Source organism: Streptomyces sp. NPDC046465 (assembly GCF_040646035.1).
Lineage (GTDB): Bacteria > Actinomycetota > Actinomycetes > Streptomycetales > Streptomycetaceae > Streptomyces.
The window spans coordinates 1-57,671 of record NZ_JBEYZK010000022.1; the positions used below are offsets into that span (position 1 = coordinate 1).

General features: G+C 71.0%; 44 protein-coding genes and 1 pseudogene (1 of these 45 running past the window's edge). 21 read left to right on the top strand and 24 right to left on the bottom strand.

What is annotated here, in order from left to right; translation table 11 throughout:
* Positions 1-48 precede the first annotated feature (48 nt).
* The 3 genes from rfbB to ABZ953_RS29985 are packed head-to-tail and all read right to left on the bottom strand — an operon-like array spanning position 49 to position 2,359.
* Positions 49-1,035, bottom strand: a complete 987-nt coding sequence (rfbB, locus tag ABZ953_RS29975) for a dTDP-glucose 4,6-dehydratase (RefSeq protein ID WP_361730187.1) — start codon at positions 1,033-1,035, stop codon at positions 49-51.
* Positions 1,032-2,099 (bottom strand): glucose-1-phosphate thymidylyltransferase, encoded by a 1,068-nt coding sequence (locus tag ABZ953_RS29980; RefSeq protein WP_361730190.1) that lies wholly within the window; start codon positions 2,097-2,099, stop codon positions 1,032-1,034. Before ABZ953_RS29980 ends, rfbB begins: the two co-directional genes overlap by 4 nt.
* A gap of 44 nt (positions 2,100-2,143) precedes the next feature.
* Positions 2,144-2,359 carry a DUF5988 family protein gene (locus ABZ953_RS29985; protein ID WP_361730193.1) on the bottom strand — a complete coding sequence of 72 codons (216 nt, stop codon included), beginning with the start codon at positions 2,357-2,359 and terminating at the stop codon, positions 2,144-2,146.
* A gap of 314 nt (positions 2,360-2,673) precedes the next feature.
* On the opposite strand from ABZ953_RS29985, the gene ABZ953_RS29990 reads away from it, so the two are divergent.
* Positions 2,674-3,450 carry an alpha/beta fold hydrolase gene (locus tag ABZ953_RS29990; protein ID WP_361730196.1) on the top strand — a complete coding sequence of 259 codons (777 nt, stop codon included), beginning with the start codon at positions 2,674-2,676 and terminating at the stop codon, positions 3,448-3,450.
* A 221-nt stretch (positions 3,451-3,671) separates the two neighbouring features.
* Positions 3,672-4,373, top strand: a complete 702-nt coding sequence (locus tag ABZ953_RS29995; protein ID WP_361730199.1) for a response regulator transcription factor — start codon at positions 3,672-3,674, stop codon at positions 4,371-4,373.
* Here ABZ953_RS29995 and ABZ953_RS30000 read toward each other — a convergent pair.
* The 4 genes from ABZ953_RS30000 to ABZ953_RS30015 all read right to left on the bottom strand — a co-directional run bounded on the left by ABZ953_RS30000 (position 4,366) and on the right by ABZ953_RS30015 (position 7,863).
* On the bottom strand, positions 4,366-4,950 hold the full coding sequence (locus ABZ953_RS30000; RefSeq protein ID WP_361730202.1) for a helix-turn-helix domain-containing protein: 585 nt from the start codon (positions 4,948-4,950) through the stop codon (positions 4,366-4,368). The two genes, ABZ953_RS29995 and ABZ953_RS30000, sit on opposite strands and share 8 nt — an antisense overlap.
* 152 nt (positions 4,951-5,102) lie before the next feature.
* Positions 5,103-6,353, bottom strand: coding sequence for a beta-ketoacyl synthase N-terminal-like domain-containing protein (locus tag ABZ953_RS30005; RefSeq protein WP_361730205.1), 1,251 nt, complete (start codon positions 6,351-6,353; stop codon positions 5,103-5,105).
* Positions 6,350-7,618, bottom strand: a complete 1,269-nt coding sequence (locus ABZ953_RS30010; protein WP_361730208.1) for a beta-ketoacyl-[acyl-carrier-protein] synthase family protein — start codon at positions 7,616-7,618, stop codon at positions 6,350-6,352. Before ABZ953_RS30010 ends, ABZ953_RS30005 begins: the two co-directional genes overlap by 4 nt.
* On the bottom strand, positions 7,615-7,863 hold the full coding sequence (locus ABZ953_RS30015; protein WP_361730211.1) for an acyl carrier protein: 249 nt from the start codon (positions 7,861-7,863) through the stop codon (positions 7,615-7,617). Before ABZ953_RS30015 ends, ABZ953_RS30010 begins: the two co-directional genes overlap by 4 nt.
* Positions 7,864-8,082: 219 nt before the next feature.
* Here ABZ953_RS30015 and ABZ953_RS30020 point away from each other — a divergent pair, with 219 nt between their 5' ends.
* Genes ABZ953_RS30020 through ABZ953_RS30045 form a run of 6 tightly spaced genes read left to right on the top strand, consistent with a single transcriptional unit; the run spans position 8,083 to position 12,830 of the window.
* Positions 8,083-8,928, top strand: a complete 846-nt coding sequence (locus tag ABZ953_RS30020) for an SAM-dependent methyltransferase (protein ID WP_361730214.1) — start codon at positions 8,083-8,085, stop codon at positions 8,926-8,928.
* A 14-nt stretch (positions 8,929-8,942) separates the two neighbouring features.
* Complete coding sequence (locus tag ABZ953_RS30025) at positions 8,943-9,644, top strand: class I SAM-dependent methyltransferase (RefSeq protein ID WP_361730217.1); 702 nt, start codon at positions 8,943-8,945, stop codon at positions 9,642-9,644.
* Positions 9,641-10,258 carry an ATP-binding protein gene (locus ABZ953_RS30030; protein ID WP_361730220.1) on the top strand — a complete coding sequence of 206 codons (618 nt, stop codon included), beginning with the start codon at positions 9,641-9,643 and terminating at the stop codon, positions 10,256-10,258. Before ABZ953_RS30025 ends, ABZ953_RS30030 begins: the two co-directional genes overlap by 4 nt.
* Positions 10,255-10,908, top strand: coding sequence for a response regulator transcription factor (locus ABZ953_RS30035; RefSeq protein ID WP_361730223.1), 654 nt, complete (start codon positions 10,255-10,257; stop codon positions 10,906-10,908). The genes ABZ953_RS30030 and ABZ953_RS30035 overlap by 4 nt, the downstream gene beginning before the upstream one ends.
* Positions 10,908-11,747 carry an SAM-dependent methyltransferase gene (locus tag ABZ953_RS30040; protein WP_361730226.1) on the top strand — a complete coding sequence of 280 codons (840 nt, stop codon included), beginning with the start codon at positions 10,908-10,910 and terminating at the stop codon, positions 11,745-11,747. Before ABZ953_RS30035 ends, ABZ953_RS30040 begins: the two co-directional genes overlap by 1 nt.
* 6 nt (positions 11,748-11,753) lie before the next feature.
* Entirely contained in the window at positions 11,754-12,830 is a 1,077-nt protein-coding gene (locus tag ABZ953_RS30045; RefSeq protein ID WP_361730229.1) for an FAD-dependent monooxygenase, read from the top strand.
* Positions 12,831-12,843: 13 nt separating this feature from the next.
* Here ABZ953_RS30045 and ABZ953_RS30050 read toward each other — a convergent pair whose 3' ends face one another.
* The 11 genes and pseudogenes from ABZ953_RS30050 to ABZ953_RS30100 all read right to left on the bottom strand — a co-directional run bounded on the left by ABZ953_RS30050 (position 12,844) and on the right by ABZ953_RS30100 (position 34,040).
* Positions 12,844-13,680 carry a tyrosine-protein phosphatase gene (locus ABZ953_RS30050; RefSeq protein WP_361730232.1) on the bottom strand — a complete coding sequence of 279 codons (837 nt, stop codon included), beginning with the start codon at positions 13,678-13,680 and terminating at the stop codon, positions 12,844-12,846.
* Positions 13,680-14,528 carry an LLM class flavin-dependent oxidoreductase gene (locus ABZ953_RS30055; protein WP_361730235.1) on the bottom strand — a complete coding sequence of 283 codons (849 nt, stop codon included), beginning with the start codon at positions 14,526-14,528 and terminating at the stop codon, positions 13,680-13,682. Before ABZ953_RS30055 ends, ABZ953_RS30050 begins: the two co-directional genes overlap by 1 nt.
* Before the next feature lie 28 nt (positions 14,529-14,556).
* Complete coding sequence (locus tag ABZ953_RS30060; protein ID WP_361730238.1) at positions 14,557-15,486, bottom strand: AfsA-related hotdog domain-containing protein; 930 nt, start codon at positions 15,484-15,486, stop codon at positions 14,557-14,559.
* Positions 15,487-15,578: 92 nt separating this feature from the next.
* A pseudogene (locus tag ABZ953_RS30065) lies at positions 15,579-17,564 on the bottom strand (beta-ketoacyl synthase N-terminal-like domain-containing protein); the annotation flags it as partial.
* A 199-nt stretch (positions 17,565-17,763) separates the two neighbouring features.
* Positions 17,764-29,709 (bottom strand): SDR family NAD(P)-dependent oxidoreductase, encoded by an 11,946-nt coding sequence (locus ABZ953_RS30070; protein ID WP_361730241.1) that lies wholly within the window; start codon positions 29,707-29,709, stop codon positions 17,764-17,766.
* A gap of 46 nt (positions 29,710-29,755) precedes the next feature.
* A complete protein-coding gene (locus tag ABZ953_RS30075) occupies positions 29,756-30,202 on the bottom strand; it encodes an ester cyclase (RefSeq protein ID WP_361730243.1) in 447 nt (148 codons plus the stop codon).
* Positions 30,165-31,073, bottom strand: coding sequence for an MBL fold metallo-hydrolase (locus ABZ953_RS30080; protein WP_361730246.1), 909 nt, complete (start codon positions 31,071-31,073; stop codon positions 30,165-30,167). The genes ABZ953_RS30075 and ABZ953_RS30080 overlap by 38 nt, the downstream gene beginning before the upstream one ends.
* On the bottom strand, positions 31,070-31,459 hold the full coding sequence (locus tag ABZ953_RS30085; protein ID WP_361730249.1) for a nuclear transport factor 2 family protein: 390 nt from the start codon (positions 31,457-31,459) through the stop codon (positions 31,070-31,072). The genes ABZ953_RS30080 and ABZ953_RS30085 overlap by 4 nt, the downstream gene beginning before the upstream one ends.
* Positions 31,456-31,797, bottom strand: a complete 342-nt coding sequence (locus ABZ953_RS30090; RefSeq protein ID WP_361730252.1) for an antibiotic biosynthesis monooxygenase — start codon at positions 31,795-31,797, stop codon at positions 31,456-31,458. Before ABZ953_RS30090 ends, ABZ953_RS30085 begins: the two co-directional genes overlap by 4 nt.
* On the bottom strand, positions 31,794-32,522 hold the full coding sequence (locus ABZ953_RS30095) for a cupin domain-containing protein (RefSeq protein WP_361730255.1): 729 nt from the start codon (positions 32,520-32,522) through the stop codon (positions 31,794-31,796). Before ABZ953_RS30095 ends, ABZ953_RS30090 begins: the two co-directional genes overlap by 4 nt.
* Positions 32,523-32,681: 159 nt before the next feature.
* Positions 32,682-34,040 carry a cytochrome P450 gene (locus ABZ953_RS30100; RefSeq protein WP_361730258.1) on the bottom strand — a complete coding sequence of 453 codons (1,359 nt, stop codon included), beginning with the start codon at positions 34,038-34,040 and terminating at the stop codon, positions 32,682-32,684.
* A gap of 285 nt (positions 34,041-34,325) precedes the next feature.
* On the opposite strand from ABZ953_RS30100, the gene ABZ953_RS30105 reads away from it, so the two are divergent.
* Both ABZ953_RS30105 and ABZ953_RS30110 read left to right on the top strand, forming a co-directional pair.
* Complete coding sequence (locus tag ABZ953_RS30105) at positions 34,326-35,015, top strand: helix-turn-helix domain-containing protein (RefSeq protein WP_361730261.1); 690 nt, start codon at positions 34,326-34,328, stop codon at positions 35,013-35,015.
* Between the two features lie 39 nt (positions 35,016-35,054).
* On the top strand, positions 35,055-36,584 hold the full coding sequence (locus ABZ953_RS30110; protein WP_361730264.1) for a GMC family oxidoreductase N-terminal domain-containing protein: 1,530 nt from the start codon (positions 35,055-35,057) through the stop codon (positions 36,582-36,584).
* 149 nt (positions 36,585-36,733) lie between these two features.
* On the opposite strand, the gene ABZ953_RS30115 is transcribed toward ABZ953_RS30110, so the two are convergent.
* Positions 36,734-37,756: a helix-turn-helix domain-containing protein gene (locus ABZ953_RS30115; RefSeq protein ID WP_361730266.1), complete on the bottom strand. Its 1,023-nt coding sequence runs from the start codon at positions 37,754-37,756 to the stop codon at positions 36,734-36,736.
* 71 nt (positions 37,757-37,827) lie between these two features.
* On the opposite strand from ABZ953_RS30115, the gene ABZ953_RS30120 reads away from it, so the two are divergent.
* The 10 genes from ABZ953_RS30120 to ABZ953_RS30165 all read left to right on the top strand — a co-directional run bounded on the left by ABZ953_RS30120 (position 37,828) and on the right by ABZ953_RS30165 (position 50,277).
* Positions 37,828-38,478 carry an HD domain-containing protein gene (locus tag ABZ953_RS30120; RefSeq protein WP_361730269.1) on the top strand — a complete coding sequence of 217 codons (651 nt, stop codon included), beginning with the start codon at positions 37,828-37,830 and terminating at the stop codon, positions 38,476-38,478.
* A 103-nt stretch (positions 38,479-38,581) separates the two neighbouring features.
* Positions 38,582-38,716, top strand: a complete 135-nt coding sequence (locus tag ABZ953_RS30125; protein ID WP_361730272.1) for a hypothetical protein — start codon at positions 38,582-38,584, stop codon at positions 38,714-38,716.
* Between the two features lie 256 nt (positions 38,717-38,972).
* Entirely contained in the window at positions 38,973-41,621 is a 2,649-nt protein-coding gene (locus tag ABZ953_RS30130; RefSeq protein ID WP_361730275.1) for an aldehyde dehydrogenase family protein, read from the top strand.
* A gap of 5 nt (positions 41,622-41,626) precedes the next feature.
* Positions 41,627-43,315 carry a thiamine pyrophosphate-binding protein gene (locus tag ABZ953_RS30135; protein WP_361730278.1) on the top strand — a complete coding sequence of 563 codons (1,689 nt, stop codon included), beginning with the start codon at positions 41,627-41,629 and terminating at the stop codon, positions 43,313-43,315.
* Positions 43,312-44,589, top strand: coding sequence for a beta-ketoacyl-ACP synthase II (gene fabF / locus ABZ953_RS30140; RefSeq protein WP_361730281.1), 1,278 nt, complete (start codon positions 43,312-43,314; stop codon positions 44,587-44,589). Before ABZ953_RS30135 ends, fabF begins: the two co-directional genes overlap by 4 nt.
* An 11-nt stretch (positions 44,590-44,600) precedes the next feature.
* Positions 44,601-46,547 carry a condensation domain-containing protein gene (locus tag ABZ953_RS30145; protein WP_361730284.1) on the top strand — a complete coding sequence of 649 codons (1,947 nt, stop codon included), beginning with the start codon at positions 44,601-44,603 and terminating at the stop codon, positions 46,545-46,547.
* A complete protein-coding gene (locus ABZ953_RS30150) occupies positions 46,544-47,791 on the top strand; it encodes a pyridoxal phosphate-dependent aminotransferase family protein (protein ID WP_361730287.1) in 1,248 nt (415 codons plus the stop codon). Before ABZ953_RS30145 ends, ABZ953_RS30150 begins: the two co-directional genes overlap by 4 nt.
* Before the next feature lie 73 nt (positions 47,792-47,864).
* Positions 47,865-48,107 carry an acyl carrier protein gene (locus tag ABZ953_RS30155; RefSeq protein ID WP_361730290.1) on the top strand — a complete coding sequence of 81 codons (243 nt, stop codon included), beginning with the start codon at positions 47,865-47,867 and terminating at the stop codon, positions 48,105-48,107.
* Between the two features lie 2 nt (positions 48,108-48,109).
* On the top strand, positions 48,110-48,871 hold the full coding sequence (locus tag ABZ953_RS30160) for an SDR family oxidoreductase (protein ID WP_361730293.1): 762 nt from the start codon (positions 48,110-48,112) through the stop codon (positions 48,869-48,871).
* A gap of 149 nt (positions 48,872-49,020) precedes the next feature.
* Positions 49,021-50,277, top strand: coding sequence for an MFS transporter (locus tag ABZ953_RS30165; protein WP_361730296.1), 1,257 nt, complete (start codon positions 49,021-49,023; stop codon positions 50,275-50,277).
* Positions 50,278-50,333: 56 nt separating this feature from the next.
* On the opposite strand, the gene ABZ953_RS30170 is transcribed toward ABZ953_RS30165, so the two are convergent.
* The 4 genes from ABZ953_RS30170 to ABZ953_RS30185 all read right to left on the bottom strand — a co-directional run bounded on the left by ABZ953_RS30170 (position 50,334) and on the right by ABZ953_RS30185 (position 55,051).
* On the bottom strand, positions 50,334-52,205 hold the full coding sequence (locus ABZ953_RS30170) for an FHA domain-containing protein (protein ID WP_361730298.1): 1,872 nt from the start codon (positions 52,203-52,205) through the stop codon (positions 50,334-50,336).
* Between the two features lie 40 nt (positions 52,206-52,245).
* A complete protein-coding gene (locus tag ABZ953_RS30175; RefSeq protein WP_361730300.1) occupies positions 52,246-52,905 on the bottom strand; it encodes a hypothetical protein in 660 nt (219 codons plus the stop codon).
* Between the two features lie 72 nt (positions 52,906-52,977).
* Positions 52,978-54,192 (bottom strand): RICIN domain-containing protein, encoded by a 1,215-nt coding sequence (locus ABZ953_RS30180; RefSeq protein WP_361730302.1) that lies wholly within the window; start codon positions 54,190-54,192, stop codon positions 52,978-52,980.
* A 166-nt stretch (positions 54,193-54,358) separates the two neighbouring features.
* Positions 54,359-55,051: an alpha/beta hydrolase gene (locus ABZ953_RS30185; protein WP_361730304.1), complete on the bottom strand. Its 693-nt coding sequence runs from the start codon at positions 55,049-55,051 to the stop codon at positions 54,359-54,361.
* A gap of 567 nt (positions 55,052-55,618) precedes the next feature.
* On the opposite strand from ABZ953_RS30185, the gene ABZ953_RS30190 reads away from it, so the two are divergent.
* Positions 55,619-56,704, top strand: coding sequence for an acetate/propionate family kinase (locus ABZ953_RS30190; RefSeq protein WP_361730306.1), 1,086 nt, complete (start codon positions 55,619-55,621; stop codon positions 56,702-56,704).
* Between the two features lie 205 nt (positions 56,705-56,909).
* Here the strand turns inward: ABZ953_RS30190 and ABZ953_RS30195 are convergent, their stop codons facing one another.
* A protein-coding gene (locus ABZ953_RS30195; RefSeq protein WP_361730308.1) for a helix-turn-helix domain-containing protein crosses the window boundary here: on the bottom strand, positions 56,910-57,671 show its 3' end. It continues 966 nt past the right edge of the window; the window shows 762 of its 1,728 coding nt (coding positions 967-1,728); the start codon falls outside the window, past its right edge; its stop codon occupies positions 56,910-56,912.

The window sequence follows — 57,671 nt, forward strand, 5'->3', positions numbered from 1 at the left end:
GCCCGCCCGGGGAATCCCCGGGCGGGCGTCCGCACACCAGCCGCACCCTCAGAGGGCGGCCTTGGCCCTCAACGGCTCCCACCAGTCACGGTGTTGGCGATACCAGCGCACCGTCTCCGCGAGCCCCGTCGCGAAGTCCTTGCGCGGGACGTAGCCCAGCTCCTCGCGGATCTTGGTGCAGTCCACCGAATAGCGCCGGTCGTGGCCCTTGCGGTCGGGGACGTGTACGACGCTCGCGTCCCAGTCGGCCCCGCACTCCTCCAGGAGCAGCCGGGTCAGGTCCCGGTTGGAGAGCTCGGTGCCGCCGCCGATGTTGTAGATCTCCCCGGCCCGGCCCTTCGTCCGCACCAGCTCGATCCCCTGGACGTGGTCGTCGATGTGGAGCCAGTCACGGATGTTGCTCCCGTCGCCGTACAGCGGGACCTTCCCCCCGTCGAGGAGCCGGGTGATGAACAGCGGGACGACCTTCTCGGGGAAGTGGTGGTGCCCGTAGTTGTTGGAACAGCGCGTCACCCGGACGTCCAGGCCGTGCGTGCCGTGGTAGGAGAGCGCGAGCAGATCACTGGACGCCTTGGACGCGGAATAGGGGGAGTGGGGATCCAGCGGATGCGTCTCCGGCCAGGACCCCTCGTCGATCGATCCGTACACCTCGTCCGTGGAGACGTGCACGAAGGTTGTGACGCCCGCCCGGTACGCGGCGTCGACCAGGGTGTGGGTGCCGAGCACGTTCGTACGGACGAACTCGCCGCCCCCGTCGATCGACCGGTCCACATGCGACTCGGCGGCGAAGTGGACCACCTGGTCCTGCCCGGGCATCAAGGCCGCGACCAGTTCGCCGTCCGTGATGTCGCCCCGGACGAAGTCGAACCCGGGATGGCCGCGGACCTCGTCGAGGTTGGCCGGGTTGCCGGCGTAGGTCAGCTTGTCGAGGACCGTGACGTGCACGTCTCCCGGGCCTTCGGGGCCCAGGAGCGTGCGGACGTAGTGCGAGCCGATGAACCCGGCGCCGCCGGTCACGAGAATCCGTTGGGTCATGACGAGATCTGCACTTTGCTGTGATCGCCGAGCACCAGACGGTGCGCCGCGGGGTTGCGCGGGGCCGGGACCACCTCGACGTCGCGGCCGATCAGCGAGGCCTCCACGCGACGCACCCCGGTGATGGACGAGCCCCGCAGGACGATGGAGTACTCGATCTCGCTATCCTCGACGCGGCAGCCCTCGGAGAGCGAGGTGAAGGGACCGATGTAGGCGTCGCTCACCACCGTGTCCGCGCCGATGATCGCCGGCCCGACGATGCGGCTGCCGCGCACCTGGGCCCCCGTCTCGATCCGGACCCGGCCGATGATGACGCTCGCGTCGTCCACCGTCCCCTCGACCAGTGGTTCGGTGCTCTCCAGGACGGTCCGGTTGACCTCCAGGAGATCGCTGACCTTGCCGGTGTCCTTCCAGTAGCCGGAGATCGTCGTCGAACGGACGTCGTGCGCGGTGTCGATGAGCCACTGCAACGCGTCGGTGATCTCCAGCTCGCCCCGGTGGGACGGCTCGATGGCCCGGACCGCCTTGTGCACGGCGGGGGTGAACAGATAGACGCCGACCAGCGCCAGGTCGCTCTTGGGGTGCTCGGGCTTCTCCTCAAGCGCCGTGACCCGCCCCTGGGCGTCCAGTTCGGCGACGCCGAAGGAGCTCGGGTCGAGGACCTTGGTCAGCAGGATGCGGGCGTCCGGCCGGTCGGTCCGGAACTCGTCGACCAGTTCGGTGATACCGCCGACGATGAAATTGTCGCCGAGGTACATCACAAAATCGTCGGCGCCGAGGAAATCCCGTGCAATGAGCACCGCATGGGCCAGCCCGAGCGGCGCCTCCTGCGGAATATAGGTCACCTTCAGGCCAAATCGGGAACCGTCCCCGACCGCCTCCTCGATCTCGTTGGCGGTTTCGCCCACGATGATCCCGACCTCCACGATCCCGGCCGCCGCGACGGCTTCGAGTCCGTAGAAGAGAACGGGTTTGTTGGCGACCGGAACGAGCTGTTTCGCCGAAGTGTGTGTGATCGGGCGCAGGCGGGTGCCCGCACCGCCGGAGAGTATGAGCGCCTTCACGAATCCCATCCCAAGGTAGAGGGGTGCTGCGTGGTCCCGCGCGGTCACTCCGCGACGTAGGTGTGCCGACTCCAAACGAAGACCAGCAGGTCACGGCCGTTCTGCCGGATGATCCGGGTGGTCGGGTCGAAGTGCTCCCAGCGGTTGCCGCTGAGCAGTCTGACCTTGGCCGCGGTGTCGTCGACGTGTCGCAGCCGCTCCTCTTCGGAGACAGAGCTCGGACCGCCCTGGAGAATGACATTGGGCTCGGGTGCCGCCATGTGCGCCGCCTTCCGTCTTCGAAGCGTGTCGTCGGTGCGCGCTTTCGTACAAGTCGCGAGTGCGAGCCGTCGGCCCGCCCCGGAGAACCTGACAGGATTCCACCACCGTTGCCGCGCCTCTCGCGATTCTCCACCCCACAATTAGGGGTTCGGGGGCCGGGAGGAGTAGGGGTGATGAGTAAGGGGGACAGGGGGCCCGGGATTTGCGCGGAGTGCTAGCGTCCCGTCGGAACTGACAGGCGTGTACGGGGAGTTGGAGGCCTTCCATTCCGGGTAATGGCACGAGGGCCTTGCGGCTCCGGAATGGAGACGATGTGACCAGCGAGGACGCCAGCAGGTGGATCCGCAGATTCCACCCCGCGCCCGAAGCCCCTGTCCGGCTGGTCTGTCTGCCGCACGCCGGTGGATCCGCCGTGTCCTACCTCCCGTTGTCCACGCTGCTCACGCCGGACATCGAGGTCCTTGCCGTGCAGTATCCGGGCCGCCAGGAACGTCACCACGAGCCCGCGGCCGCGTCCGTGCCCGAACTCGCGGACCGGATCACGGCGGCGCTGCGGCCGCACGCCGCTGAGGGGAGCCTCGCCCTGTTCGGGCACAGCATGGGTGCGGTCCTCGCCTTCGAGGTCGCCCGGCGGCTCGCGGCGGCTGCCTGGGCGCAGCCCCTCGCCGCCCTCTTCGTCTCCGGACGCCGCGCCCCGTCCCGCGCCCGCGTCGAGGAGGTGCACCTCCTCGACGACGACGGCCTGGTGGCCGAGATCGAAGCGCTGGGCGGCGTCGCCCCCGGGCGCCTCGCCGACGAGGAACTGCGCCAGATGGTGCTGCCCGCCGTGCGCGCCGACTACCGGGCCATCGAGACCTACCGCTTCGAGCGGGGTCCTGCCCCGCTCACGGTCCCCGTCTGCGTGCTCATCGGCGACCGCGACCCCCGGGTCGGCGTCGAGGAGGCCGAGGCCTGGGCCGCCCACACCGAGGCGGCGACCGACGTCCGCGTCTTCGCCGACGGCGGCCACTTCTACCTCAACGACTTCCCCGAGGCCGTCGCCGAGCACATCAGGCACCGGCTGCACACCCTCGCGCCCCGGAGCGTATGAAGCCCTATTTCCGACTCCGAATGCCATTGGTATAGGGGGCCCGTAAGGGTAGTCGGGCCCCGGTGATATCCGTATCTTTTAGGTAGGAGTTCGCCGCCCGATTGCATGCCGGTGTAGGTTGCCGCGAATCACAAGGGAGCGTGAAGATGTCGGTTACGTTGCCGTACTCCGATTCTCGTCCTGCTGAAGCCGCATGCAGCCACATCACCCCCGGGGCCCCGATGGATATCGCGCTGGATTCCAAGGAATTGTTGCCGGTAGGAGTGTGCAGCGGTTCCAGCGTGTACCGGGCAGGCCTGATGGCCGTATTGCGCAATGTGCCGGGCATAGACGTGGTTGCCGAATTGGACACCGCGCATTACAGTCCCCGGCTGCTGCGGAACCATCGCCCGCGGGTGCTGCTGATGGACCTGGACGGCTTCGACGTCGAGAACATGCTCGCCCGGCAGGTGGTGAACCGGACCGTGGAGCAGGCGGTGAAAGTGCTGGCCCTCTCCGCCAGCCTGGCCCCGGACGCGGCGATCAAGGTGCTCCGCGGCGGCGCCGGGGGCTTCCTGCACAAGGACACCCCGGTGCAGGGACTGGTGCAGGCGATCCGGGCGGTCGACCTGGGAGGCGCGGCCCTGGACCCCCAGGTCGCCGGCGAACTGGTGGCCGCACTGCGCTACTCCAGCTCCCTGGAGGCCGCGGCCGATCCGGGCAACGGGGTCAAGCTCACCCCGCGGCAGCGGCAGATCCTCGGCCTGATCGGCCACGGGCTGGCCAATGTGGAGATCGCCGCCCAGCTGCAACTGGGCAAGCCCACGGTGAAGTCGCACATCTCCTCGTTGCTACGGGCGCTCGACCTGCGCGACCGGACCCAGCTGGCCGTGTACGCCTGTATTCACGGTTTCCGGGCCTATGCGGCGCTGCCCGTCAACTGATCCGGCCCGCCGCGTGTGCCTGAGCGACCAGATCCACCGCCACCTCGATGACCGCCGCGTGCCGCTGGTCCACGTCCCCTTCGGCGGCCTGGAAGGCGCACATGCCCGCTTGCAGAGTGAGCAGGGCACTGAGACAGCGGACCCGGTCCACGAGGTCTCCCTGGGCGGGCACGAGGAGGTCGTGCACGCGGCGCAGCTGGTCCCGCAGGATGTCGCCGATGCGCAGGTCCCTTACGGTCGCCTGGTTCTCCTGGAGGAAGCGGTGCAGTGGCGCGGCATCGGCGAGGGACCGGCCGTAGCGCCGGACGAGCTGCTGGCGGACCTCCGGGGTGGGCGGCTGCCGCCGGCCCCACTCGATGAGCTCCTCGATCGGCCGCGTCAGGATTTCGCAGAGGCTCACCGTGATCTCCTCCTTCGTCTTGAAGTGGTGGTACACCGCTGCCTTGGTGACGCCGAGACGCTCGGCGATCTCACGCAAGGAGGTCCTCTCGTAGCCACGCGCGGCGAAGAGTTCGAGTGCCACCTCCAGGATCTGCCTACGGGTGTCACTGCGGGGCCGCGCCCCTGAGCCGGTCATCCGTGTCTCCTTCGACCTGCTGTTCCGGTGCCGTCCGCACGCGGCCGACCGGCCCGTGGCGCACACACGCGGAGGCCCTGGGGCCCGGCCCCAGGGCGATCACCGACGTGTTCGTCCGGCGCGAAGTGATCATTGACTCCGAGGGGAATTTCTCAGCGGTTCGATTCCCCCTCGTCGAGCGCGACGTCACAGGACCGAAGCACCACCGCGCTGTTGAATCCGCCCTGTCCGCGCGCCGTCACCAGCACGGTGTCCAAGGCGCGTTCGCGCGGTCGGCACACCAGGTCGAGGCCGAGCGCCGGATCGGGATCGTCCAGGTTGCCCACCGGCGGAATGACACCGTGCCGCATCGCGAGCAGCGCGGTGGCCACACTGAGCGCCGAACCACCGGCCAACAGGCGCCCCACCAGGCCCTGCGGCGCGGTGACCGGAACGCCCCGCGGACCGAACACCGAGCAGAGCGCTCTCGCCTCCGCGGCATCGGCGTCCGGGCGACCGGCGCCGTCGGCAAGGACCAGGTCGACCTCGTCGGGTCGCACACCGGCCCGCCGCAGCGCCAGCCGCATCGCCCGGGCGTACTGGTGCCCGTCCGGCGCGGCCGTCCGGAAGTGGTGGGCGTCCTGGGTGGCCGCGTATCCGGCGATCACGCCGTACCCGGCGGGCGCGGACCGGGCGCGCGCCGCCGCGGCGTCCTCCACCAGCAGCACCGCGCCGCCCTCGCCCGGCAGATGACCGTTGGCCGCCCGGTCGAAGGGCTTGTAGCCGGCCTTCGGGTCGGTGGCGGTCGACAGGTGACCGGTGGACATCTGAATCGTCAGCGCGTACGGCGCGATCGGTGCCTCGGTGCCGCCGGCCAGCACGGCACCGGTGCCGCGCCGGATCGACCGGTCGGCCCAGCCCAGGCTGTCGATGCCGGACGCCGATTCGGAGACCACCACTCCGCACGGTCCTTTGGTGCCGTGGCGAATGGCCAGTTGCCCGGTGCTCGCGGCGTAGAACCAGGCAATCGCCTGGTAGGCGCCGACCGCCTTGCGGCCCCGGCTCCACAGCGCCTGGATCTCGCGCTGGCCGAACTCGTTGCCGCCCGAGCCGCTGCCCAGGATGACGGACGTGGCGTACGGATCGTGGGCGGACGGGTCGTAGTCGGCGTCGGCGAGGGCCATGCCGGACGCGGCGAATGCCAGCCAGGTCCATCGGTCGGTCTGGACGGCCAGCCGGTTCGGCACGTGCTCGGTCACGTCGAAACCGGACACCTGGCCGGCCAGCCCGGTGGCGTAGCCACTGGTGTCGAACGTCTCGATCGGCCGTACCGCCAGCTTGCCGGCGAGCGTGGCGCGCCAGTGCTCGGCCGCTCCTATACCGGTCGGAGCCACCACGCCGAGTCCTGTGATCACGGCGGTCATGAGCGCACCCGGCCCAGCACGATCGCCGACTGGAACCCGCCGAACCCGCTGCCGACCGAGAGCGCGACGTCCACCCGGTGGTCGCGTGCGGTGTTGGGCACGTAGTCCAGGTCGCACTCGGGGTCGCCATGGGCGTAGTTGGCGGTGGGCGGCACCACGTCGTGCTCGATCGCCAGCGTGGTCGCGGCCACCTCGATGGAGCCGATCGCTCCGAGCGAGTGCCCGACCATGGACTTGATCGAGCTGACCGGCACGCGGTAGGCGTGTGCGCCCAGGCTCAGTTTGAACGCGGCGGTCTCGTGCCGGTCGTTCTGCCGGGTGCCCGAGCCGTGCGCGTTCACGTAGTCAAGGGCGGTGGGATCCACCCGCGCCTGGTCCAGCGCACTGCCGATCGCGGCGGCCATCTCGGCACCGTCCGGACGCAGCCCGGTCATGTGGAAGGCGTTGCACAGGTTGGCGTAGCCGAGGATCTCCGCGTAGATGTGTGCGCCCCGCCGCCGAGCGTGCCCGTACTCCTCGAGGATGAGTACGGCCGCTCCCTCGCCCATCACGAACCCGTCGCGTGTCGCGTCGAACGGCCGGGAGGCGTGTTCGGGGTCGTCGTTGCGGGTGCTGGTGGCGCCGATGGCGTCGAAGCAGGCCATGGAGATCGGTGTGATGGGCGCGTCGCTCGCGCCGGCGACGACGATGTCCGCCATGTCGTCCTGGATCAGCTGGTACGCCTGCCCGACGGAGTCGATGCCCGAAGTGCACCCCGTGGAGACCACCGAGGCGGGGCCGTGCGCACCGTACCGGGAGGCAACCTCGGCGGCCATGCTGCTGGGTATCCACGCCTGGTGGAGGAAGCCGGTGCCGTAGGCCGGATCGACCAGCCACTGCCTGCCGCCGTCGCTCGTCGCCCCGTACTCGTCCTCGAGGCGGGTGCTCGCGCCGACCGCGCTGCCCAGGCACACCGCCATCCGGTCGTGGTCGAAGCCGCCCTCCAGCTCCAGACCGCAGTCGTCCATCGCCTCGTCGGCGGCGACCAGGGCGAACTGGACGGACCGGTCGTTGCGGAACACCTCCTGCTGTGTCAGGCCCGCGGCGAGCGGGTCGAAGTCGACCTCGGCGGCAAGCTGGGAGCGGAACTGCGCCGGGTCGAACAGCGAGATACGGCGAGTCGCCGTGCGCCCGTCGGTGATCCGCTGCCAGAACGCCTTTCGCGTGGCGCCGCCCGGCGCGACCACGCCGATTCCGGTGATGGCGATGCGTCGCTCGTCGGTCATCCCGCGTGCTCGCTCAGTCCCTCGTTGACCAGCGCCACCAACTCGCCGAAGGTCGTGTCCGCCTGGTCCCCTTCGAGCTCGATCCCATAGCGGTCCTCGATCTCCACCCTGAGTTGCAGCCGCGCCAGCGAGTCCAGTTCGACATCGCGCAGCGTGCCGTTCGGATCGTCGGTCACTGCCGACGGGGGCAGTCCGACTTTGGCGACGAGTATCTCCATCAGCTCGTCCATGGTGAATATCGGCATGGGTATTCCCTTCGCGTGGGGCGGCGAACCTGAAACTCAGGCTACGCAGGAGTCTGCTGAAATACATTCGGCCTTGAGAACCGAATCATCTAGTTCCCGAGAATGAGTCCGCCCCACCCCTGCGAATGACCCGTCTACGGCCTGACGAATCAATTGACGCGACTCCCGGCACGCTGCTTCACTTATTCAATTGGTTTCCCGAAGTGTGAGGGGACGAGAATGAACGCGTCAGCAGCGGCGACAAATACGCAGGCCGGTGTCGGCATCACCGCGGTCGCGGTGACGATGGCCAGAGCCATGGAATCGGCACGGGCGGACCGCATGTTCCACGACCCGTACGCCCAGTCGTTCGTCGACGCGGCCGAGACGGTGCTCGGCGCCGACGAGTGGGCGTCGCTGGTCGCCTGGGTCGACCTGTTCTACTCCCGGGGGGTGGTGCGCACCCGCTTCGTCGACGACTTCGTGTGCGAAGCGGCGGCAGGCGGCTGTACGCAGGTGGTGCTCCTCGGCGCCGGCCTCGACGCACGCGCCTTCCGGCTGCCGCTGCCGGACGCGGACGTGTTCGAGGTGGGCACACCCTCGCTCTTCGCCTTCAAGGACAAGGTGCTCGCCGACGCCGGCGCGCTGCCGACAAGCCGCTCGCGCACGGTGGTCCGTGCCGACCCGCACGGGGACTTCGCCGCGCGCCTCGCCGACAGCGCGTTCGACCCGGGTCGGCCGACCGCATGGGTCGCCGAAGGGGTCCTGCCCTACCTGACCGCCGAGCAGGCACGGCACCTGGTCAACGACGTCGGACGGCTCTCCGCGCCGGGCAGCAGGCTGGTGTTCGAGCACTCCGACAAGCCGGGGCCGGACCCGAGGGCCGCGGTCTCCGCACGGACCACGCCCGGCGCCGACCGGATCAGCACGATGGTCCGCGGCGGACTCGGCGCCGAGGGACGGGACTGGGTGGCCGCTCGGGGCTGGAGCATCGAGACCACCGAGCGCGGCGCACTGGGGCCGCTGTACGGACGGCCCGACGACCGCCTGGCCGGTGGCCAGTTCGTCATCGCGACCCGCGACTGACCGGGACGAAGGACATGGAACCGAATCAGGCGCACACCGAACTTCCCGAGCCGATCGAGACGCGCGCGCAGACCGCGGCCGCGTTCTACCGGCGCCCGATGCTCGCCGCCTACGACACGTTCGTACTCGGCATGATGAGCCGCCTCATGTGGCGCTGTCCGCGTGACCGCATGCTGGCGCACTACAACCGGCAGGTCGGCGCTTCCCATCTCGACATCGGGCCGGGAACCGGCTGGTTTCTCGACAAATGCCGCTTCCCCGCGGCAACGCCCACGGTCACCCTGCTGGATCTCAACGAGGTCGCGCTCACCACCGCCGCGCACCGGATCAGGCGCTACGGTCCCGAGACCCTGGTCGGCGACGCGTTCAAGCCCTTCGCTCTCGACGGCGCGCGGTTCGACTCGGTCGGCGTGAACTTCCTGCTGCACTGTCTGCCCGGGTCGATGCGGCAGAAAGCGGTGGCGTTCGACCACATGGCACCGTTCCTGCGGCCCGGTGCGCGGGTGTTCGGCAGCACGGTCCTCGGCGAGGGCCCGCACCATACGCGGCGTTCCGCGAAGTTGCTGGCCAAGCTCAACCGCAGCGGGGTGTTCAACAACCTCGCGGACCGGCCGGAGGACCTGGACGAGCAGCTGCGCGCCCGGTTCACCGATGTGGAGACGGTCAGGACCGGCGCGGTCTGTCTGTTCTCCGCACGCTTCCCGGGCCCGCGATGAACGGCGCGCCGCCCCCACTGCCCCAGCAACTGCACGACGGCGTCCTGCAGACGCTGGCCATCGCCCGGATCCGGCTGGACCGGGCGCTCGCCCAGGAAGGCCCGTTGCCCCGCGAACTCGGCGTGGACCTGCGGCTGTTGCTGGACGGCGAGATCGCCGACCTCCGCCGACTGATCGAGGGCGTGGCATCACCCGTCCCGGCGCAGCCGAACCTGCCCAGTGCGCTGGCAGCCGTCGCGGAGGAACTCCAGTCCGCCACGGGAGTCCGCATCCGCGTCGAGGACCGCACCGCGGCGACGGGCCACCGGCCGGGCAACGACCTGATCGCCTACCGGATCGTGCGCGAGGCGCTGCACAACACCGTCAAGCACAGCGATGCCAGACATGCCTGGGTGAGCGTGGCCGCACAGGGCGACCGGCTGGTCTGCACGGTGCACGACGACGGCCACGGCTTCGACCCGGCCACCACCCGCCCGCACTTCGGGCTGACCGCCATGTACGCGCAGGCACGGCAGGCAGGCGGGCATCTGACGGTCCGGTCCCGTCGAACCGGCACGCTCGTCACCGTCGTACTCCCCAGGGACCCGGTACCGGAGGGGACGGTCCAGCAATGACGCCGCACGTTCCCCTACCCCGACCCACCATTCTGATCTGCGACGACCACCCGGTCGTACGCTGCGGCATCCGCACACTGCTCGCCATCGACCGCTACCACATCGTGGGCGAGGCGGCCGACCTGGTCAGCACCGTGGCACACGTGGAGCGGCACCGGCCCACCGTGCTGCTGCTCGACCTGAGCTTCCTGGGCACCCTCAGTCTCGGCGTCCTGCCCACCGTGCGGAGAGTGTCGCCGACCACCCGGGTGCTCATCCTGACCATGCACAACGACCTGGAATCGGCACGGAAGTCGCTTGCCGCCGGCGCGCACGGTTTCCTGCCCAAGGACGCTGCCGCCGACGAACTCGTCGCCGCGGTCGACGCGCTCGCCGCGGGCAGGCGATACCTCCATCCGACGCTCGGCGCGGCACTGCTCGATCAGCGCACCGGTCCCGACGGCTCGCTGAGCAGACGGGAACGCGAGGTGCTCGGACTGATCGCCGACGGCCTGACCCACCGACAGATCGCCATGGAACTGGGCCTGTCGGTACGCACCATCGAGGCGCAGCGGGCGTCCATCAAGACCAAGCTCGGGGCCAACAGACGCTCGGAGCTGATCAGCCACGCCCGTCAGTTGCGGTTGACCACATCAGGAGGAGATCGGTGATGGAGACGGGCCGGCCCAGCCGTACCGCATTGAGATCGGCGCGCGCCCGCGCCGTGCACCAGGTGGCGGACTCGCCACGCGTGTTCACCGACCCCTTGGCCGCGCGCATCATCGGTGGCCTGGAGAGCGATCCCGCACCGCCCGGAGCCCGCGCCATGCCCGCCGAGGTCCGGCTGTTCATGGCACTGCGCCAGCGAGTGGCCGAGGACGCCCTGCGCGCCGCCGGGCACACCCGGCAGGTGGTCGTCCTCGGCGCCGGCCTGGACACCTTCGCCTACCGCAACCGGAATCCGGCGTTGCGGGTGTTCGAGGTCGATCACCCGGCCACCCAGACATGGAAACGCGAACGCCTGGCCGAGGCAGGCATCGAGGTACCGGACACGGTCGTGTTCTGTCCCGTCGACTTCACCGAGCAGACCGCGGAATCCGGGCTCGTGGCAGCCGGATTCGATCCGCACGTACCGGCGTTCTTCCTGCTGCTGGGCGTGGCCCCCTATCTGGAAAGGAACGCGCTCCTGGACACGGCGCGCTTCGTGGCCCGACTGCCCGCCTCGACCGAGCTGGTCTTCGACTACAACCAGCCACCCTCCGCGCTGTCACCGCGACGCAGACCGGCGCGGGGAGCACAGGCCGAGACCATGGCGCGGGGCGGCGAGCCGTGGCGGTCGTACTTCACTCCGCCCGCGATCGCCGCCGCACTGACCGACGCGGGATTTGACGGCGTCACCGACATCGGCTGGCAGGACTGCCTGGTGCGCTACGGGCTCGACCCGGCGCTGCCCGACCTGATCGGCGGGCGCATCGCACATGCCCGTACGACCGGACCAGAGAGGAACTGACCGGCCATGCATGCCTTGGTCATCGGTGGCGGAGTGGCCGGGCCGGCCACCGCGGTCGCGCTGCGCTCGATCGGCGTCGACGTCACCATCTGTGAAGCCCGCCCCCGCGAGGACGGGGACGCCGGGCTGTGGGTGATGGTGGCACCGAACGGCCTGGCCGCGCTGGATGCGTTGGGACTCAAGCAGGCCGCGCTGCGGGCATCGCTCGTGGGCGCGGTCGGCCCGTCCGGCTTCGCGCCGATACGGCGTGCCGGACTGTACGGGCTGCTGCGGGAAGCCGCGGTGGCCCGCGGCGCACGGATCGAGCACGGCCGGAAGCTGGTCGACGCCGACACCACCGCCGAGGGAGCCGATCGAGTGGTCGCGCGGTTCAGCGACGGCTCGTCCCTCTCGGGCGATCTGCTCATCGGCAGCGACGGCATCCACTCCCGGACGAGATCGGTCATCGACCCGGCCGCGCCGACCGCACGCTACGTCCCGCTGCTGAACCTCGGCGGCTTCGCCCGCGCCGTGGACGCTCCCGGCGAACCGGCGCAGCTGCGGTTCGTCCGCAGCCGCAAGGGCTTCTTCGGTTACACCACCTCGGGCAGGCGCGAGGTGTGGTGGTTCGCCAACCTGCCCTGGGGGGCGGAGCCGAGCCGGCGCGAACTGGCGGCGATGGGCCGGGACATGCTCACGGACCGGCTGCTGGACACCTTCGCCGAGGCCCCCTCCTTCGTGGCCGACGTGATCCGCGCGACCCACACCGATCTGTACGCGCTGCCCACCCACGACCTGCCCACCGTGCCGACCTGGCGGCGGGGCTCCATGGTCCTGGTCGGTGACGCGGCGCACGCCACGACACCGACGTCCGGGCAGGGTTCGTCGATGGCGCTCGAGGACGCGGTGATCCTGGCCAAGTGCCTGCGTGATCTGCCCGGGCCGCGGGCCCTCGCCCACTACGAACAGCTGCGCAGGAGGCGGGTCGAGGCGGTGGTCGAGCTCGGTGCCCGCGCGTCGGCCGCCAAGGTGAACGGCGCGGTGCCCCACGGTTCGCTCGACTGGGTCCATGACTACCGGGTCGACTGGGCTTCCCCGGCCTGATCGGCTCGCGCCCCTACGCCCGTGCGGCCTGCACCACCAGCCGAGCCCGCAGCTCCGCGATCGTCCCTGACGTCACCCCCGCGCGCCCGACCAGGTAGTCCTCCACCGTGCCCCAGCGCTCGCGCAGCACGTCCAGGGTGCTCGCCATGGCGTGCCGGGGAGCGCCGAACACCGCGAGGTAGCGCTCCTGGTCCAGGCCGAGCTCGGCAAGGTGGGGCCGCAGCCGGGACATCCGGGATTCGCTGAAGCAGAGCCTGCTCAGCGTGTAGTCGTCCAGCACCGTCGCGTCGTCCACACCGAGCACCGACAGCAACAGCGCGGCCACCAGACCGGTGCGGTCCTTGCCCGCGGAACAGTGGATCACCGCGGGGACACCGTCGTGTGCGGTGAGTCCGGTCAGGACCTGCCCCACGGCCGACGCGTGGTGTTCGACCATGTCCAGGTAGACGTGGTGCAGAAAGTCGTCCGGGAGGGAATCGACCCGGCCGGTGCCGAGCACGTCGCCGAGCGGGGTCGGGCGCGAGGCCCCGCCGCCGATGGCAGGCGTCTTTCGCCGGACGGAAAGAGGCAGCACGGAGGGGGCCTTCGTCCGTTCGCTTTCGGTGCGCAGATCGAAGGCGACCCGGAGGCCGAGCCGGTCGATCGCGGCAAGGTCCGCGGTGGTCAGCCGGTCGGGCGCGTCCGCGCGGAAGACCACGCCCCACCGGGTACGGCCGCCGTCGTTCGTGCGATAGCCGCCCAGGTCCCGGAAGTTGCTCGCGCCCTCCAGGGGCAGCACGCGTTGCGCGACGTCACGCACCGCGTCGACCGCAGGCACGACCGTGGGCCTCGCCCTGGACCGGCGGGCCATCAGGTCGACACCTCGCCGAGGCGGTCCACCTGGTCCGGGTCGATGCCGTGGCAGTAGAGCATGACCTCGTCGGCCCCGAGGTCGGCGAAGCCGGCGATCGCCTCGCGGATCTCGCGGGGCGTAGAGAGCATTCCGGCGACGATCCGGTCCGCGATGCCGGTGAAGGTGTAGTAGGAGTGCATGGCGGCCCGGGCGTCGTCGATCACCTCTCGCGGGCCGAGCGCGACGTTGAGCTGAGCGACGAACCGGGGTTCGCCGTCCCGGTCGTACTCCTTCCAGAACCTGCGGACGGTGTCGAAGAGGCCGCCGGCCTTGGACGGCGCCGTACCGGACAGAAAGCCGTCGCCCCACCGCGCGACCCGTTCGAGCGCGGCGGGCGCGTAGCCGCCGAAGAGCACCTCCGGGCCGCGGGGCCGGGTGGGCGCGGGACCGATCGGACCGGCGCCGTCGCCGTACGGCTCACCGGACCACAGGCGGCGCAGCACCGCCAGCTGCCCGTCCAGGCGACGGCCGCGGGTGCTCTGGTCGACGTTCGCGGCCCGGTGGTCGTCCTCCCGGCCGCCGACGCCCAGGCCGAGGACCAGGCGACCACCGGTCATCCGGTCCACGGTGGCGACTTGCTTGGCCAGCAGGGCGGTCTCGCGCAGCGGGGCGAGCAGCACCTCGGTCTGCACGCGGATGCGGGAGGTGGACCCCGCGAGGAAGGCGAGGGCGACCAGGGGCTCGGGATTGTCGTAGACGAGCCGGTCGAGCAGGCCCAGGGTGCTGAAGGGCCCTGCGTCGGCGCGCTCGGCCCAGGTGAGCAGGGTGTCCGGGTCGCGCGTGGGCATTCCGATACCGATCTTCATGAAGCTGGCCTCCGAGAGGTAGGGATGATCACGAGGCGCCCTCGGTCAGTTCCAGGACGCCGCTGGCGGCGCGGACGTCGGCCTGATCGATGCCGACCGTGGCGGTCACCGCCCCCGGTCGCCCGGCCACCGAGACCCCGCAGGTGGCAGGCGTGTCGGTCTCCACGAAGATGCCGAAGTCGAGTTCGGCCCGGATCAGCGACGCGTCGCCCGTGCACAGGCCGGCCTCCGCCGCGCCGCGCAGCGCCGACTGGCGCATGGCTTCGATGAGCAGCGATCCGGGAACGTGGTCGTAGTCCCGGTCGAAGAACGATGCGTGGGAACGATCCACCACCAAGGGGAATCGGTTGCGCCGCGCGGCGGGCCCGATCACCACGTTGCGTCGATCGCGCCGCCCGACCAGCTCGGGCTCGATCGGACGGCCCGCGGGCCCGCCGCCCGTGCCCACGGCTCGCCGCGAACGCTGGTACTCCCGGATCCCGCGGTAGGAGTCGCGGGAGAACAGGATGCCCTTGAACGAGAGCGTCATCGCCCGTGCCGGGCCGATGAAGAAGTCACCCGCGATGTCGAGCGTTTCGCCGGTGCGCACGACACGCACCTTGATGACGCCCTGCAGCGGCGTGGTGCCTTCGGTACGGAACGCGGACAGGTCGTGCACGTCCAGCGTCAATTGCTGCACGGCCGTCGGCGTGCCTCGGGGGACGCCGAGGTACTCGTGCCGCACCACGACGAACGCCTGCCTGAACGCCTCGACCACGACCGCCGGATCGTGCCCGTGCCCCCGCCGGTCGGACCAGAGGGGGTGGTCGTGCGCCACCCGCGCGGCGATCGCGAACTCCTCCTCGCCGACCCGCGCATGATCGGTGACGAACACCTCACGGGCCGACGTCCGGTTCACCGTCGTGGGCGACACCCAGGGGCCGAAGCGGAGGGAGGCCACGGGATCGGTGGTGGTCATCACGGCCTCCCGGACCGGCAGCGCTCGCCCAGGACCTTGGCCAGGGAGCGGATCGTCGGGTTGTCGAAGAGGTCGGCCGTACTGATCGGCACATCGGTCAGCGTCTGCAACCGGCCCCGCAGTTCCACGGCGGCCAGCGACGTCAGTCCCCAGGCGACGATGTCGTCGTCGGGGCCGATCGTGCCGTACTCGCCGAGCACGTCACCGACAGCGGTGCGCACTGCGGTGATGATGTCGCCCGGCTGTTCGGCGGCGGTGGCCGCGGTGGCCGCGGTGGCCGCGGTGTCCGCGGTGTCCGGGGCCGGCCAGAAGCGCTGCCGGGCAAAGGGATACGTGGGCAGGTCGGCCCATCGCGCGCCCGACCCGGCGAACACGTCCGACCAGTCGACCGCGCCGCCGGCCACGAACCGCTCGGCCAGGTCGCGCAAGGCGCCTCGTCCGATCACGGTGCCCGGCTCGGGCGCGCCGGCGAAGGTCCGCAGTTTTGTCAGCAGGTCGTCCCGGTCCGTGCCGAGCACGACGCCGCGGTGGGCGAACCTCGCCCGGGTGAGCAGGGCGGACCCCACGTCCACCGGGTCGAGGTCCGCGCCCACCCCCTCCAGGTACGCGAGCAGCCGGGCGGCCCCTGCCGCCAGCGCGTCCGGGGTCTTCGCCGAGAGCACCCACGGCACCGCGGGCACGGGGCGCCGTGGCGGGCCGGACACCGGCGGTGCCTGTTCGAGGACGACGTGTGCGTTGGTTCCTGAGATCCCGAACGACGACACCGCGGCCCGGCGCGGGCGCCCGGTCTCCGGCCAGTCCTCGGCGCTGGTGGCCAGCCGTACGGCGCCGGAGGACCAGTCGACGTGCGGGCTCGGCGCATCGACGTGCAAGGTGGCGGGCACGGCGGCCCGGTCCATCGCGACGACCATCTTGATCAGCCCGGCGACGCCCGCGGCGGCCTGGGCGTGCCCCATGTTGGACTTCAGCGACCCCAGCAGCACCGGCCGGTCCACCGGCCGGTGCTGTCCGTAGGTGGCAAGCACCGCGTGTGCCTCGATCGGATCCCCCAGAACCGTCCCGGTGCCGTGGGCCTCCACCACGTCGACATCGGTGGTGCTGAGTCCGGCATCGGCCAGTGCGGCCCGGATGACCCGCTGCTGGGACGGTCCGTTGGGCGCCGTCAGGCCGTTGGAGGCGCCGTCCTGGTTCACCGCGCTGCCCCGCACCAGCGCCAGCACCCTGTGTCCGTGGCGCCGTGCGTCCGAGAGGCGCTCCAGCACGACGACGCCCGCGCCCTCCGCCCAGGCGGTGCCGTCCGCCGCGGCGGCAAAGGACTTGCACCGGCCGTCCGGTGACAGACCGCGCTGCCGGGCGAAGTCGACGAAGGTACGGGGGGTCGCCATCACGGTCGCGCCCCCGGCCAGGACCAGGTCAGACTCGCCCGAGCGCAACGACCGGCACGCCAGATGCAAGGCCACCAACGACGACGAACACGCCGTGTCAACGGTCACCGCGGGGCCCTCGAGACCCAGCGTGTACGCCACCCGGCCGGAGGCCAGACTGGCTGCCGTGCCCGTCGAGCGGTAGCCCTCCGTACCGGCTTCCTCGATGCCGCTCCCGTACTCCTGTGCCATGTGGCCCACGTACACCCCGGTCGCGCTGCCGGCCAGGGACTGCGGGTCGATGCCCGCGTTCTCCAGGGCCTCCCAGGCGACTTCGAGCGCCAGCCGCTGCTGGGGATCCATCGCGAGCGCTTCGCCGGGACTGATGCCGAAGAATCCCGCGTCGAAGTCCGCGGCGCCCTCCAGGAATCCGCCGTCCCGTACGTACGTCGTGCCGGGAGTGTCCGGATCGGGATCGTAGAGACCATCGAGGTCCCAGCCCCGGTCGGCCGGGAAGCCCAGCACGACGTCACGGCTCTCGGCCACCACGTTCCACAGGTCGGCCGCCGAGGCGACGCCGCCGGGGAACCGGCAGCCGATGCCCACGATCGCGATCGGATCGTCGCCGCCGTGCCCGTTCCGGCGCAGCCGCTCGATCTCCTTGAGCGACTCGCGCAGCGCCTTCACCAGCCTGGCTTCGGTGTCCTTGCTCATGGCGCGTCACTCCGTCCGTCGTCATGCGGGTGGTCGCCGAGCGGTATCGGTACCGACATCCACACGCAGCCCATCTCGACGAGGCCCTGCCACAGCACGGCCATCAGTTGGCCGCACCACCGGGGTGGCACGGGGTCTGCCCCGCGGGCCGTGCCGGGGGACCGTGGCACCGGGATCGGGACCGTTCGTATCCGGTCGGTCATCGGGGGCCGTCCTCGCCCAGCGCGACCGCGATCAGCCTGTCGACGTCCATCGTGTCGATCGACTCCTTCTGCACCGGCCGCACATCGGGCACCGGCGGGACGAGGGTTTGGTGGATGTGGTCGGTGAGCGCCGCGGGAGTCGGGTAGTCGAACACCGCGGTGGCGGGCAGCGGCACATCGGTCAGCGGTGCGAGGGCGTTGCGCAGTTCGATCGCGGCGAGCGAGTCGACCCCCAGCTCACGGAAGCTGCGGTGCGCGTCGAGCGGCCGCCCTTCGGCGTGGCCGAGCAGCGCCACCAGCTTGTGGCTCACCAGGTCAAGTACCCGTTGGCGCTGATCATCCGGGTCGAGACCAGCGAGCTCGCGCCGCAGCACCCGCGCGTCGTCCTGGCGGACCGGCCGGGCGGGCGCGCCCAGTGTCACCGCGGCCACCTGCGCCCGCGGAGCGGTCAGGGCGGCGTCGAACATCGCCAGGCCTTCGGACTCGGGGATCGCCGCGAGCCCCCGGTCGCGCAGCCGCGCCAGATCCGCCTCGCGCAGGTGCTCCGTCATCCCGGGCTGCCCCGCCCACAGCCCCCAGGCGAGGGAGACCGCGGGCAGGCCGCCGGCCCTGCGATGCGCGGCAAGGCCGTCCAGGAAGGCGTTCGCCGCGGCGTAGTTGGCCTGTCCCGCGGAACCGAGCGTGCCGGCCACCGAGGAGAACAGCACGAACGCGGTGAGGTCGAGATCGCGCGTCGCCTCGTGCAGATGCCACGCGGCGCCCGCCTTCGCCGCCAGCACGGCGTCCAGCCGCCGCGGTGTCAGCGACTCCAGTACCCCGTCGTCGAGCACACCGGCCGCGTGCACCACCGCGGTCAGCCCGCGGGTCACTAGCTCGGCCACCGCGGCCGGGTCGGCCACATCGCAGGCCACGATCTCGACACTCGCGCCGAGCCCGGCCAACTCCGCCCGTAGCGCGGGAGCTTGGGGTGCGGCAGCCCCGCGCCTGCTCGCCAGCACCAGCCGTCTCACCCCGTGCGCACGCACCAGATGCCTGGCGAACAGCGCACCGAGACCGCCGGTGCCGCCGGTGATCAGCACCGTGCTCCGGGGCCCGAACGGGGCCGTTTCCGCCGCGGGTTCCGCCAGCGGGGCCAGGTGGGCCTCGTGTGCCACCCCCGACCGGATCACCAGTTGTGACCGCCCCGTCGCCAGGACCGCGGTGAGGTCCGGTTCGCCGTCGGTGTCCACCAGTACGAAGCGGCCGGGCTGTTCGGCCTGCGCGGAGCGGACCAGGCCCCACACGGCCGCGCCGGCCAGGTCGGGCACGTCCTCACCCGGCAGCCCGACCGCGCCACGGGTCACGATCACCAGGCGCTGTTCCGGCGATGCGGTCAGCGCGCCGAGCACCGTCCGCGTCGCCGCGTGCACCGCCGCCACCGGGTCCCCACCGGCGCCGGAGAACCCGTCGAGCACCGCGACGTCGTCGTGGGATCCGGCGGGGGGAGCGGCCGCGGCGGGCAGCGGGGACCAGGCCAGTTCGTGCAGGCGGCCGGCCGACGCGGACATCGGCCGCAGCCGCACCGATGCGGCGGTGAGCACCGGCCGGCCGGCCCCGTCGTACGCCGCGACCGACATGCCGTCCGGACCCGCGGGGGAGAGCCGGACCCGCAGGCTCTCCGCCCCGGCCCGGTGCAGCACGATGTTCTGCCAGGCGAAGGGGACGTCCGTACCGCTACGGCCGGTGCCCACGAGCCACGCCTGCAGCGCCGCGTCCAGCAGGGCCGGGTGCAGGCCGTAGCCCGCCGCGTCGAGGCCCGCCGAGACCTCGGCGAGCAAGTCGTCGCCGTCGCGCCACATCGCCCGCAGCCCTCGGAAGGCCGGACCGTAGTCGAGTCCCTGGTGCGCCAGCCGGTCGTACGCACCGTTCAGGTCGATCGGCACCGCGCGGGCAGGTGGCCAGACACCCTGGTGCGGCAGGGCCCCTTGCTCCGCCGTGGTCACCGATGCTCTGGCGTGCACCACCCAGGGCGCCGCCGGTTCGTCGGTACGGGCGGACACCACGACCTCACCGGTCGGCTGGACGACCACCTGGACGGACGCCCGGCCCTGCTCGGACAGCACCAACGGAGCCTGTATCACCAGTTCGCGCACCAGGTCCGCCCGGACCTCGGCGCCGGCGCGCAGCGCCAGTTCGGCGAAGAAGGTGCCGGGTGCGAGCACCGAGCCCCCCACCGCGTGGTCGGCGAGCCAGCCGGGCGACTTCCGGGAGACCGTGCCGGACAGAATCACCGTGCCGCTGTCCGGCAGCTCCAGCCGGGCCGCAAGGACGGGGTGGTCGGTCGCGACGAACCCCAGACCCGCCCCGGCAGCGGGCGGTTCGGGCCGCAGCCAGAAGTGCTGCCGGTCGAACGCGTAGGTGGGCAGCTCCGTGAAGGGGCCGGACGGGTCACCGAACACCGCCCGCAGATCCACGGGCAGTCCCTGCCTGAACAGCTCGCCGAGTGCGGGAAGCAGGGCGGCCAACTCGGGCCGGTCGCCGCGCAGCAGCGGCAGCGCGGTCACCTTGCCGGACAAGCTCTGCGCCACCAGTGCGGTCAGCGCCCGCCCCGGCCCGATCTCGACGAAGGTCCGCGCGCCGTGCCGCTCCAGGGCCCTCACACAGGGCAGGAACTGTACGGTCCGCCTGGCGTGCCGCAGCCAGTAGGCGGCCGAACCCAGCTCGCTGTCGGTGGCCGGTTCGCCGGTGACGTTGGACATGATCGGGATCGTCGGCGGGTGGTAGGTGACGTCCCGGGCCACGGCGGCGAACTCGTCGAGCAGACCGTCAAGTCCGGCGGAGTGGAAGGCGTGCCGGTTGCGCAGCTTGATCACTCGCCACCCGCGGGCACGAGCGCGTCCGGCGACCCGCTCGACCGCGTCCGGCTCCCCGGAGACGACCGTGGCGTCCGGCGTGTTCAGGGCGGCGATCGACACGCCGGGCTCGAGGACGCCCTCGACCGCGTCGGCACCGGCCCGGATCTGCACCATGAGGCCGGGCGGCAGGGCGCTCATGGCGCGGCCCCGCGCGGTGATCAGCCGGGCGGCGTCGGGCAGCGACAGGACTCCGGCCACGTGCGCCGCCGCCAGTTCACCGAAGGAATGGCCGAGCAGGTAGTCCGGTCGCAGCCCGAAGGACGTGACGAGCCGGAACAGGGCGACTTCGACGGCGAACAGGGCGGGCTGGGTGAACTCGGTCCTGTCCAGCAGGGCGGTCGCGTCCCGCGTGCCCTTCTCGGCGAACAGCAGGTCCGCCAGCGGCCGGTCCAGGTGGGCGTCGAGCTCCGCGAGCACCTCGTCCAGTGCGGCGGCGAACACCGGGAACTCGGCGTACAGCGCCGCACCCATGGCCGCGTACTGGCTACCGTGCCCGGGGAACAGGAACACGACGGGTCCGGTCGCCGGAGCGCCCGGCTCGGCGTCGGCGACCGTGGCCAGCCGGTCGAGCAGCTCGGCGCGGTCCGCGCCGGTGACGACCGCCCGGTGCGGGAACCGCGACCGTGTCGCCACCAGCGCCGAGGCCACGGCCGCCGGGTCGAGGTGCTCGTCCGCCCGCGCGTACTCCAGCAACCGGGCGGCCTGGCCGCGCAGCGCCGATGGGGTGCGCGCGGACAACGCCCAGGTCTGCACCGGCCAGTTCCGGTCCGTGGCAGCCTCTTCCGGCTGCCCGGGAGCCTGCTCGAGGATCACGTGGGCGTTGGTCCCGGAGATGCCGAACGCCGACACCGCCGCCCGGCGGGGCCGTCCGGTCCGCGGCCAGTCGACCGGCTCCGTCGCCAGGGCGACGGTCCCGTCCGACCAGTCCACCGCGGCCGTCGGCGGGTCGGCGTGCAGCGTCGGGGCGACGACGCCCCGGTCGAGCGCGCCGACCATCTTGATCACGCCGGCCATGCCCGCCGCGGCCTGGGTGTGGCCGAGGTTCGACTTGACCGATCCGAGCAGCAACGGCCGGTCGGTGGGCCTGTCCCGGCCGTAGGTCGCAAGGATCGCCTCCGCTTCGATGGGATCGCCCAGCACCGTGCCGGTCCCGTGCGCCTCAAGGACGTCGACGTCCGCGCCTGCCAGGCCGGCGCCGGCCAGGGCCGCCCGGATCACGCGCTGCTGGGACGGGCCGTTCGGCGCGGTCAGCCCGTTGGAGGCGCCGTCCTGGTTCACCGCGCTGCCCCGTACCACCGCGAGCACCCGGTGCCCGCGCTCCCGGGCCAGGGACAGCCGCTCCAGGACCAGGACGCCCGCACCCTCGCTCCAGCCGGTCCCGTCCGCCGCGGCACCGAACGACTTGCACCGCCCGTCGGCCGAGAGACCGCCCTGCTTGGCGAACTCCGCGAAGACCCTCGGCGTGGCCATCACCGTGGCCGCACCGACCAGGGCCAAGTCGCAGTCGTCGGCCCGCAGTGCCCGCGCCGCCAGGTGCACCGCGACCAGCGACGACGAGCAGGCCGTGTCCACGGTGACGGCAGGCCCCTCAAGGCCGAGCGCGTACGCGACGCGACCGGAGGCGACACTGCCCTGACTGCCGACCAGCCGGTAGCCTTCCACCCCGGCCGCGGCGTCATCGACGCCCGAGCCGTACTCCTGAGCCATGATTCCGGCGAACACGCCGGTCCGGCTGCCGGCCAGTGACTCCGGGGCGATGCCGGCCCGCTCCACCGCTTCCCAGCACACTTCGAGCAGCAACCGCTGCTGCGGGTCCATCGCGGCCGCCTCGTACGCGTTGATGCCGAAGAACGCGGCGTCGAAAGCACCCGCGTCGGCGAGGAAGCCGCCCTGCCGCAGGGACGGATCGCCCGTCCGCCAGCCGCGGTCGGCCGGGACATCACCGATCACCTCCCGGCCGCTGACCACGGTCTCCCACAGGTCCGCGGGCGATTCGATGCCTCCGGGGAACCGACAGCCCATGCCCACCACGACGATCGGGTCGGTGTCGTCCACCGCCGCGGGCCTCTCCCGCGGGCGCTCCGTGTGCCCGGAGGCCCGGTCGCGCAGGTAGTCGGCCAGCGCGGCAGGCGTGGGGTAGTCGAAGACCACGGCCGCGGGCAGGGACATCGCGGTGGCCGTCCTGAGCCGGTTGCGCAGTTCGACGGAGAGCAGCGAGTCGAAGCCGAGGTCCCGGAAGTTGCGGTCGGGGTCGATCTCCTCGCCGTCACGCCCCAGCACGACGGCGGTCTCGGTGCGCGTCAGCGCGAGCAGGTCCGTGTGCGCGGGCGGGGCGGCGGGCGCGGCCTGCGGCCGGGACGGCACCAGGCCCCGCAGCACCGCGGGCAGTTCGCCGAGCTCCGCCGAGGCAAGGAGCGCCGCGCGGTCGACCGGCATCGCCACCACGTGCGGCCGTGGGCCCACGAGGGCGGAGTCGAACAGGGCAAGCCCGGCGTCGACCGGCAGTTCCACCAGGCCGCGCCGCCTGAGCCGGACGATGTCCGCGTCGCGCAACTGCCCGGCCATGCCCGTGGTGTGGTCCCACAGCCCCCAGCCGATGGACAGCGTGGGCAGCCCGCGCTCGTGCCGCAGGGCCGCGAGCGCGTCGAGGAAGGCGTTGGCCGCCGCGTAGTTGGCCTGCCCCGCACCGCCGCACACACCGAGCACCGAGGAGAACAGGACGAGGGCGGCACCGGTCCGTTCGGTGGCCTCGTGCAGGTACCACGCGGCATCGGCCTTGGGGGACAGCACGGTGTCCATGCGGTCCGGGGTCAGCGAGTCGAGTACGCCGTCGTCGAGCAGACCGGCCGCGTGGATCACCGTGGTCACTTCCGGCGTAACGAGGGCGGCGAGCGCGGCGGAGTCGGTGACATCGCACGACACCACCCGGGCGCTCGCCCCGAGTTCGGCCAGCTCCGCGACCAGTTCTCCGGCGCCGGGCGCGTCCGGGCCCCGCCGGGACACGAGTACCAGCTGCCGCACACCGTGCCGCGTCACCAGGTGGCGGGCCAGGGCCGAGCCGAGTCCACCGGTACCGCCGGTGATCAGGGCCGGGCCGGTCGGATCGAAGTCGTCCGAGGCCGGGGCCGAGGCCGGTACCGGCGCCAGTCGGGCCGCGTGCGGCACACCGGAGCGCATCAGCACCTGGGGTTCGCCGCTCGCCACGACGGCGGCGACGTCGAGGTCCGCATCCGTGTCCACCAGCACGAACCGGCCGGGTGCTTCGACCTGTGCCGCGCGCACCAGACCCCACACCGCGGCGGCGGCCGGATCGGGCGCTCCCGCGCCGGCCGGGCCCACCGCGCCACGGGCGACGACCAGCAGGACGCGGTCGGCCGTCCGGTCGTCGGCGAGCCAGTCCTGGAGTGCCTTGAGCATCCGGTGGGTGGCGGCGTGGGTCCGGGCGACCGTGTCCGGCCCTGCCTCCTCCGGCCCTGCCTCCTCCGGCCCGGCGCCCGCCCCGGAAACGCCGTCGATCACCACGACGTCCGGGATCGGCGCCGTCGGGTCCAGGCCCTCCCAGTCCCCGGCAGACACCGGGGCCCCGCCCTGCCGGGCCAGCGGGAGCCAGGTCAGTTCCAGCAGGCGGTGGGCGGCGGACCGGCCGGCCCGGGAGATCGCCGCCTGCTGCCCGGCCGACAGGTGGCGCAGCACGATCGACCCGGCCGTGCACACCGGCCGGCCCGACTCGTCGTAGGCCACCAGGGATATCTCGTCCCGCCCACCGGGGGTGATCACGACCCGCAGGGCAGTGGCTCCGGCGGCTTCGGCCGCGAACAGCCGGACGCCCGCCCAGGAGAACGGCAGCGCCACGCCGCGCCCGGCGATGGTGGGAAGTGCCGCGTGCAACGCCGCGTCGAGCAGCGCCGGGTGCAGGCCGAACCCGGCCGGGTCGGTCGCATCGGGCAGCACGACCTCGGCGAACACCTCGTCGCCCCTGCGCCACATCGCGCGCAGACCACGGAACGCCGGTCCATATCCGTAGCCGTGCTCGGCCAGCCGCGGATAGACACCGTCCAGGTCCACCGCGGTCGCCTCGGTGGGCGGCCACGCGTCGAGGTACGGCGGCTCGGCCGGTTCCTCGGCGGCCAGTTCGCCGCGCGCGTGCGTCACCCACTCGCCGTCGGTGCGGGAATGGATCGTGACCTCGCCGTCGTCCAGAACCACCCGGACGTCCACGCCGCCCTGCTCCGGCAGTACGAGCGGGGTCTGGATCACCAGCTCCCGCAGGAGCGCGCGGCCGGTCTCGGCGCCCGCGCGCAGGGCCAGTTCGACGAACGCCGTGGCCGGCAGCAGCGTCACGCCCGCGGCCGTGTGATCAGCAAGCCAGCCGTGCGTGGCGAGCGACAACCGTCCGGTCAGCAGCGTGGTGCCCGTCTCCGGCAGCTCGGCCACGGCGCCGACCAACGGGTGGTGCGCGACGCTCAGGCCCAGTCCGGTCACGTCCGTGCGCGGCTTCGGCTCCAGCCAGAACCGCTTGCGGTCGAACGCGTACGTGGGCAGCGGCACCAGGGGGGCAGCGCCGAACGCCGAGTCCCAGGCCACCTCACCGCCGCGCACGTACCGCTGCGCGGCGGAGGTGAGCAACCGGGCAGGACCGCCCTCGCCGCGGCGCAGCGAGCCGGTCACGGTGACCGTGCGACCCTCCTGCTCCGCGGCCTGTTCGATGTGGATACCCAGAGCCGTGTGCGGGGCGCACTCCACGAAGTGCGTGAACCCGTCGGCGAGCAGGGCCTCGACGGACCGGTGGAAGGCCACCGGCCGGCGGCAGTTCCGGTACCAGTACGCGGGCGTCAGCTCCTCGCCCGCGATGGCCGCACCGGTGACCGTCGAGTAGATCGGCACCGAGGCCCCCGAAGGGCGGACGAACGAGGCCAGCTCGGCGAACGGTTCCTCCAGCGGTTCGACGAAGGGGGAGTGCGAGGCGCGCGGCGCCACGGTACGGGCCCGCAGACCGGTCCCGCGCAGGGCGGTGACGAACTCGGCCAGCGTGTCCTGCGACCCGGCCACGGTCGTCCCGTTGGGACCGCTGACGCCCGCTATCGTCAGGCCGGGAAGCAGCCGCTGCGCCACGACGCCCGCCGGCGCGGCGACCGAGACGATCGCACCGGAGAGCCGCTCGGCCATCAGCTTCGAACGGACCACGATGAGCCGGCACGCGTCGTCGAGCGAGAGCGCACCGGCGACGTGGGCGGCCGCGATCTCTCCCTGCGACGTGCCCACGACGGCGTCGGGCCGCACCCCGAGCGCACGCCACTGCGCGGCCAGCGACACCAGTACCGCGAACAGGGTGGGATGCACGATGTCGACGCGCGACAGCCAGGAGCCGTCATCGGTCTCCCGGACCGTGTCCAGCAGCGACCAGTCCACCAGCGGATCGATGATTCGCGCGCAGTCGGCCATCCGCGCGGCGAACGCCGGGGCGGATTCGAGGAGTTCGGCGGCCATCCCCAGCCACTCGACGCCCTGCCCGGGGAAGACGAACGCGGTCTTTCCCCGGTTCTCTTCGGCCTGGCCGTAGGTCACGTTGTCGGCGGGCAGGCCCGCGGCCACCGCCGACAGCCCGGCGGTCAGTGCGGCGGAGTCCGTGCCGACGATGACGGCACGGTGCGCGAACCGCGACCGCGCGGTCGCCAGTGACCGGCCGACGCTCGCGGCGTCCTGCTCGGCGGCAGGAACGAGCAACCGCTGTGCCTGACCGCGCAGCGCGTCCGCGCTCTTCGCCGAGAGGACCCAGGGCACGGCGGGCCAGGGCGGCGCGCCGGGGGACGGGCGGGGCGGGGGAGGGGCTTGTTCGAGGATGACGTGTGCGTTGGTTCCGGAGATGCCGAAGGAGGACACCGCGGCGCGGCGTGGTCGTGTGGTGTCGGGCCAGTTCTGTGGGGTTGTGGCCAGTCGCACGGCGCCGGTGGACCAGTTGATGTGCGGGCTGGGGGTGTGGGCGTGCAGGGTGGCGGGGACGGTGCCGTGGCGCATGGCGGCGACCATTTTGATGAGTCCCGCGATGCCCGCGGCGGCCTGGGCGTGTCCGATGTTGGATTTGAGTGATCCCAGGAGTGCCGGGCGGTTGGCGGGGCGGTGCTGTCCGTAGGTGGCCAGGAGCGCGTGCGCTTCGATGGGGTCTCCGAGGACGGTGCCGGTGCCGTGGGCTTCGATGACGTCGACGTCCGCGGTGGTGAGGCGGGCGTTGGCGAGTGCGGCGTGGATGACGCGCTGTTGTGCGGGGCCGTTGGGCGCGGTCAGCCCGTTGGAGGCGCCGTCCTGGTTGACCGCGCTGCCGCGTACGAGTGCCAGCACTCGGTGTCCGTGGCGTCGGGCGTCGGAGAGGCGTTCCAGTACGACGATGCCGGCGCCCTCGGCCCAGGCGGTGCCGTCGGCCGTGGCGGCGAAGGATTTGCATCGCGCGTCGGGTGACAGTCCGCGCTGCCGGGCCAGGTCGAGGAAGACGCGTGGGGTGGCCATGACGGTCGCGCCGCCGGCCAGGGCGAGGTCCGACTCGTGCGAGCGCAGGGACTGGCAGGCCAGGTGCAGTGCGACCAGGGACGAAGAGCAGGCCGTGTCGATGGTCACGGCGGGTCCCTCCAGACCCAGGGTGTACGCCACCCGCCCGGAGGCCACAGCCGACAGGCCTCCGGTGATCCGGTAGCCCTCGACGGATTCGCTGGAGTCCCAGCCGTACATGCCCAGAAACGTGCCGGTCGCACTGCCGGCCAGGGTCTGCGGGTCGACGCCCGCGTTCTCCAGTGCCTCCCAGGTGACTTCGAGCATCAGCCGCTGCTGCGGGTCCATCGCGAGCGCCTCGCTGGGGCTGATGCCGAAGAACGCGGCATCGAACCCCGCTATGTCGGTGAGGAACCCGCCCTCGCGGACGTACGTCGTGCCCGCGTGGTCCGGATCGGGGTCGTAGAGCGCGTCCAGATCCCATCCGCGATCGGTGGGGAACCCGGAGATCACGTCGCGGCCCCCGACCGCGATCTCCCACAGGTCGTCCGCCGAGGCGACGCCGCCGGGAAGACGGCAGCCGATGCCCACGATGGCGACCGGATCGTCGTCGGCGGCCGGTGCGGTCGGGGCCGGCCGCGGGTGGTCGTCGGCAGGCAGGTCGTGCGCCGAGCGGCTGTCGGCGTCGGGGGAGGCAAGGTGCGCGGCCAGCGCGGCCGGTGTGGGGTAGTCGAAGACCGCCGTCGCGTCGACCTGCTTGCCCGTCGCCGCGGAGAGACGTTCCGCCAGTTCGATCGCGTGCAGCGAACTGAAGCCGAGGTCCTGGAAACTGTGCTCGTACGGCACGGCGTCGGCGTCGTGGTGGCCCAGTTGGGCGGCGATCTCGGCGCGCACTACCTCGATCAGCGCGTCGTCGGAGGCAGGCGGTGCCGCGTCGGCGGGCCGACCGGTGTCGACGGCGGTCCGGTCGAACGCGTAGGTGGGCAGATCCACCGGGCGCGCCCCGCTGCCGGTGAAGACGGCGGACCAGTCGGCCTCGCCGCCGGAGACGAAATCGTGCGCCGTCGCCGACAACGGGGAAGTGGCCGCCCCGACCACGGCCGGCACGTCACCGTCGGTCAACTCTCGCAGGCCGGACTCCAGTTCGGCGCGGTCGCGGCCGAACACGACCGCGCGGACCGGGAACTGCGTCCGGGTGGTGGCCAGCGAGAAACCGATGTCCACCGGCTCGGCTCCGGCGCTCAGGGCGAGCAGCCGCCGGGCCTGCCCGCGCAGGGAGTCCCGGGTCTTCGCCGACAGCACCCACGGCACCACCGCGGGGCGCGACGTCGCGGGCGGACCCGTGACCGAGGCCGGGGGTGCCTCGGTGAGCACCACGTGGCAGTTGGTGCCACCGAGGCCGAACGAACTGACGCCTGCCACAGCCGGTCCGTCCGGCCACCGCAGGGTCCGCGTGTTCACCCGGAGGTTGAGGTCTGCCAGCGGGATGGCGGGGTTGGGCTCCACGAAGTGCAGACTCGCGGGAACCTGCTGGTTCTGCAGGCTCAGTACGGTCTTGAGCAGGCCGGCGATCCCGGCCGCGGCGTCCAGGTGGCCGATGTTCGTCTTGACGGACCCGACGAGCAGCGGAGCCGTCCGGTGCGCGGCGGTGCCCAGCGCGGCGCCGAGACCGGCCGCCTCGACCGGGTCGCCGACGGCGGTCCCGGTTCCGTGCAGCTCGACGTACTGGACCGTGCCGGGGTCGATCCCGGCACGGTCGTACGCCCGTGAGAGCAGGGCCTGTTGCGCCGCAGCGCTGGGTACCGTCAGCCCGTTCGTGTGTCCGTCGTTGTTCACCGCGCTGCCGGCGATGACCGCGGCGATCCGGTCACCGTCGGCCAGCGCGTCGGACAGCCGCTTCAGCACGACGAGGCCGCCTCCTTCGCCGCGCACGAAACCGTTGGCCCGGCTGTCGAACACGTGACATCGGCCATCGGGGGACAGCACGCCCATCTCGGCCAGACCATCGAGGGGTTCCGTACTCACCATCAGGCTGGCGCCGCCCGCGATGGCCAGATCGCACTCACCGCTGCGCAGCGACTGCACGGCCAGGTGCACCGCGACCAGCGACGAGGACTGTCCCGTGTCCACGGTGAGGCTCGGACCGCGCAGGCCCAGGGAGTGGGACAGGCGGTTGGCCACCATGGCGCGCTGCTGTCCGGCGAAGGTGTGGTGATCGGGTGTGGCCGTCGGCGTGCGCTCCCCCGGCGCCGACACGAACACGCCGGTCTCCGTCCCGGCCAGCCGTGCCGCACTCAGCCGGGCATGCTCCAGCGACTCCCAGCCCAACTCCAGTATCAGCCGCTGGTGCGGGTCCATCGCGGCGGCTTCCGCCGGGAAGATGCCGAAGAAGCCCGCGTCGAAACCGCGGATGTCGTCGAGGAATGCACCACGGCGCCCGGTCGCCCGGCCCGGGGGCGGATCGGTGACCGCGTCGGTACCCGAACACAGCAGCTGCCAGAACTCTGCCGGGCCGGCTGCCCGGGGCAGCCGGGCGGCCATGCCGATGATCGCGTACCCGTCTGTCATGATGCATCTCCTCGACGAAGGTCCGAATACCGACGCGGGGTACCGGTCAGGAAACGGCGGCGGCCCGGCGGAACGCGGAGGTGTCGGGCGGCGGCATCTTGCCGAGCTGGGTCAGCAGGACGTGCAGGTCGTTGCAGGCCCAGTGCTCGCTCACCCGGCCGTCACGGACCCGGGCGATGTGCATCTCGTGCCAGCTGATGGTGCGGCCGGTCGGCTCCACGCCGAACACCGTGCCCGTGTGCGTGCCGGTCAGCCGGACGTGCTGGATGACGAAGTCGCCGTCCTCGAAATCGCGGATGATCTCCGCCTTCAGGTCCGGGAAGCCCTGTCGCTCGACCCGGATCACCGACTTGACGCCCTCGCGGCTGGTGTCCATTCCGGGCGGCGCGTTGTGGTTGACGAAGTCCTCGGTCATGAGCTCGTCGAGGACCTCGGGCTTGCCCTGAGAGAAGCCCTCAGTGAGAATGCGGCGAATCTTGATCTTGTCGGACACGGTGTTCTCCTTGGAAGGGTCGTCCGGATATCTCGGCGAGAGCTACCTGGATGTTCACGAGAGTTCGTGCTGGTTCGAGCCAGCCCGCTGCCGGACCCGGATCGAACCGGGCCCATACCGTTTCCGCAGAGAGCTGTTCGGCATCTGCCAGCCGGGCGGCGGCGAGCACCCGGTCGAAGTAGTCGGCCAGTTCACGCAGGGCTTCGATCCCGGCAGGTCTGCCATGACCGGGCAGGATCACCTTGGGGTTCAGCGCGATCAGCTGGTCGAGTGCCGTGCGCCAGCGGCCTACCCGCCCGTGCACGGCCAGCGGTGTCACCCCCGCGAAGCAGAGGTCGCCGGTGACCAGCACCTGTGCGGCAGGCAGCCACACGGCGAGGTCGGCCGCCGAATGACTGTCGGTGAACTCGAGCACGCGTGCCGTCTCGGGCAGTGCGTGTTCGATGCCGACGGGAGACATCGGTTCGGCGGCCCTGCTCTCCCAGTCCGCGAGCCGCGCCGCGAACCGGGGCATCACCTTGGCGAGCAGCGCGGGGAGGCCGGGCTCGTCGAGCATCCTGCGCATCCCCGTCGCGGTGCGCGGGTGGGTGACGATCGGCACCCCGTCGAACAGGACGTTCCCGCCGATGTGGTCGGTGTGGATGTGCGTGTTGACGACCAGCTCCGCCGCGCGGCCCCGGCGGCTGAGCGCCGTCACGATGTCGGCCGCCATCTCCGGGAGCAGCATCGTGTCGATCACGGTGGTCGGTTCGCCGAGGAGCAGCACGCTGTTCGACAGGCCGGCGCCGCCGTCGCCGTTGACCACGGCGACCACGCCGTCCGCGACCTCGATCTCCTGGCGTACGGGGGTACTGACCGGCACGGCGGTCACGCCCGGAGTGCGAGGATCTGCTGGACCAGGCCGGTGCGGTCGAGCATGGCGTGCCAGGACACGATGCGGCCGGCCTCGGCGCGGACGGTCTCTACGACGTTCCAGGTCAGCCGCTTGTCGGTGCCCTTCGGTATGCCGGACATCGTGAGTTCGGCCGAGAGCGCGCTGCCGTCCGCGGACTCGATGATCCCGTCGACCCGGCGCTCCAGCTCCTGGTACAGGCCGTGCTGTTGCACGAACATCTCGCCCAGCCGCGCGGCGCCCGTCTTGCCCTGGCTGGCGGTGCGGATCTCCAGTTCGGCGTCGCACAGCTCCGCGACCGCGGCAGGGCTGCCCGCATCGACAGTCGCGTACACGGCCTCCCAGAGTTCCCTCGCGGTCTTCATCCTCGCTCCTCCCCGTCGCCGGACACGATCCAGTCGACCTGGTAGACGTGGACGTCCACGTCGTCGGCGTATTTGTGCAGTTCCAGAATCAGTGCGCGCCCTGCCTCGCTGCGGATGTGTTCCTGAAAGGCCGCAAGCTCGCTCCACTGGGCGTAGTTGGTGACCCGGCTGCCATCGAGGCTGCAGTGCACATTCGCCGAGATGAACCCGGGCATGTGGCGGATGATGTCGTCGGTCTCCTTGCGGATCGCGACGGACAGCGCGTGCTGGTTCTCCGGCTTGCAGTGGAAGACATTGATGTAGGTCATCAGGCCTTGTTCGGCGGAAATGGTGCTCATGGCCGCGCCATCGCCGTCTCGGCGACCACGGTGAAACTGCGGAACTCCGGATCGGAGTAGCACGCCCGCATCGGCTGGACCAGTTCCTTGTGCTCCGTCGACTTCTCCCAGGCGAAGAACTCGTCGATGGATTTCCATTCGCTGGTGATCAGCCACCTTTCCGAGCTTTCGGACGCCTGGCAGATCTGGTCGCGGATGTGCCCCGGGGTCTTCGCGACGTTGAACCTGACCTTCTCGTAGGCGGCCAGGAAGTCCTCCCGCTTCTCCTCGGGCACCGTCACCGTGAACAGGATGCGGGCCGTGCCCGCCGCGGCACCGGCGTTCGTGGACTGCGGTTCGCCGAGGACTTCGGTGTCCACGTGCGCCAGCGACGGGTCCGGTGCGAGGGGGCCGATGTGGAAGACGGTCAGCGACTCGGTCGTTCCCACATTGCGCAACCGGTGCCGCTTGCCGATGGGCACGTACATGCCGTCACCGGCCCCCAGCTTCCAGTTCTCCTCCTCGGTTTCGAGTGCCAGGTCGCCGTTGATGACGAACAGGAACTCCTCGGAGTACGGGTGGAAATGCTCCACCACGTATTCGCCGGGCTGGAGGACGACCGTTCCCATATAACCGGAGCGGCTGCCCACTGAACCGGGATGGAGCACCATGCGCAGCTGGCCGCCACGGGCCCGATAGGGCTCTATTTCGGCGGCATGAATTCGACTCGCCCGTGAATTGCTCATGGGCTCATCATCTCTGTGGTCCTTTGGACTCACATCGGAAGTAGCCCGCGAAAATACACGGAAAACCCGCAGTCGGCCGCGGAAGTTCCGTGGCATGCGGCTACCATGCTGGGCACCCGCGCGGGGTGGATGTCCTACCGAGTACGACGGTGACCGCAGTCACCGGCGCGGCAGAGGCCGAGCGGTGGCGCGAAGGCGCAGCGTGGCAGGGGTGAGTGAGGTGTGCGCGACGGCCCGCACCTGGGCATCCGACAGCGCGGACAGCTGCCAGCGGCTGCTGAAGGTCGCCAGGGCCAAGGCGGCCAAGGCCGTGCCGTACTGGTCGCCGATGCATTTGCGGGGGCCCAGGCCGAAGGGGATGAAGGCGTGGCGGGGCGGCTGTGGGGTGTGCGCGCTGTCCCAGCGGTCGGGGTCGAAGCGCTCGGGGTCCGGGAAGACGTCGCTCTGGCGGTGCAGGAGGTAGGGGCTGAGCATGATGGCCGAGCCGGCCGGGATGACGTGAGCGGCCAGGGTGGTCTCCGCGGTCACCTCGCGGGTGACCATCCATACCGGCGGATAGAGCCGCAGCGTTTCGCGCATCACGCGGTTGAGGAACGGAAGCCGGTCCAGGTCGTCCAGACATGCGGGGGGCGAGCCGGCCAGGACGGAGTCGACCTCGGCGTGCAGGCGCCTTTCGATCTCCGGGTGCCGGGAGAGCAGGTGCAGCGTCCACGACAGGATGTTGGCCATGGTCTCGGACCCAGCGGCGAAGAAGGTGATGAGCTGGTCACTGATCTCGGCGTCGGCCAGGGTGCTCTCGCTGCCGTCGTCGGCGGTGTCCCGCGCGGACAGCATGGCCGAAAGGAGATCTCCGTGGTCCCTCCCGGCCCCCCGTTGACCAGCGATGACCGTCTGCAGGTTGCGGCGCAGGCGCTGTCCGGCCGCGTGATAGCGGCGGTTGCCGACGGTGGGCAGCCGGTTGAGGGCCGGGGGCAGCATGGTCCTGCGGTGGATGGCGTACAGGATGGTGCCGAGGTCGTCGATCGCGTCTTCGGCCGTCTGCGGGGCCAGGGTGCTGGAGAACAGATTCTGCAGCAGTGCCCTCATGGACAGGGTGAGCATGAGCGGGGGCACGTCGATGACCTGGCCGTCGTGCCAGCCGTCGCTGAGTGCGGTGGCCCGGGCGATCATCGTCCGGGCGTACCCGGGCAGGCGGGAAGGGTGGAAGGACGGCTGGATCAGCCGCCGCTGGCGGCGGTGCACATTGTGGGGGCAGGTGACCAGCCCGTTGCCGATGGTTTCCCGGATGCGGTCGTACCAGGGGCCGCCCTTGTCGCAGGTGTCGTCCGCGAGCAGCAGCTGACGGGTCAGTTCCCTGTCACAGACCACGGTGACCTTCATGGTCCCCAGCCGAACGTCGACCAGGTCGCCCTGGGCCGGAAGGGACGACAGGAACCTGAGGGGATCGCGCAGCATGCGCGGAGCATGCCCGGCGAACGGCAGTGCGCCGGGGGCACGGGGCGTCGTGTGGGTTGCCATGAATCTCCTCGGGCGAGCCGACGTTCGGTCATGCGTCGGCTACAGGTCAACTCCACTGACTCACCAGCGCGTTGAGCCGTGGACGTGTTATGTCTTGTCCAGTGTGTGGGCGTGCCGGCGACGCACGCGTACGCGGTTCCGCTCAGCGGAACCCGTGATGCCGCAGCCGGGGCCGGGGACCGAGGTTGAGGCATGGCAGTGGAGCAGCGCCAGTGGACAGATCTCCCGCACGACGGGACCAGGAGCCCGCACAACGGGACCAGGAGCCCGGCAACGGGGCGTGGGGTGCTGGAGGGGGCTTTCGCGTTACTGGAGGAGCGGGCCCGCCTCGGCGAGGCGCGACTGACTGATCTGGCAGTGAACACGGGGCTGTCGAAGTCCACCGTGCACCGCCTGTTGTCCCAACTGTCCGCTCTGGGCGCGGTGGAACAGTACGGCGGCCGCTATCACATGGGCTCGACGATCGCGCGCATGATCCCCTCCCGTCACCACCACTTGCTGAGCAGAGCCTCCGATCTGCCTCTGCGCCAGCTGACGGCGGCCACCGGGGCCACCGTCTGCGTGGTCGCGCCCTCCGCCACCGGCCTGACCGTCGTCCACGGAATCCCTGGAGCAGCCAGCGAGCTCTTCCCCTTCCTGCGGGGGCAGACCCTGCCCCCCGACAGCGCGGCAGACGTCGTGTTCGGGGCCTTCGCACCGCCCGCGGAACCGGCCCCAGGGTATTCCACGGCCCAGTGGAAGCGCCGCCTGAACCGGGCGCGCGAACGCGGCGCGGAGGTCCATGAGTACGAGGGGGACGCGCGGCACGTGTGCCTGGCGACACCGGTCCACGCCTCTTCGGGCCGGGTCGTCGCAGCGGTCGGGGTGGGGGTCCCCGACACCCGCCGCCTGCCCGCCGTCGTCGCCACCGCCCAGCGCACTGCCCGTACGCTCGGCGCGAACCTGCAGCGGATGCACCGCGCCCGCCGGTTCTGAGCTCGTACCTTCGATCCCGACCGGCTGAAGGAGGACCGCGTGCCGGAATTCGACTTCGTCATCGTGGGCGCGGGGACGGCCGGTTGTGTGCTGGCGGCGAGGCTGTCGCAGGACGTGAACACTTCCGTCCTGCTGATCGAGGCGGGTGGCTCGGAGGTGCTGCCCGCGCAGACCTCGCCTCCCGCATGGCCGACCCTGCTCCAGACCCCCGCGAACTGGGGCGACGTCACCGTCGAGCAGTCGGCCACCGGCACGTCCGTACGACTGCCGCGAGGGCGCGGGCTCGGCGGATCCTCGGCGATCAACGGCATGGTCTTCGCCCGCGGCCACCGCTCCGGCTACGACCGGTGGCCCGGCCAGGGCGCCAAGGGCTGGGGCTTTGACGATCTGCTGCCGTACTTCCGGCGCAGCGAGACCGCGGTGGGCCGTGATCCGGCGCTGCGCGGGATCGACGGTCCCCTCACCGTGCGTCCCGCCGACCCGCCGCATCCGGTCATCGAAGCGTGCCTGGAAGCGGCCGCTCAGACGGGGTACGCCAGGGCCGCCGACATCAGCGGCGGCCTGGAGGAGGGCTTTGGACTGGCGGACCTGAACATCGTCGACGGCCGGAGGCAGAGCGCCGCCGACGCCTACCTCGCGCCGGCCCTTCAGCGGCCCAACCTGACCGTCGTGACCCACGCCCTGGTGCGGCGGCTGCGCATCAGCGGCGGGCGCTGTGCCGGTGTGGAGTACCGCACCGGCACCGACGAGGTGAGCGTCGACTGCGCGGGTGAAGTCGTCCTGACTGCCGGTGCCCTCGGCTCCGCGCAGTTGCTGCTCCTGTCGGGGATCGGCCCGCGGGCCCAGCTGGCCGACGTGGGCGTCACGACCGTCCTCGACCTGCCGGGCGTCGGCGCCAAGCTCCACGACCATCCGATCATCAACATCATGTCGAGCGCGGCCCGCCCGCTGCCGCCCCGGCGCAACAACCACGGCGAAGCCATCGGTCTCCTACGCAGCGATCCCGCCGTCCAAGAACCGGACCTCCAGGTCGTCTTCGTCGACCTCCCCTCCCATCTGCCCTCGGCCAAGGACCCCGAGGACGGCTACACCATCGCCGTCTCCGCGATCCGCCCGTACAGCCGCGGCACGCTGCGCCTGGCCGGCAACGATCCCGGTGCGCCGCCGGTACTCGATCCGGGTTACTACACCGACGAGCGTGACCTGGCGGCGATCGTCGCCGGTGTGCGGCTCGTCCGGGAGATCGGCCACGCCCCGGCGCTCGCACCGTGGCGTGGCCGGGAGACGGTCCCCGGGCCGGACGCGGACACCGACGACGCCCTGCGCGAGTTCGTGCGCCGGACCCTCACCTCGTACTGCCATCCGGTGGGCACCTGCCGGATGGGGACCGACCCCCTCTCCGTCACCGGGCCCGACCTGCGAGTCCACGGCGTCGATGGACTGAGGGTCGCCGACGCCTCGGTGCTCCCGTCCATCCCATCGGCGAATACGGTCGCCACGGTGTACGCCGTGGCCGAACGAGCCGCGGACCTGCTGCGCGGCACCGACCCCAGGAGGGCATCGTCATAAAGCATGCTGCCCACCGGCTGACGGAGCAGTTCGCCACCCCCCACCCGCACGAGCCGTCGCCGCACCGCCTGCCCGCCGCCGGATACCTTCCGACTCGCCAGTAGCGGAGCAGCCACTTCCACTGTGCTTACCGCAGCGCCTATAGCCAGTCACCCCGAGGGCGAGAGTGAGGAAGGCGAACACGACGAAGACCGGAGGGCTGGAGCGCCTGATGCCGCCGGGGAGCGGAACGTCGCGCGGTAGACGCTGGGGACCACGCCGACGTGCGCCTTGAACAGGGTGCGGAAGTTGGCTGGTGTGCCCAGGCCGCACCGCCGCGCGACGCCTTCCACTGTCAGGTCCGTCGATTCCAGGAGTTCCCGTGCCCGGCTGATCCTGGCGTCGAGCAGCCACCGCATGGGCGGCCGCCCGGTGCCGCTGTGGAAGCGACGGATGAGGGTCCTGCGCGAGACGCCTGCCTGTACCGCGAGTTGGTCGACTGTGAGCGGCCGGTGCAGGTTGCGCAGCGCCCACTCGCACACCAGCGAAAGCCCTACGGAATGGTCGGGTTGGACCGGCAGGTCGATGTACTGGGCTTGGCCGCCCGAGCGGTGCGGGGCGGCGACCAGCATGCGGGCCTGCTGGTTCGCCACACCGGTGCCGTGGTCCTTGCGGATGAGATGCAGGCACAGGTCCAAGCCCGCGGCGACACCGGCCGAGGTCAGGACTTGGCCCTCGTCGACGTAGAGGACCTCCGGCCGCACGGTCACTCGGGGGTACTGCCGGGCCAGCGCTGCCGCGAACTGCCAGTGCGTGGTTGCCTGGTGGCCGTCGAGCACGCCCGCGGCGGCGAGGGCGAAGGCCCCCGTGCAGATGGACACCATGCGGCTGCCCCGGGCCGCGGCCCGCGCCAGCGCGCCGGTGACCGCTGCGGACGGCTTCTCCGGTTCCAGATAGCCCGGGACGATGACGGTGTCCGCGGACGACAGACAGTCGAGACCGGACGGGACGGACAGTGCCACCCCGCCGTGCGTCTGGACCAGACCGGGCCGCTCCGCGCAGACGGTGAGCGTGTACGGCCCGTCCTGCCAACTCCCGAAGACCTGCAGGGGAATGCCGATGTCCAGCGCGAGGACGTTCTCGAGGGCCACCACGACCACGTGGTGCGCGGCACTGGATACCTGACGACGCATGGCACGATCCTATTGCTCCATGGCACTCGTGCCACTGACACCGTCGCGCGGCCCGGACCTACGGTCGCCTCATGGACGATTCACGACTTGTACCGGCTCTGCCGGGCACGCCAGTGGCGCGGAGCGCCGTCGAGTACGTTCTCTCGTGCGAGAGCGAGCCCGTCGCCAACCACAGCATCCGCAGCTATCTGTTCGCCGCGTTCCTGGCGGAGCACGAAGGGCTGAAGCCCGGCACCGACTTCGACGCCGAACTCCTCTTCCACGCATGCGTCCTGCACGACCTCGGCACCTCGCCTTCGGCCCCGGGCCGGGAGCGTTTCGAGGTGGAGGGTGCCGACATGGCCGCGCGGTTCCTCACCGAACGCGGCTACGGCGCGCGGCAGGTCGACCCGGTCTGGGAGGCGATCGCGCTGCACACCTCGGCCGGTATCGCCGAGCGCCGAGGGGTGCTGGCGTACCTCACCCGCCGGGGCGTAGGCGCGGATTTCGACATCGGCGCCGATTTCGTCACGGACGCCCAGGGCAAGGCGGTGCACGAGCGCTATCCGAGGCTGAACATGGTCACCGCACTGGTCGACGACATCGTGCGGCAGGCCGCATGCTCTCCGCAGGCCGGCGCCCGCTACACCATCGCGGGCGAACTCCTGCGCGAGCGCGGCGAGCCCGGCGCCGTCACCTCCCTGGAACGCTCGAAGGCAACCTCGCGATGGGACGTCGTCTGACGGGCGGCGCCACCGCCGCGACACTGCCGGTAGGTACTCTTCCCGGCCACCTGCCCGCTGCCTCGCCAACTCATGGTCCACAGCCCAGCCCGACGCCTTGAACATGCCCGTGGCATCCGCCCTGCCCCGGCCCTCCATCAGCGCGGACACCGTCGGCGACCGCACGGCCTCCCGCGCATCCGGAGGCTGGGTCCGCACATCGCTCACCAGGTCACTGACGCACCGCCTGCAAGCCTGACCCCTAAGCGTTTCGGCTCAATTGGCGTCATGGGGAGGTGATGCAGATATGAAACAATCGCGCTAGATGGATCTTATCGAAAATGATCAGACGCTATCGCTGAATTATGGCCAATGGTCATTGGGTGAGGGGGATATTGTCGACGCCCTTCGTCTCCCTTGTCCTCGATTCGTGGTCGGCCGCTGCCCTTCTGGAGTGCACACGGGCAGGCCCGTGAACAATCCTCAAGGAGTACGAGTTGCCAGCTTCAAGGCGCTTGATCTCGCCCGAGGGGCGCATATGGGAGACGGGTGAAATCGAGGCCCGCGTATGCGGTGCCACCGAACTTCTCGCGCGCCGCGGCATCGCCCCCGGTTCTCGGGTGATGATGAGCGGGGTCAATTCCCCTGAGTGGGTCGTCGATCTGCTCGCGCTCATTCATCTCGACGCCTCGGTGGTTCTGGTGGACCATCGGGCCACGCCGTCACAGCGAGCGCGGATCCGGGCCCAGGCGCGCGTGGTGCTCGAAATCGGCGACGGTAGGGACGGTAGGGGCGACACCGGGGTGCCACGGCCCAGATCGCATACGAGGGCCGTGCCCGATGCCGACGCCTGGGCGCGGCGTCAGGACGCCGCGATCTCTTGGTCGTCGGGTACGACAGGCAGCCCCAAAGGCATTGTCCGCTCCGGTCGTTCGGTTCTGGACAACCTCACACTCAGCGCGGAACGGATGGGGTACCGGCCCGACGACGTATTCCTGCCCGTCCTGCCGTACTCCCACCAGTACGGTCTGTCGCTGGTCCTCTGCTGGTGGCTGGGCGGAGGCACGCTCGTGGTCTACGGGCCGACCACGCGCCTGGACCGCGCGCTGGCGGCGGGAGTGGGCCATGGCCTCTCCATCGTGGACGCGGCCCCGTCGACCTATTACAGCCTGCTCAACCTGTTCGACCATCGTCCCGCTCTCGCGAACGCGCTGAAGACCGTGCGCGCCTGGTGCGTGGGCGGTGCGCCGTTGGGGCGCGACCTGGCGGCCCGGTTCCACGCCCGCACGGGCCGGTACCTGCTCGACGGCTATGGGGCGACCGAGGTGGGAAACATCGCGCTTGCGCCTCCTACGGATCCGGTCGGGTGCGGCACGCCGCTGCCCGGCGTGGTCGTCGAAGTCCACGACGACCACGGCCGGCCGCTTCCCGACGGTCGGCTCGGCGAACTCGTCGTACGCAGCAGGGGCCTGATGACCGGCCATCTGGGCGAGGACGGCGAGATCATTCCGGTGCCGGGGCCCGTGCACCGCACCGGTGACATCGGCCTGCTCGACGACGCCGGCCGGGTCTTCCCCGTCGGGCGCATGCGTGCCGTGCACCGTGAAGGCCACACGCTCTACCCCGCCCACCTCGCCGAGCGGGCCGCATCGGCCGGGGCGCAAGCGGAGGTCGTCGCCGTCCCCGATGCGCGTCTGGGCTGCCGTCTGGTGTTCGTGATCGCGGACCCGGACGCTCATGAACCCGCGCACTGGAAACGGGTGTTGCGCCCTGTGCTCGCCCGCTACGAGCAGCCCGACCACATCGTCGTGCTCCCGGAGTTGCCGCTCACGAACACGGGAAAGCCCGACCTGGCCGTTCTGGAGAAGATCGCCATGACCTCGCTGCCCGCGTCGCACCACACAGCCATGGACGCCACCGCGTCCGGCTCGACCGTCAGTGCGACCGACTACCGCATCCCCTTCGCCGACCGTGTCGATGCGCTGCGCGCGGTGCGCCGGTACGTGGCCGACAACGAGGAAGCGGTGATGAGAATCCTCACCGAAATTTCGCCGCACCGCACTGCCTACGCTGAGATTCGTCTGTTTCTCGCCACCCTGGATGGCGCCGAGGAGGAGATTCGCCGGGTGCGGCCCGGCTGCGTGCCTCGGGCCGCGGTATTCACACCCTCCAACATTCCATTCTATTCCTACGCGCTTCACCTGCTCGTGGCATCCCTCTACACGGACAGGCTCATTTTCCGGCCGTCCGCTCAGATCGACAGCCAGATGCGACGCCTGCACGCCCAACTGGCCCCGGTTCACCGATTACCGATCGATCTCTCCGAACTCAGCCGACGCAAGTTCGTCACGGGGCCGGTGCGCGAGGCGGACCTCATCGTCTTCACCGGCAATTACGCCAACGCCGAGACTGTCCGTGAAAATCTTGCGGAGGACCAGCTCTTTCTCTTCTTCGGCCGCGGCATCAACCCCTTCGTGATCGCACCCGACGCCGACCTCGACCGCGCCGTACACGACGTCGTGAACATCCGGCTCTACAACTCGGGCCAGGACTGTTTCGGCCCTGACGTCGTGTTCGCGCCGCGGGGCCGCACCGAGGAATTCGTCGACCTGCTGTCCGCCGAACTGGCCGCGCTGCGTTTCGGGCAGAACAGCGACCCTGCCGTCGACTACGGTCCGATCTTCTACGACTCGGCGCTGGTGAACTGCTCGGACTACCTGGTGCGTCACGCGAACCGCATCCACCACGGCGGGCGCATCGATCTGCTGTCCCGCAGGATCGAACCGACCGTGCTGCTCTGGGGCTTCGACGACAAGATGCCCCTTGACGAGATGTTCGCCCCGGTGTTCAACGTCGTTTCCTATCCCAGTGCGAGGCGGCTGCGTGAACGGTTGTCGAGCCCGTACTTCAGCGAGCGCGCGCTGGGAGCGATGGTCTACGGTACCGATCCGGAGACGGTGAAGGTCCTGTCGGAGCGGCACCAGACCTGTGTCGACCACACGTTGCTCGACGCCGAGGACGGCAACCGCCCGTTCGGCGGGTTCGGGATGAGGGCGAACTACCTCTCCTACGGCGGTGAGCGGCATGCCGAACCACTGCTCATGTCGCAGGCCGTGGCGCGCAACCTCCCGAGGGCCGCCCCCGTCGCGGTGCGTGGGAAGTGACCCGGGTGAGCAAGCAGTACGCCGACGCGTGGTCCGCGATCGTCGACTTGCTGGTGGCGAACGGGGTGGACACCTGCTTCGGACTGCCCGGCGACGACCTGGAGTTGCTCCGCGCCCTCGACGCGGCCGGACTGGACCTGGTGCCGTGCCGCGATCAGCGCAACGCGATGTACATGGCGACCGGCTACGCGCTTCAGTCGGGCAGGCTCGCGGTCTGCGCGCTGGGCAAGGGGCCTGCCGTCACGCACGCGGCGACGGGGCTGCTGGAGGCACGGGAGTCCGGTGCGCCGGTCCTCGTGCTCGCCGCGGGAGTGCCCGAACGGCGCCGGGGGAGCGGCGGGTTCCAGGAACTCGACCAGGTCGCCGTGACCACGCCCCTCGTGCGGTGGGCGCACCGGGTCGGTCATCCCGACCGGGTCGTGCCCGCGACGGTGACGGCGCTGACCCGAGCCGTGGGGCCGCCGCCAGGACCCGTGTACCTGGAGATACCCGATGACGTCCGCACGGTGGAGATCCTCGTCACCGAGCCTCAGCCAACGCTGCCCGAACCACTGCTCGTTGAGTCACCTTCCGTGACATCGGGACCGGCCCTGGCGGCGATCCGCGCGAGTCGACGTCCGGTGGTCCTTGTGGGCGGCGGAATGCGGCACCGCAACGACGACGGTGTGGTCGAGCGCTTCGCCGAACGCGTCGGCGCGGCACTCTTCACCACGGCATCCGGCCGCGGGGCCGTGGACGAGTACCACCCGCTGTTCTGCGGCGTGGCCGGTCTCTACGCGGCGGCCCCCGCCCGCGCGCTGTGGTCGTCCTGCGACCTGGTGGTATCGCTCGCCGGGCGACTGGAGGAGACCGTCGTCGAAGGCGGCACGCCCTGGCCGTCGGTCGAGGTGGTGCAGGTCAACGTCGACCCCGGCGGCCTGTCGGCCGAGTTCGCGGGCCCGCGCGTCATCGGAGACGCCCGGCACGCCGCGCTCGGCTGGGCGCGGGCGCTGGACGACGGCGGCGGAGCCGGGCCCGCCGAGGCGAGGGAGCGGTGGGCGAACGAGATCGCCGGAGCCCGCAAGGCCATGTCGCGCGACGCCGAAGCGGAGTTGGCCCGCGCGGCCACGCTGCCGGAGATCCGCATCGCCGAGCTGCTCGCCGCGCTGGACGCCACCGCCACCGAGCCCCGTGTGCTGGTCCAGGAGAACGGGTTGCAGGACATGTGGTCCTACGGCTTCCCCTTCCGGGTCGGCGGCGGGTCCGTCGTGCCGTCGGAGCAGACCCCCTTGGGCTTCGGCGCGGCCGCGGCCATCGGGGTCAAGCGGGCCGCCCCCGACCACGAGGTCACCGCGTTCATCGGGGACGGGGCGTTCCTCGCGGCCCGCGCGGACATCGCCGTCACCGCTCGGGACCACGGCGGCGTGCTGTACGTGGTGCTGTGCAACGGCGGCTACGGCTGGCTTGACGCCCAACGCGCCCGGCTCGGCCTCGACGCCGAGCGCCACCCCTTCACCCGCCCGGACGCGCCGCCGCCCGCGGTGGACGGGTCGGACATCTGCTGTCGAGTGCTGCGCGACAAGGCCGCGCTGACCGATGAGGTGCGTGCCGCGCGACGGTTCTGCGCACAGGGAGGCACCGCCGTACTCATGGTGCCGGTCGCCCCCGACGACATCCTGCCGTCCCTCCGCGGCGCCGAGGTGGTGCCCCAGTGAGCGACCCGACGGAGCGGGACGGCGCGGGGCGCGACGGAGCCCGGCGCCGGGTGATGGTCACCGGGTACGGGGCGGTGACCCCGCTGGGGCACAGTGTCGACGAGACGTGGCAGGCGATGCTGGCCGGGCGCAGCGGCATCGACACCGTGGAAGCGATGGACGTGACCGATCTCGGCGTCCGGATCGGCGGCCAGGTCCGCGGCTTCGACCCCAGCCGCCACATGCCCTCGACGGTCAGCAGGCGGGCAGATCCGTACGCGCGGTACGCCCTCGCCGCCGCGTTGGAAGCCTGCGAGCACGCCGGACTCGTCGTCGACGACCGCCTGGCACCACGGGTCGCCGTGATCATCGGCAGCGGCTACGGCCCGGTGGGATCGATCTACCGGGCCGCGAACATCCTGCGCGACAAGGGACCACGGGCCATCAGTCCGTACACCCAGGTCACGACCGCCATGGACAGCGCCGCCGGCGAGATCAGCATGCGCCTGGGCACCCAGGGGCCCAGCCGCGCCCAGAGCACGGCGTGCGCCAGCGGCGCCGACGCGGTGGGCGCGGGGATGCGCATGATCAGCTCCGGGGAGGCCGACGTCGTGCTCGTCGGCGGCGCCGACGCCTGCGTCACCCCTGTCGACCTCGCAGGCAGCGGCAACGCCCGTGCGCTGTCCAGGCGCAACGACGAACCGACCGCTGCCTGCCGCCCGTTCGACGCGCGCCGCGACGGGTTCGTGATGAGCGAGGGCGCCGCCGTGCTGGTGCTTGAGGCCGCCGAGGTGGCCGACCGGCGTGGGGCGACACCCTTGGCCGAACTCACGGGGTACGGAGCGAGTTCCGATGCCCATCACTGGACCGCCCCGCACCCGGAGGGGCGGGGCGCCCGCCTCGCCGTCGAGGCGGCGCTGCGCGATGCGGGCATATCGGGGGCGGACGTGGACTACGTCAACGCGCACGGCACCGGAACGCAGCTGAACGACGCCACGGAGGCGGCCGTGCTGCGCAAGGTGCTCGGTGAGCGCGTCACTCGCATTCCGGTCAGCTCCACCAAGTCGATGACCGGCCACATGATCGGTGCCGCCGGGGCGGTCGAGCTCGTCGCCTCGATCCTGGCGCTCCGCACGGGTGACGTACCGCCGACCGTCAACTGCGACGAGCCGATCGACCCGGACATCAACTTCGTGGCGCACCGGGCGCAGCACCACGAGGGTCTGCGGATCGCTCTCAGCAACTCGTTCGGTTTCGGCGGCCACAACGCCGTTCTCGTGGTCCGAGCGGTATGAGGTCCCGGCCCGTGAACCGTCTTGCGGAACCGGCCCCGAGCCGCGCATCCGTCATCCGCAGCGGACCGCTGACCTGGATCCAGGAGTGGCACTGGTTCGAACGCACCATCCCCGCACCACGGCGGGTGAACCCGACACCGCTCGCCGACCACTGCCACGTCCCGCCCCCGGCCACGCTCGCCGACATCCACGCGGCGCTCGCGGCGCTCACCGCCCGCCACGAGGCGCTGCGCACCACCGTCGACCCGCTCCGCCCGGTACAGCACGTGCACCGCCCGGACTGGACCCCGCTGCCGGTGGACCGCGTTGACGTGCCCGCCGCCGACCCCGACACCCTGGAAGCGGCGACGGCGGAGCTGGCCGCCTGCCCCATCGATCCGGAGCGGCATCCGCCCTGGCGCGCCAGGGTGCTCCTTGAGGCGGGCAAACCGTGCGCGGTCCTGGTGGCCGTCCACCACGTGGTGATCGACGGATGGGGCCTCGCGGTACTGATCGACCAGCTCCACGGTCAACTGCGCGGCGACGACGTACGGTTGACGGCGGCCACGCACCCGCTCGACGCGGTCCCCACCCAGCACCTGGAGCGCGCCCGCGCGGCGGAGCGTGAATGGCTCACGCGGTTCGAGAGCAACCCGACCGGCCTGCTGACCCCCTTCGGCGGGACTGACGGCGGAAACGGGCGCCACCGCCTCCAGTACCGCTCGGTGGACGCGTACGACGACCTCGACCGCGTCGCCCGGCGACATCAGGCCAGCCCGGAGGCCGTCGTCCTCGCGGCGCTGGCCCACGACGTCGCCACCCGCACCGGCGAACACCGGTTCCTCGCCTCAGTGGTGGTCTCCAACCGGGCCAGGGCCGCCCTGCGCAGCAGCATCGGCGTCCGGGCGCTGACGGTGCCGGTGCAGATCGACCTCCGTACGGGCGCGCCGTTCGGCGAGGTGATCGCCTCGGTCGTCGACGCCAGTGCCACGGCCTACCGGCACGGTCACTGGCGCCCCGCGGAACTGGTCGCCGCCCAGACCCGCATGGACCGCCGCCGCGGCGTCGTGACCGTACCCACCATCGAGTACAACTGCTACGCCTGGCCACGCGACTACCTGGTGCCGGTGCGGGACGCGCCTGCCGACGGGACCGCCACCTGGATCAGCAGCGCGCCCGACGAGCCCTGCGAGACGCTCTACGTCGACTTCGCCCGCGACCAGGGGTTCGTCAGCCTCGACGTCACTGTCGGGGACCACCTGCTGGACGCCGAGCAGGCCCTGGCGTTGCCCGCCCGTCTGTGCGCCTTCCTGCGGGCGCTCGCCGACGGTGCCGAGTGCCCGGTACCGGCGGGCCCACGCACACCTGCCGCCCCCGGATGGTGGCGCGCCGTGCAGGGATGGGCCAACGTGCCCGCGATCGAAGACGTGTTGCGCGACCACGCCGGAGTGCTGTCCGCGACGGTGGCGCCGGGCGGGGAGGGCGATGAGCCGTACCTCGTCGTGCACGCCCGCGTCGCCCCGGACGTCATCTCCGACGACCTGCACCGCCACGTCCTGGACCACCTGGGCGAAGTGCCCGGTCTCGTGGCCCCGGGCCGCTACGAACTGTCCCGGGCAGACAGCGGATCCGACCGGTCCCGCACCGCCACCGGGGACACGCGAACCCTGCGAGTGCCTGCACGCCCGCCCGCGACGAGCGCCGAACGCGCACTGGCCGCCGCCGTGGCCGCCGTCGGACCCAGCAGTCCGTCGGCCGGCTCCTTCGACGGCTCTCCGGCCGTGGACATGAACCGCTGCCTCGCCGACCACGGAGTCACCCTGGTCGCCGTACCCCGCCTGCTGAACCTGCTTCAGCGGTCCGGCTTCACCGGGATCGAGTCGGACGAACTGACCGGCACGGCCTCGCTCGGCCTCCTCGCCGCCGCCCTGGAGCCCTCGCCGCCCCGCGCCCATCGTGGAGGAGGAACCTCACCATGACCGCGTCCCACACCCGCGCACCGTCCGTGGACCGCCTGGCCCCATGGGCCTTCGCCGCCTTCGTCGAGGCGAACACCCACGAGACGGCGTACCGGCCCCCGGTGGTGGACGGTCCCGTCGGTCCGACCATCGTCCGCAACGGCCGTGAGCTGGTGAACTTCGCCAGTATCAGCTTTCTCGATCTGGAGCGTCACGTCCCGGTACGACGGCACTTCGCCGAAGGAGCGCTCGCGCACGGCCTGAGCACCAGCGGATCCCGGATGACCCAGGGGATCTGCCGCCCGCACCAAGTCCTGGAGGAGACGGTCGCCCGCCACACCGGCAAGGAGCGAGCCATCAGTTTCGCCACGGGTCTCCTTGCCAACATCGGCTTCGTCCACGCCATGAGCAGCTCCGCCCACTTCGACGCCGGAATCGAGGTCCGCAATCACGACACCGTCTTCGTGGTCGACCGTGACGTCCACTGGAGCATCTGGAAGGGACTCGAAGGGCTCCGCTACGGCCGCAGCGTCCACGCGTTCCGGCACAACGACGTCTCCGACCTGGCCCGTATCCTGGACCGGATCCGGCCGGGCAAGACCGTGGTGATCGCCGAAAGCATCTACTCGGCCGACGGCACCATGGGACCGATCGTGGAGATCCTCGACGAGTGCGACCGGCACGGTGCCGTCAGCATGATCGACGATGCCAACGGCTTCATGGTGTACGGGCCCGAGAACCGTCCGTACGCCCGTGAGGCAGCCGCGATCCGGGAGCGGGCCGACTTCGTCATGGTGTCGCTGTCGAAGGCCATCGGCCTGGAAGGCGGCGTGATCGCCGGTCCCGCGTCGGCCGTCGACGCCTTCGAACTGCTCTCCGGCACCTCGATGTTCACGGCCGCCATCCAGCCGCCCACCGCTCACGCGGCCAAGTACACGATCGACGCCCTCGCCGGTGATCCGAAGATCGTCGACGACTACTTGGCGCACGCTGCCCGCCTTCGCCGACAGATACACGAGACCGACACGCCGACGACGCCGACCGATTCGTACATGCTCTCGGTGCCGATCGGGAATGACGCCGCCGCCCTGCAGATGCGGGAGTGGTTCGTCGAGGACGGCTACCTCGTACCCGTCTTCTCCTACCCGGCGGTCTCACGCAACCAGGCGCTGCTGCGCTTGTTCCCGCACGCGGGCCACACCGAGGAGCAGATGGACGGATTCCTGAGCACCCTCCTCACCTACCGACAGCGCCTCGGGCTCTGACGTCCCTACCGAGACGCGCCGCACCAACCCCGCTCCGAGAGCCGCACCGACCCCGTGCCGAGAAGGGAACCCCGTGGTGGACACCACCGAAATCCTCAACGCCATCGCCGACATCGTCGAAGAGGTCACCGGCGTCGACTCGGCGGAGGTGATCACCGAGAGGTCCTTCACCGAGGATCTCGACATCGACTCCCTGGCGATGGTGGAGATCACCGTGCTGTTCGAGGACAGGTTCGACGTGAAGATCCCCGACGACCAGGTCGCGGAGTTGAGAACCGTCGGCGACGCGGCGAACTACATCGCCCAGCACCGGTGACCATGAGTGTCCTCGACCGCTTCCGGCTCGACGGTCGTGTCGCCGTGGTCACCGGCGCCTCCTCCGGCCTTGGCGTCGCCTTCGCCACCGCGCTGGCCGAGGCCGGGGCCGACGTCGTACTCGGGGCGCGGCGCACCGGGAGGCTGGAGGCCACGCGTGCGGCCGTCGAGAAGCTCGGCCGCAGGGCCGTCGCTGTGCGGACCGACATCGCCGAGCCGGAGGACTGCCGCGCGCTGATCGCCGCAGCCGTGCGCGCCTTTGGACGGGTGGACATCCTGGTGAACAATGCCGGGATCAGCAGCGAACTACCCGCGGCGGAAGAGACGCCGGAGCAGTTCCGCAAGGTCATTGACATCAATCTCAACGGCTCGTACTGGATGGCCCAGGCCGCCGGCGCGGTGATGCTGCCCGGCAGTGCCATCGTCAACGTGTCGAGCATCCTCGCACTGGTCACGGGCGGTCTGCCGCAGGCCGCCTATTCGGCGTCGAAGGCCGGGCTCCTCGGGCTCACCCGCGATCTCGCCCAGCAGTGGACCCCCGGCAAGGGAATCCGTGTGAACGCCCTCGCGCCGGGCTTCTTCACCTCCGCGATGACCGACGGCTACGACGCGGGCTACCTTGAGGCGATGTTGCCGCGGGTCCTCTCGGGCCGCATCGGGCAACCCGAGGAGCTCGCCGCGGCCCTGGTCTTCCTCGCCTCCGACGCCTCGTCCTACGTCACCGGCACCACCCTGACGGTCGACGGGGGCACGCACATCGCGTAGCACTCCGTGGCTGTGATGTCTCTGTCCGAGCAGCGCGTCCAACGGAACCCGTGAGCGGATGTGTCGATGGTGTCGATCAGTGAGCGGTGCGGTCATGCCTGCATCGGTGCGCCCGGGCGCGGTCACGGGGGCGGCTCGGGGAGGGGGCGATGACGACGGAGCCGACCGACCGTTCGCTTCCGGGCGCGCGGCTCGGCGATCAGCACCTGCGCCGCCTCGTGGTGGGCGAAGGTCTGGCGGCCGTGGTCGACGCGCTCTTCCTCGTATGGCTCACGCTCTACGTGCTCGAACTGTCGGAACCCGGCATCGCCACAGGGCTGGTCCTTGTGGCCGTGGCCCTGCCGCGAGCGGCGCTCCTGCTTCCCGCGGGCGTACTGGTCGACCGCCTCGGTCCCGCGCGAGTCGCGGCCACCGCCTGCTGGCTGCGAGTCGCCGTCCTGCTCGCCCTCGGCGCCCTGGTCGCGTTCACCTCACCATCGGTGACGACGGTCGCGCTGCTCGCCGGGGTGCTCGGCGCCGCCGACGCCGCGTACTTCCCGGCGGCCCTGGCGTTGATACCCGCCGTCGTACTGACCGCGAAGCTCTCCCGGGTCAACGCGCTGGTGCAGGGTGCGGAGTCCGGGGGCGATCTGGTCGGCCCGGCGGTGGCCGCCGGAGCCATCGCCGCGGTCGGCTTCGACGTGACGCTCGGTGTGATCGCGGCGACGGCCGCGCTGGCAGCCATCGCCCTCAGCCCGCTCATCCGCGTGCTACGACGTGGCGAAGACACCAGGGGCGACGCCGGTCCGGACACCATCGACAGGGAACAGCTCAGCAGTGTGCGTGCCCTCGGTGCGGGCTTGAGATACGCGTGGCACGAACCGCTGGTGCGAGGAATGCTGGCCGCTGTCGCATTGATCAACATTACGGTCGTGGGCCCCGTGCTCGTGGGCGGCGCGGTGCTCGCCGATCAACGCCTCGGTGGCGCGGGCTCGTTGGGTGTCGTGCTCTCCGGTTTCGGTGCCGGTTCTCTGGTCGGCTCATTCATAGCCGGGTGGCGGCCGCCCGCCCGGCGCGGCTGGACCGTGGTCGGCGGGGTCGCGGCGATCGGCGGGGGCGTGGCCGGACTCGCGGCCGTCACCCATGTCGTCGCCGCGACAGCGGTCGTCTCCGTCGTCGGCGTCGGATCCGCGTCCCTCGGAGTGGTCATCGTGGCCACTCTGCAGGAGCGAGTGCCCAAGCAACTGCGGGGCCGGGTGCTCAGCCTCGTCGTGCTGGCGACGGTGGCGTTCGATCCGTTCTCCTACGTGATCGCGGGCGTCCTGCTCCCGTACGGCACGACGACGCTGTTCCTGGTCTGCGGCGGCGCCGTCCTGGCGTGCGCCGGCCTGGTCGCCGCGAACCCGGCGATCCGGGCCCTGCGTTGACCAGGCAGGCTGCCGACTCCTGACCGACGATTCGGTCCTGTCGGAGCCGCTTCCGTTCAGGCCGCCAGCGCGGCTCCCCGCTGCGCGTAGAAGATGTCGATGTCGACTTCCTCGCCGCCGACGGTCTGCGTGTCCCACGGCCCGCTCCGGAGCAGTGTGTACAGGGTCTCGCTGCGCAGCGTCTCCAGATGTGTCCGCAGCCGGTCGTCGTCCGGCATCCCCGCGATGCGCGGTGCCAACCGATCGCGGATGGCGCGCAGTTGATCCATGAGTGCTGCGATGTCCGCTTCCCGGTCGAGAGGCTGTTCCGCGGCCGCGGTGATGCTCTGCTCGATGACGTCCTTGATGGCGATGGTCTCCCCGTCGCCATGCGTGGTGATCATGGCGTTCCAAGCGCGGCTCTTGTGCCGGTACTGGAGCATCGACATGGCCGCCTCGTGGCGGACGAAGTCCGCGTCCCGGAAGGGGCGTCCGCGCCAGGTACCGGCGAGCGTCCGGGCGAGCGAGATCGCCGATGCGAGGCCGCTGTTGAGGCCGCGGCCGGGCCAGAAGTGGATGGCGTTGGCTGCGTCGCCGAGCAGGAAGCCGTACGTTCCCGGGGCGGTGGCGGTCGTCGGGTGCAGGCGGGCGGTGAACCTGGGGCGCTGCACCATGTCCAGGCGGAACGCGGTGACCGCGGTCAGGTCCTCCTCGGCCACGCCGAACAGCGCCAGGCCCTCCCGCACCCGTTTCCACAGCGCGGAGCCTTTGATCAGCGCGGGCAGGAACAGGGTGCTGTGGGTGTCGCACAGGAAATCGCCGTCCACGCCGCGGTTCATCACGCACGGGCGGGAGGCGATGCACTCCTCGAAGACCTGCCGGACGGGGTCGATCCCCACCACTTCCCGCGCCTCGCTGTCGGTGAGCCGCATATTGAGGAAACCCTCGCCGCGGAGCGAGTTCAGCAGGAAGCGGTTCTGTGCCACGGTGAGGAGTACGGACATGGGGTCGGTGAGCCCGGAGGTGACCTTCAGTCCGAGGACGACGTCCCGCAGATGCTCGCCGTCGAGCGAGTAGATCGAGGAGTCGGCCCGGCCGAACTTCGCCGTGAAGTGCTCCCGGGTCCGCGACCGGCCCCCTTCGCAGACGGCCAGGACGTGCCCGGCCGCCACCACCGCCCGGTGCTCGTCGGGATCGAACCGCTCGGGGACCAGACGGATCTGGTCCGGCTTCTCTCCGGCCAGCTCCAGGAGGACGTCCTCGACCTGGGCGATACGGATGTTGCGCGGCGGGTGGCCGTCCACCGAGTCCGGCCCTGCCGGCCACATCTCGCTGAAGGAACCCTCCTGGAAGAGCCGTTCCCGCACCTCCTCCGGCAGCGCAAGGTACTGGCGGCTCTGGACCGTGACGACCTGTTGGCGGCGGACGTTGCCCTGCTTCTCGTCCTTCCACACCACCCGGCCCTTGTCGCGGGTCCAGCGCCCCTCGTACACCGTGACGCGCACCCGCCGCCCCAGCAGCGATTCGAGCTGCAACGCGAAGGCGAGTCCGACCGGTCCGCCGCCCGAGACCGTCACCTCGAGGACCGGACCCGGCTCCTCCGCTGCCGGTGGCGCGAGTGCCTCAAGGACCGACAGGTCCAGGATCGTCTCCAGCGGACCGGCCGCCTCGAAACCGAACGTCTCCTCACCGATGGTGAACAGATCACCGGGCCGCAGCACGTGCGACGTCGTCCGCTCCCCGTTCACCACCGTCCCGTTGGCGCTTCCCCTGTCGTAGAGGACGAACCCGTGCCCCTCCCGGCGAACCTCCGCGTGCAGCCGCGAGATGCTCGCGTCGGGGATCACCACACTGTTCCCGCTCCTCCGCCCGAAGGTGAGCGGCTTGCTCCCGATCGTGAACCTCTGCCCGGCCAGCACTCCGCGGCGGCCGACAACCTCTGGTGGCATCTCCCCACTCCGATCCCACGCGCTCCCTGAGCCACGACGTCTACGCCGCCCGGTACGGGCCCCGACGGACGCTCGCGGCATTCCCCTGCTGCTTCGGTATGCACCGATGTACGAGACGAATCGCGCAAGCGTTCAGGTGGATGTCCAAGGCAGGTGACAACTGCACCATGACGACTGCGTGGTGCACACCTCCGTCGACGAGGGCAAGGCGAGCCCCGCGACCGCGGTCAGTACCGGAGCAGCCCACCAGCGGCTCCGCCGAGGCTCCGAAGGGTGATCTGAGCGCCGGTGCCGAGCTGGCGAAGACCGGTTCTGATGGCAGCATCGCTCCGGCCGCCGCCAGGACGCCGAGGTCACCGGTGCCGTCCAGGACCGCGTGCAAGTTGCCCTGCGCCTCCGCCGGCAGACGGCTCCGTACGCGCGGTGCCAGGGAGGGGAAGCAAGCTTGGATCAACTCCAATGCCGCGCGGGCGTCGAGGGAGGCGGCGGGCGCCGCAGCCAAGGGCGACGGCGCTGGCGCGGTCAAGTTCGGCACCAGTAACTGCTCGGACGGCGCCCCGTCGTCCAGGCCCAACGCGGCGCTCAACGCCCTGCGGTAGACGTCGGTCAGCCGCCCGAGCGCGGTCAGGAGAGGCCGGAGAACCTGATGGAGGCCCGCGAAGCTGACCGTGCTCTCGAACTCCACGCCCGCGGCCCGCACGACCCGTATTCGAGGCAGGGGAAAACCGGCCTGGCTCGGTGAGCCAGGCCGGGCCGGGCCGGTGCGGCGTGGTCAGTCGGTGGCGACCGTCGGGTGGAGGTAGAAGGTCTCGTTGGCCAGTGGCACGGGGCCCACCTGGTCGGGCCATTGGACGACCCAGGCGCCGTCACCGTTCTCGCCACGGTTGATGTTGGCGTACAGGCCGGTGGAGTTGTTCCGCAGCATGGTCAGGTTCGGCCAGTTGGCGACGGGGTGCTCCAGGGTCCAGTTCTGGGTGTCGCGCTGAGGGCCGCCGGGGTCGGGCTGGCCCTCCCGGCCGTGGCACGTCCAGATGTTGAGCCAGTCACCGGCGCGGGAGGACTGGCCCCGGTAGACGTCGAGGCACTTGCCGCTGTCCGAGCTGACGATGCGGTAGAGCGGGTCTCCGTCCGGTGCGGTGTAGCCGCCTGGCACCAGCCGCCACCGCTGGTTGACGGCACCGTTGTCGTGGTACTGGACGACGTGCGTGCCGTCGCTGTCGTTGCCGTTGAAGACGTCGAGATTCCGGCCGCTGTTCTCCGCGTGCAGGGTCAGTTCACGCGGCTCGGCCTGGGCGCGCAGCGAGCCGAAGTGGACGGGCCAGTGGTCGCTGCCCCGGTTGATCCCGCGGGTGGCCTGCCAGTTGTCCGTGCTCACGTTGGAGACCATGTAGTCCAGCTCACTGCCCCCTTGGTGGGTGGCCAGACCGGTGTTGTACACATGGCTGCCGGGCGGCATGCGAAACGGGGGCAGGGTCGACGGGTCCCGGTTGAAGTCCCCCAGCGCGGCCCAGTTCCCGACTCCGTAGTAGGCAGCCTCGAGCGCGGTGTTGCTCAGCAGCTGCGGTACGTCGAACCCGCTGCCGGAGGCGGCGTGCAGAGAGGCGAACAGCACGTTGTCGGCGGCCCGGACCACGCCGACCGCGTTCCGGTACTGGCCTCTGATCTGGATGACCCGCTCCGGCCGGAAACTGGTGACGATGCCTACGTTGCGCGACCCGGTGGTCAGGACGTACAGGTAACGCCAGTTGCCGCGGCCGATGTCCCACCGGTACTCGTCGATGCCGTTGATGGTCCCCAGGTGAATGGAGCCCGCGGGCTGGGTGTTGGGCACCTCCTGGAGCGCGACCACGCTGTTGTCGCGTGCCAGGACGCGCACGCCGGTCCACCGGTCGCTGCCGACCTGCATGTTCCATGTGGCGACCCGGTGTGTATCCGGGTTGGCCGCGTGCGCCGTGCCGCCGCCCGCCACCAGGATGGTGCTGAGCATCAGTGCGGTCGCCAGTACGGCACCCAGGCGATGTAGGACACCTCTGCGGGCCGCGGGTTCCGTTGCCGCGTCGGGTAACGCTGGGTTCCGTTTCTTGCGTCGCGATCTCATGAGTGCTCCCGAATCTGCTCGGTGTGATGGACCTGGAGACGCGGATTCCCCAGGTTCAGTGCTCGGCGGCCCGCCTGATCAAGGCCGCGACTTCGGCGGGCCGCGAGAGGTAGACGGCGTGGCTGGCGGCGATCTCGACGACCTGCGAGCCCGTCCTCTCCGACATCGCTCGCTGGGCCGCCGGCGGAATCATGTGGTCCTCGGTCGCGACGAGATACCAGCTCGGCTTCACCCGCCAGGCAGGCTCAGCCACCGCACCGGAAAGGGCGTCGACTCCCCACGGGACCTGGGAGTCGGCGAGGAACGCCGCCTGCTCGGCGGGCAGATCACCGGCGAACGCGTCCGCGAACTTCTCACGGTCCAGGAACAGGAAGCCGTCCCTGGGCGGCAGGATGGGCGGGACCGGCGCGCCGGGTGGAGGGTCGGCGATCAGGGTGCTCACCGACTCGCCCTTGTCGGGCGCGAACGCCGCGATGTAGGCCAGGGCCGCCACCTTGGGGTGCGTGCCCGCCTCGGAGATCACAGCGCCGCCGTAGGAATGCCCCACCAGGACGGCCGGACCGTCCAGCGCGTCGAGGACCAGGCGTACCGCGGCGACGTCCCCGGCCAGGGACAGCGTCGGATTCTGTACGACGCTGACCTTGTACCCGTCCTGCGTGAGGATGTCGTACACCCACTGCCAGCCCGATCCGTCCACGAAGCCTCCGTGGACGAGAACGATGTTCCTCGGTTCTGGGTTCGTGCTCATGTCCCCTCCTCGGTCTCGGGCCGTTGCGGCCACGGAAAGAAAGCTAGGCGGGGACGAGCGCGGCCGATTCCGTCAAGTGACGTAGTTCGGCGGGCAATGACGGCTGCGAGGAAGATCCTGACAGCGGGTGTCAGCAACACACAGGGCCGGCTGGAGCTTCTCGCGTGGGATGCGCGTGAGCGGCGGCCCTTCCGGGTGCCGCTCGCGCCACCGCGTTGCCGATGGCGGGCGCCACCCCGGCGATGGTGATCTCACCGAGACCCTGCACGCCGATCGGATCGGTCTGCGGGTCCTGGGTGTTGATCAAGGCGGCGTCGAGGTTGGGGACGTCTGGATGCACCCCGGAGCTTCGCCGCATGGTGCTGCGGCCAGGTGGGCTGCGTTACGCCGGGTTGTGCTGGTCTGCCGGGCCCGTCCGGCGGTGCGTTCTGTTTCCATCGCGGTCGGATCGGGTACTCAGTGCCGGGGCGTGGAAGCCCGTCACGAAATTCGTGAAACTTCTTGCGAAGTATGTTGCGGAACGAGGGAGAGGATCGGTGCGTGCGCACACGAACCAGCCCGGTCCTGGTGGCTGACGCGGGATCATCGAGCCTGCGTCTGACGGTCTTCGGCGACGATGGGCAAGTCCTCAACGAGCACCACAGTGACTCTCCGCCGGGCGAGGGGGCAACCGGGACGCTGCGGCAGTTACTGAAGGAAGGGCCGGCTCCTACAGCTGTGGGCCACCGCATCGTCCACGGCGGATCGGAGCTGCTCAGCCACACTCTGCTCGACGACCATGTGCGTGCCCGCTTGGACCGGGTGGCGGACCTCGCGCCCTTGCACGTCCCGCAAGCACTCACCCTTCTGGACGTGGCTCGGGATCTTCTGCCGGGAGTTCCGCACGTCGCCTGTTTCGACACCGTCTTCCACGCCGGCTTGCCAGTGGCCGCACGGGAGTACGCGGTGCCGGCCGACTGGCGCGATGTGTACGGCCTGCGCCGCTACGGTTTCCACGGCCTGTCCTACGCCTGGGCGCTGGCCCGCACCGCTGAACTCCTCGGCCGCCGTCCCGACCAGCTGCACCTGGTGATCGTGCACCTTGGCGGTGGCTGCTCCGCTTGCGCGGTGCGTGATGGGCGCAGTGTCGACACGACGATGGGCTTTACGCCCCTGGAGGGTTTGGTGATGAGCCATCGCAGCGGCAGCGTCGACCCTGGCGCCCTGACCTGGCTGCTCACACGGAAGAATGTGTCTGCGAACGAGATCGAGGATGCTCTGAACCACAGGTCCGGTCTGCTGGCTCTCTCCGGCACTTCGGACGACACGCGCGACCTGGTCCGCAGCCGGATGGCAGGCGACGAGCGCGCCGCACTCGCCCTCGACGTCTTCACCCACCAGTGCCGTCGCGGCATCGCCGGCATGGCCGCGTCCCTGGGCCGCCTGGACGCTCTCGTGTTCACCGGTGAGATCGGCGAGGACCAGCCTGAGGTGCGTGAGGAGGTGTGCGCCGGGCTGTCTGTGTTGGGCCTCACGGGCGGCCTGCGACCGCTGGTCGCCGAACGTCCCGAGATCATCAGCGAGCCCGGCGCGCGAGTTCCCGTCGTGGTCGTCCCCACCGGAGAGGCTCAGCAGATCAACGTGGAGACCCGGGCTCTCTTGGCTCCCCGCTGAGGCGGGCCGACGCCACGTCGGCATCCGGAGTTCACACGAGGCGTGACGAGCCTGCCGGTCAGACAGCGGCCACGCTGTACCGGCTCGCGGGAGCGCGGGTGCCGACCCCTGCATCCGATGCCCGGCAGCACGCACCACGGTCGAAGGAGCGGACCTCCCGACTCCAGGGCGGGGTACTGCCCTTGCCCGGCTCCTGTACGAGGCATCAGCCGGACCCGACCAGCACGATCTTCCACACGCGGGTCGCCACCTGGAGGTTGAGCCGGTCCTCGACGTTCGCGAGGTCGTTGCCGCTGATGTCGCGGATGCGCTGGAGCCTGTAGCGCAGCGTGCTGCGGTGGATCGCGAGGGACGCGGCGGTCTCGTCGTAGTTGCCGCCGCAGTCGAAGTACCGCGCCAGGGTCTCCACCATGGCCGCGTCGTGTCGGGCGTCGTAGTCCATGAGTTGCCCGAGCCACTCGTGAACGAACGCCTCCAGTTCCCGGTAATCGTTGCCAGGTCCCAGGATGCGGTAGAGGCCGAGTTCGTCGAAGAACGCCATGCCGTATCGCTTGCGGGAGTGACGGCGCACTTCCAGGGCGCGCTGCGCCTCCCGGTAGCTCTGGGGGATGTCATCCGGAGAGTCGCACGGGGCGCTCACCCCTATCGTCCCGGAGGGTGTCCCCGTCTCCAGGGCGAGGCCCTCGTACAGCGCTCGAGCGGGCGGCCTGTCGTCGGCGACCAGGACCACGTGGTCGGAACGCCGGGTCAGCAGTGAGCGCATGCCCACGGCAGAGGCCACCCGGCCCACGATTTGCGCGAAGGAATCGTCCGCGATCCGGTCCGACCACTGCACCACGACGATGTAGTGGCTGCGGTGCAGGTCGTATCCGACTGCCTCGGAGCGGGCGTAGGCGCTTGTCTCGTCCGTGCCTGCCAGCAGGTCGTCGGCCAGCTCGCGGTGCAGCCTCAGCTCTACTTCGGCCAG

Excerpts from the sequence above, each read along its gene's own strand:
- rfbB (WP_361730187.1), bottom strand. The coding sequence starts at position 1,035 with ATGACCCAACGGATTCTCGTGACCGGCGGCGCCGGGTTCATCGGCTCG.
- ABZ953_RS29985 (WP_361730193.1), bottom strand. The coding sequence starts at position 2,359 with ATGGCGGCACCCGAGCCCAATGTCATTCTCCAGGGCGGTCCGAGCTCT.
- ABZ953_RS29995 (WP_361730199.1), top strand. The coding sequence starts at position 3,672 with ATGGATATCGCGCTGGATTCCAAGGAATTGTTGCCGGTAGGAGTGTGC.
- ABZ953_RS30000 (WP_361730202.1), bottom strand. The coding sequence starts at position 4,950 with ATGACCGGCTCAGGGGCGCGGCCCCGCAGTGACACCCGTAGGCAGATC.
- ABZ953_RS30005 (WP_361730205.1), bottom strand. The coding sequence starts at position 6,353 with ATGACCGCCGTGATCACAGGACTCGGCGTGGTGGCTCCGACCGGTATA.
- ABZ953_RS30010 (WP_361730208.1), bottom strand. The coding sequence starts at position 7,618 with ATGACCGACGAGCGACGCATCGCCATCACCGGAATCGGCGTGGTCGCG.
- ABZ953_RS30015 (WP_361730211.1), bottom strand. The coding sequence starts at position 7,863 with ATGCCGATATTCACCATGGACGAGCTGATGGAGATACTCGTCGCCAAA.
- ABZ953_RS30020 (WP_361730214.1), top strand. The coding sequence starts at position 8,083 with ATGAACGCGTCAGCAGCGGCGACAAATACGCAGGCCGGTGTCGGCATC.
- ABZ953_RS30025 (WP_361730217.1), top strand. The coding sequence starts at position 8,943 with ATGGAACCGAATCAGGCGCACACCGAACTTCCCGAGCCGATCGAGACG.
- ABZ953_RS30030 (WP_361730220.1), top strand. The coding sequence starts at position 9,641 with ATGAACGGCGCGCCGCCCCCACTGCCCCAGCAACTGCACGACGGCGTC.
- ABZ953_RS30035 (WP_361730223.1), top strand. The coding sequence starts at position 10,255 with ATGACGCCGCACGTTCCCCTACCCCGACCCACCATTCTGATCTGCGAC.
- ABZ953_RS30040 (WP_361730226.1), top strand. The coding sequence starts at position 10,908 with ATGGAGACGGGCCGGCCCAGCCGTACCGCATTGAGATCGGCGCGCGCC.
- ABZ953_RS30045 (WP_361730229.1), top strand. The coding sequence starts at position 11,754 with ATGCATGCCTTGGTCATCGGTGGCGGAGTGGCCGGGCCGGCCACCGCG.
- ABZ953_RS30050 (WP_361730232.1), bottom strand. The coding sequence starts at position 13,680 with ATGGCCCGCCGGTCCAGGGCGAGGCCCACGGTCGTGCCTGCGGTCGAC.
- ABZ953_RS30055 (WP_361730235.1), bottom strand. The coding sequence starts at position 14,528 with ATGAAGATCGGTATCGGAATGCCCACGCGCGACCCGGACACCCTGCTC.
- ABZ953_RS30060 (WP_361730238.1), bottom strand. The coding sequence starts at position 15,486 with ATGACCACCACCGATCCCGTGGCCTCCCTCCGCTTCGGCCCCTGGGTG.
- ABZ953_RS30070 (WP_361730241.1), bottom strand. The coding sequence starts at position 29,709 with ATGACAGACGGGTACGCGATCATCGGCATGGCCGCCCGGCTGCCCCGG.
- ABZ953_RS30085 (WP_361730249.1), bottom strand. The coding sequence starts at position 31,459 with ATGAAGACCGCGAGGGAACTCTGGGAGGCCGTGTACGCGACTGTCGAT.
- ABZ953_RS30090 (WP_361730252.1), bottom strand. The coding sequence starts at position 31,797 with ATGAGCACCATTTCCGCCGAACAAGGCCTGATGACCTACATCAATGTC.
- ABZ953_RS30095 (WP_361730255.1), bottom strand. The coding sequence starts at position 32,522 with ATGAGCAATTCACGGGCGAGTCGAATTCATGCCGCCGAAATAGAGCCC.
- ABZ953_RS30100 (WP_361730258.1), bottom strand. The coding sequence starts at position 34,040 with ATGGCAACCCACACGACGCCCCGTGCCCCCGGCGCACTGCCGTTCGCC.
- ABZ953_RS30115 (WP_361730266.1), bottom strand. The coding sequence starts at position 37,756 with ATGCGTCGTCAGGTATCCAGTGCCGCGCACCACGTGGTCGTGGTGGCC.
- ABZ953_RS30120 (WP_361730269.1), top strand. The coding sequence starts at position 37,828 with ATGGACGATTCACGACTTGTACCGGCTCTGCCGGGCACGCCAGTGGCG.
- ABZ953_RS30125 (WP_361730272.1), top strand. The coding sequence starts at position 38,582 with ATGCCCGTGGCATCCGCCCTGCCCCGGCCCTCCATCAGCGCGGACACC.
- ABZ953_RS30150 (WP_361730287.1), top strand. The coding sequence starts at position 46,544 with ATGACCGCGTCCCACACCCGCGCACCGTCCGTGGACCGCCTGGCCCCA.
- ABZ953_RS30160 (WP_361730293.1), top strand. The coding sequence starts at position 48,110 with ATGAGTGTCCTCGACCGCTTCCGGCTCGACGGTCGTGTCGCCGTGGTC.
- ABZ953_RS30165 (WP_361730296.1), top strand. The coding sequence starts at position 49,021 with ATGACGACGGAGCCGACCGACCGTTCGCTTCCGGGCGCGCGGCTCGGC.
- ABZ953_RS30170 (WP_361730298.1), bottom strand. The coding sequence starts at position 52,205 with ATGCCACCAGAGGTTGTCGGCCGCCGCGGAGTGCTGGCCGGGCAGAGG.
- ABZ953_RS30180 (WP_361730302.1), bottom strand. The coding sequence starts at position 54,192 with ATGCTCAGCACCATCCTGGTGGCGGGCGGCGGCACGGCGCACGCGGCC.
- ABZ953_RS30185 (WP_361730304.1), bottom strand. The coding sequence starts at position 55,051 with ATGAGCACGAACCCAGAACCGAGGAACATCGTTCTCGTCCACGGAGGC.